Here is a 55,868-nt window from a genome sequence, read left to right on the forward strand (position 1 = left end):
CCCCACACATCCCCATTTACTGGTTGTTTTGGTGGGGTCTTTTTTTTTTTCAACCCACCCCCACCCCCCCCGGGGGTCGGCCCCGGGGGCCGGGGGGCGCCCCCCCCCGCCCGGCCGCCGGCCCCCCCCGGCCCCACCCCCGCGGGGGGGGGGGCCCCGCACTCCCGCCCGGGCCCGTCCGGCCCGTGCGCACACCACCGAGCCCGGCTCCGCGGGCTCGTTCGCCCAAATCCGCCCGATAAGGTGTTAATCCAACATTCATCGATGGCGCATAGTCTCCGCGGGCTAGCCTCATTGCTGAACGTCATCGTCCGACCGGGAGGCGGAACCCCCGTGCAAGGCACTGTGTCCACACCAGGAACCTCCGCGGTGGCCGGCGGTCCGGGCGAGGCGTTCCTCCTCGTCGTCGACGACGAACCCAACATCCGCGAGCTGCTCTCCGCCTCGCTGCGCTTCTCCGGCTTCCGGGTCGCCTCCGCCGCCAGCGGCACCGAGGCGCTCGAACTGATCGCCGCCGAACGCCCCGACCTCGTCGTGCTCGACGTCATGCTGCCCGACCTCGACGGCTTCACCGTGGTCGAGCGGCTGCGCGAGCAGACCACCCGCGGCCAGATCGCCGGCCCCGGGCACGGCCACCCCGGCGACCACCTCCCGGTGCTCTTCCTCACCGCGAAGGACGGCGTCGGCGACAAGGTCCAGGGCCTCGCGGCCGGCGCGGACGACTACGTCACGAAGCCGTTCAGCCTGGAGGAGCTGATCGCCCGGATCCGGGCGATCCTGCGCCGGGCCGGCGGCCCCGCCGAGGACGGCCGGCTGGTCGTCGCCGACCTCACTCTCGACCCGGTCGCCCACGAGGTCACCCGCGGCGGCACTCCCGTCGCGCTCTCCCCCACCGAGTTCAAGCTGCTGCACTACCTGATGGCCAACGTCGGCCGGGTGGTCTCCAAGGCGCAGATCCTCGACCACGTCTGGGCGTACGACTTCGGCGGCGACCTCTCCATCGTCGAGTCCTACATCTCCTACCTGCGCCGCAAGCTCGACTCCGGCCCGGCCCACGGCCCCAAGCTGATCCACACCGTGCGCGGCATCGGCTACGCGCTGCGCCGCCCGCCGCAGAACTGACGGCCCGCCCGATGCTCACCCGGCTGTCGCTCCGCGCCCGCCTGCTCGTCCTGGCGCTCGTCCTGGTCACCACCGGGCTCGCGGTCAGCGACACCATCGTGCTCGGGACCGTCCGGGTGCAGCTGGTCCAGCGGCTGGACGACCAGCTGACGCGCTTCGCCGAACCGCTGTCCAAGCGCGTCCCCGGCCGGACCACCTGGCCCGACAACCGGCAGCCGGCCGTGACCAGCAAGCGGGGCACCCCCAACTACCTGGCCGCGCTGCCCAGCCAGTACCTGGTCCAGTACCTGTCGGCCGACGGCCGGGTGCAGCAGGTGGTCCGCCAGCCCGTCTCCGAGAACGACCCCGCGCCGGAACTGGCCGGCCTCAACCCCGCCGGCACCGCCGCCGCCACCCCGTTCGACCTGCCCGACCAGCGCGGCCGCAACACCTGGCGCGCGCTGCTCCTGCCGCTCCAGCGGCCGTCCGCCCCCGCCAGCGCGTTCGCCGCACCGGCCCCCACCCCCGCGTACCTGATGGTCGCGGTCTCGCGCGAGGACATCGACACCACCGTCGGCCGGCTGCGCACCTCCTTCCTGGGGATCGGCGGCGCGGTGCTGCTGCTCATCGCGGCACTGGGCTTCTTCGCCGTGCGGGCCGGGCTGCGGCCGCTGCACCGGATCGAACAGGGCGCCGAACTGATCGCCTCCGGCGAGCTCTCGCACCGGATGCCGGCGCTCCCGCCGCGCACCGAGGTCGGCCGGCTCTCCATCGCGCTCAACGGGATGCTCACCCAGATCGAGGCCGCGTTCGCCGCCCGCGCCGAGTCGGAGGCGCGGATGCGGAGGTTCGTCGCCGACGCCTCGCACGAGCTGCGCACCCCGCTGGCCGGCATCCGCGGCTTCGCCGAGCTGTACCGGATGGGCGCGCTGCCCACCGAGGCGGACGTCACCCGGACCATGGCCCGGATCGAGAACGAGGCCGTCCGGATGGGCGCCCTGGTCGAGGACCTGCTGGTGCTCGCCCGGCTGGACGAGGAACGCCCGCTCGACCTCGCCCCGATGGACCTGCGCACCCTCGCCGCGGACGCCCTGCACGACCTCACCGCGCTCGACCCGTCCCGCCCGGTCGCGCTCACCGGCCCCGACGGCTCCGGCGCCCCCGGCCCGGCCCCCGTCCTCGGCGACGAGGCCCGGCTGCGGCAGGTCGTCACCAACCTGGTCGGCAACGCCGTCAAGCACACCCCGCCCGGCACCCCGGTCCGGATCGGGGTCGGCGCCACCGACGGCCTCTGCCTCCTGGAGGTCGCCGACTCGGGCCCCGGCCTCACCGCCGACCAGGCCGCCCTGGTCTTCCACCGCTTCTACCGCGTCGACGCCTCCCGCAGCCGCCACGACGGCGGCGGCGCCGGCCTCGGCCTCGCCATCGCCACCGCCCTCACCCACGCCCACGGCGGCACCCTCACCCTCCGCACCACCCCCGGCACCGGCGCCACCTTCCGCGTGGAACTCCCCCACCAGCGCCAAACCCCCTGATCGGGTGAACCCCTGATCGGGTGAACCTCTGGCCCTCACCCACCCGGGCTCCCGGTCGTGTGTGACCGTACGGGTGCGGCTTGTTGCAGACGGCACGAGCCGACCACACTGGACGGGAAAGAGGTGTCTCAATGACCGCGCTCGTAGCCGAGGAGACCGTCGTGGACCTGGACCAGGCGCTGTGGCAGGTGTGGAAGGCCATGGACGTTCCGGAGGGCTTCCGGGCGGAGATCATTGAGGGGGCCATCGAGATGTCACCCACGGGCGGGCACCGCCATTTCAGCGTCAACCGGAGGCTGAGCCGGGCCCTGGACAGGTACCTGGGCGGTAGCGGGCTTGGTCCCGCCCAGGACGGGAACGTGATCGCTGGACTCAAAGTGCTCATTCCGGATGTCTTCGTGGCGCCTGATGACGCCGACGAGATCGAGCACCCCGAAGGCCTCGGCGTCCTCGCCTCCGGCGTCGCCCTCGTGGTCGAGACCGTCTCCCCCGGTGCCGAGGCCCGCCGCCGCGACCTCGTGCTCAAGCACCGCGCCTACGCGACCGCAGGCATCCCGGTGTACGTGATCATCGACGACTTCGACGACGGCGGCGCCGTCACCGTCTTCACCGGTCCGGACGCCGAGCGCGGGGCCTACGCCCGCTCGGAGCGGACGCCGTACGGGGGCGAAGCCGTGATCCCGGAGGGGCCGGTGAAGGGGTTCGTGCTCGGGCCGGAGATCACCGGGGGGCGGCGGGACTGATCCCCTCGTCCAGCAGGCCCTGGGCCAGCAGGCCGGCCTGGAAGCGGGAGTTGGCGCCGAGCGTGGTCATCAGCTCGGCGACCCGGCGGCGGTAGGTGCGCAGGGAGAGGCCGAGCAGACGGGCGCCGGTCTCGTCGGTGTGGCCGGCGGCCAGCGCGCCGAGGATCTGCCGGGCCTGGTCGGTGAGGAGCGGCGGGGCGGCGCAGTCGGCGAGGTCGGTGGCCGCCTCCCAGGTGGCGCGGAAGAGCGTGCGCACGCCGTCGACGACCTCCGGCGTCCGCACCACGGTGAACGTGCGCACGCCGCGGACGGGGGCGCCGGCCAGGATCGCGGTGCGGCGGTCGATGATGATCGCCTCGCGGGCCAACGGGCCGTCGGAGATCCGGACCTCGATGCCGGAGGCGGCGATCCGGAGCAGCCGCCGGTGCGACTCCGGGTCGGCGAGCGCGCGCCGGGTGTAGAGCTTGCGCATGGTGAGCCCGGGGACGACGTGCGGCCGTTTGCCCTCGCGGAAGGCGGCGTTGACGCCGGAGGACCAGGTCACCAGGTCGGCGGCGGCGACCAGGAACTCCTCGCGGGAGGCGACGAAGAGGTGCCCGACCCGCTGGACGAGTTCGCGCTCACCGCGCAGGGTGATGATCTGATCGGTACTCATGGCAGCAAACTGCCAGATCGGACGGAGCCTTGGCGAGCGCGCCGGAGGCTTGATGCCATGACGATCTCACCTCATGTCACCGCGTCCGGCTCCCTGCTCCTCGGCGGCGACCTGCCGGTGTCCCGGATGGGCTTCGGCGCGATGAAGCTGCCGATGCGGGACTGGCAGGGCCCGGCCTGCGACCCGGAGCAGAGCCGCGCCGTGCTGCGCCGGGCGGTCGAGCTCGGCGTCGACCACATCGACACCGCGTGGTTCTACTTCTACGAGGACGTCTCCGCCAACGCGCTGATCCGCGAGGCCCTCCACCCGTACCCGGAGGACCTGGTGATCGCCACCAAGGTCGGCCCGGGCCGCTTCCCCGACGGCACCTGGATGAACCCGGCGGACCGGACCGGGCTGCGCGAGGCCGTCCACCGCAATCTGCGCGAGCTGGGCGTGGACCGGCTCGACCTGGTCTACCTGCGGCGGATGCCCAGTCAGACGTCGATCGCCGAACCCTTCGCCGCGCTGGCCGAGTTGCGGGACGAGGGGCTGATCCGGCACCTGGGCGTCAGCAACGTGAACGCGGCCCAGCTCGCCGAGGCGGAGGCGATCGCCCCGGTGGTCGCGGTGCAGAACAAGTTCAGCGTGCTGGAGCACGGCGCGGACGACGCGGCGCTGCTGGCGGACTGCGCCGGGCGCGGCATCGGCTTCGTGCCGTTCTACCCGATCGGCGGCAACGGCATCCCCGACCACCCGGTCCTCCAGCGGGTCGCCGACCGGCACGGCGCCACCCGGGCGCAGGTGATGCTGGCCTGGCTGCTGTCGGCCGCGCCGACCGTCCTGGCCATCCCGGGCACCTCCTCGCCGGCCCACCTGGAGGAGAACGTCGCCGCCGCCTCGCTGCGCCTGGACCGGGCCGACCTGGCCGAACTGGACGCCCTCGCCGGCAGGTAGGCACCTCAGGGCGCTATCCCGCGGACGCCCGGAGGGCGGTGACGGTGTCGTCGACCAGCGTGCGGGCGGCCGCGACGGTGGCGGTCAGCTCCTCCGGGGTGGCTCCGGGGGCGGCGAGCAGGGCGCGGGCGCGGGGGCCGAAGCCGGCCGGGGCGCCGGGGAGGGCGGCGGCGACGTCGAAGGCGCCCTTCTCGTTGAGGCACCAGCGCCGGGCGTCCGCGTACAGGGCCTGGACCAGGACGCCGACGGCGCGGGAGAGGCAGAGCGCGACGTACAGGGTGTCGGCGCGGGCCGCGCCCTTCGCGGCGCCGGCGAGCAGGAAGTCGGCCTCCCAGGTGCCGGCGGTCAGCGCCGCCCGCAGCGGCTCGGGGTAGCCGCCCAGCTCGTCCCGGAGCCGTGTCAGCTCCCCGCCGGGGTCGGCCAGGACCTGGCCGAGCGCCAGTTCGCCGGGGTAGCAGGGGGACCAGAAGCCGAGCGGGTGCCCGGCCTGGACGCCCACCTCGTAGCGGCCGGCCCGGCAGTCCGCCCAGATCCGCTCGACCCGGTCCAGGTCGCGCAGGATCCAGTCCACCGGGACCTCGTCGACCGTCAGCCAGGCCCCGCCGTTGACCCAGGGCCCCCAGTCGCCCGGTCCGGCCACCTCGACGCCGGGCCCGGCGAGGGCCCGCAGCGCGTCGAGGTCCAGGTCGCCGCGGTAGTAGACGCCGAGGTCCCAGTCCGACTCCGGCCGGTGCTCCCCGCGCGCCCGGCTGCCGCCGAGGACCACCCCGACCACCCCCGGTACCCCCGCGAGCTCCCCGGCCATCCCTTCGATGATCGTCCGCATGGGAAGGGAGTCTGGCACCCCCGGAGTCCCGGCCTGCCGGGAGGGGCGTGGCCGCACTCCGGCCGGTAGGACGGCTCGGCCGGTCCGGTGGCTGTCAAGCGCCGGATCGGCCAAGATCTCCCGCGCACTCGCCCGGCCGCTCGTTGTGGCCGCCGTGGACGGATCGCAGACTGTGCGCACGGCATCGCCGCCGGTCAACCCCACCCCGCCCGCAATTCACTCGTAAGCATGTTGGATACTGGGCTTTGTGAACGTGTTCACGTTCACAAGCGGACAAGCTTGCGCCGTTGAGCTGCGGTCTTCGGCTGAAGATGACGTTTGTGAAGTTTGTCCGGAACGAGACCTTTACCGGTCGGTTGGAGAGAGGGCGACGTGGAACTGGCAATCGCTCACGAGACCATCGCGCGATGGCAATTCGGCATCACCACCGTCTACCACTTCCTCTTCGTCCCGCTCACCATCAGCCTGGCCGCCGTCGTGGCCGGGCTGGAGACCGCCTGGGTGCGGACGGACAAGGAGAAGTACTTCCACGCCACCAAGTTCTGGGGGAAGCTCTTCCTGATCAACATCGCGATGGGCGTGGTCACCGGCATCGTCCAGGAGTTCCAGTTCGGCATGAACTGGTCGGACTACTCCCGGTTCGTCGGTGACGTCTTCGGCGCCCCGCTCGCGATGGAGGCGCTGATCGCCTTCTTCTTCGAGTCGACCTTCATCGGGCTGTGGATCTTCGGCTGGGACAAGCTGCCGAGGAAGCTGCACTGCGCCTGCATGTGGATGGTCTCGCTCGGCACCGTGCTCTCCGCCTACTTCATCCTGGCCGCCAACTCCTGGATGCAGCACCCGGTCGGCTACTCGGTCGACCCGGCCACCGGCAAGGCGCAGCTCACCGACATCACGAAGGTGCTGTTCCAGAACACCACCCTCACCGTCGTGGCGCACACCCTGACCGCCGCCTTCCTCACCGGCGCCGCCTTCATGGTCGGCATCGCCTCCTTCCACCTCTGGAAGGCCAAGCGCCGGCCCGAGACCGCCGACCCGGCCAGGACCGCGGTGATGCGCACCTCGCTGCGGCTCGGCCTGGTCCTCGCCGTCGTCTTCGGCCTGGGCACCGCGCTCAGCGGCGACTCGCTCGCCAAGGTCATGTTCGAGCAGCAGCCGATGAAGATGGCCGCCGCCGAGGCCCTCTGGGACAGCCAGGCGCCGGCGCCGTTCTCGGTCTTCGCGGTCGGCGACGTCGGCAAGGGCCACAACTCGGTGGAGCTGGAGATCCCCGGGATACTGTCCTTCCTCGCCAACAGCGACCTCAGCTCGTCCGTCCCCGGCATCAACGACACCGCCAACGCCGAGGCCGCCAGGTACGGCGGCGACCCCAAGGACTACATCCCGAGCATCTTCGTCACCTACTGGGGCTTCCGCCTCATGATCGGCTTCGGGATGACCTCCTTCATGGCCGGGGTGGTCGGGCTCTGGACGACCAGGCGGAAGTTCCTCCTGGCGCCGGCGTTCCGCACCGGCGAGACCGAGGTGCCGCGGCTGATGCTCACGCCGAAGCGCGAGCTCGGCCCGTTCCTCACCGGGTGGAGCTGGCGGATCGGCATCCTGACCATGGGCTTCCCGCTGATCGCCAACAGCTTCGGCTGGGTCTTCACCGAGATGGGCCGTCAGCCCTGGGCGGTCTTCGGGCTGATGACCACCGCGAGCGCGGTCTCGCCGAACGTCTCCGTCGGCACCCAGATCGGCGCGCTGACCACCTTCACCGCGCTGTACGCCGTCCTCGCCGTGATCGAGGTCCGGCTGCTGGTCAAGTACGCCAAGGCCGGCCCGGTCACCACCGAGCGGCCCCCCGCCGAGGACCCGTCGCTGCGCGGCCCGTCCTCGGACGACGACGCCGACAAGCCGCTCGCCTTCGCCTACTGAGGATCCGACAATGCACCTCCACGACGTCTGGTTCGTCCTGATCGCGGTCCTGTGGATCGGCTACTTCTTCCTCGAGGGCTTCGACTTCGGCATCGGCATCCTGACCAAGCCGCTGGCCCGCGACACCGCCGAGCGGCGGGTGCTGATCAACACCATCGGCCCGGTCTGGGACGGCAACGAGGTCTGGCTGCTGACCGCCGGCGGCGCCACCTTCGCGGCCTTCCCCGACTGGTACGCGACGCTGTTCAGCGGCTTCTACCTCCCGCTGCTGGTGATCCTGGTCTGCCTGATCGTGCGCGGCGTCGCCTTCGAGTACCGGGCCAAGCGGCCCGAGCCGCGCTGGCAGCGGAACTGGGAGGAGGCCATCTTCTGGACCTCGCTGCTCCCGGCCTTCCTCTGGGGCGTGGCCTTCGCCGACATCGTCCGCGGCGTCGCCATCGACGGGCACAAGAACTACGTCGGCACCGTCTGGGACCTGCTCAACCCGTACGCGCTCCTCGGCGGCCTGGTCACGCTGAGCCTGTTCACCTTCCACGGCGCGGTGTTCGCCGCGCTCAAGACGGTCGGCGACATCCGCGGCCGGGCGCGGGCGGCGGCCCTGCGGCTGGGCCTGGTGACGGCGGCGCTGGCGCTGGTCTTCCTGGTCTGGACCCAGGCCGACAGCGGCAACGGCCGGAGCCTGGTGGCGCTGGTGGCCGCGGTCGCCGCCCTGGCCGGCGCGCTGGTGGCCAACCAGCTGGGCCGGGAGGGCTGGGCGTTCGTCCTCTCCGGGGCGACCGTCGTGGCCGCGGTCGCGATGCTCTTCCTTTCGCTCTTCCCGGACGTGATGCCGTCCACCCTGAGCGCGAACTGGAGCCTGACCGTCTCCAACGCGGCCTCCTCGGCGTACACGCTGAAGCTGATGACCGTCGTGGCCGCCGTCTTCACCCCGCTGGTGCTGCTCTACCAGGGCTGGACCTACTGGGTGTTCCGCAAGCGGATCGGCGTCCAGCACATCCCCGGGCACGCCCCGGCCGCCGCTCCCGCGCAGGTCTGACGCCGTGAAGCCGGTCGACCCGCGCCTGCTCGGACACGCCCGCGCCACCCGTGCCTTCCTCGCCGGATCGGTGCTCCTCGGCGCGGCCGGTGCGGCCCTGGTGGTCGCCCAGGCGAGCCTGATCGCCGAGATCGTGGTGCGCGGCTTCCAGCAGCGCGCCACGCTCGGCGAACTGACCACCCCGCTGGTGCTGCTGGCCCTGACCGCGGCCGGCCGCGGACTGGTCGGCTGGCTCACCGAGCTGACCGCGCACCGGTCCGTCGCCCGGGTGAAGTCCACCCTGCGGCGCCGGCTGCTCGACCACGCCACCGCGCTCGGCCCGGCCTACCTGGCGGGCCGGCGCACCGGCGAGCTCACCACCCTCGCCACCCGCGGGATCGACGCGCTCGACGACTACTTCGCCCGCTACCTGCCGCAGCTGGCGCTCGCCGTGGTCGTCCCGGTGATCGTGCTGCTGCGGATCGGCGGCGCCGACCTCGCCTCGGCCGCGATCATCGCCGGGACGCTGCCGCTGATCCCGCTCTTCATGGTGCTGATCGGGATGGCCACCCAGGCCCGGATGGACCGCCAGTGGGCCACCCTGGCCCGGCTCTCGCACCACTTCCTCGACGTCGTCGCCGGGCTGCCGACGCTCAAGGTGTTCAACCGGGCCCGCGCCCAGGCGGCCGGCATCGCCCGGATCACCGCCGACTACCGCCGGGCGACCCTGCGCACCCTGCGGATCGCCTTCATCTCCTCGTTCGCCCTGGAGCTGCTCTCCACCCTCTCGGTGGCGCTGGTCGCGGTCGCCATCGGGTTCCGGCTGGTGGACGGCACGCTCGACCTGGAGACCGGGCTGCTGGTGCTGGTGCTCGCCCCCGAGGTGTACTCCCCGATCCGCCAGGTCGGCGCGCTCTACCACTCCAGCGTGGAGGGGCTGACCGCGGCCGACGAGCTGTTCCAGGTGCTGGAGACCCCGCTGCCCGCCGCCGGGACGGTGCCCGCCCCCGCCCTGGCCGGCGCCGGGATCACGGCCGAGGGCCTGGTCGTCCGGCACCCCGGCCGCACCGAGCCGGCCCTGGACGGTGCCGCGCTGACCCTCCGCCCGGGCACGACCGTCGCGCTGACCGGCCCCAGCGGGGCCGGCAAGTCCACCCTGCTCGCCGTCCTGCTCGGCCTCACCTCGCCGGACGCCGGCAGCGTCCGGATCACCGCCGCCGACGGGCGGACGTACGACCTGGCCGAGCTGGAGCCGGCGAGCTGGCGCCGGCAGATCGCCTGGGTGCCGCAACAGCCGCACCTGTTCGCCGGCACCGTCGCCGACAACCTGCGGCTCCACCGGCCGGACGCGGACGAGGCCCGGCTGCGGGCCGCGCTGGCGGCCGCGCACGCGCTCGACTTCGTCCAGCGGCTGCCGCAGGGGCTCGCCACCGTGCTGGGGGAGGACGGCGCCGGGCTCTCGGCCGGGCAGCGGCAGCGGCTGGCGCTCGCCCGGGTGCTGCTCGCCGACGACCGGCCGCTGGTGCTGCTGGACGAGCCGACCGCGCACCTGGACGGCGAGTCCGAGGCGGCCGTGGTGGACACCGTCCGGGCCCTGGCCGCCGACCCGGCGCGCACCGTGCTGCTGGTCGCGCACCGGCCGGCGCTGCTCGCGGCGGCCGACGAGCAGGTCCGGCTGGCGGGGCCCGCGCTGCCCGCGGCCGCCACGCCGGCGCCGGCGCCCGCCCCGCACCGCGGCCGGCCGGTGCCGGCCCAGGAGGCCCCGGCCGGCCCCGCTGCCGAGGACGCCGGAGGGTTCAGGCCCCGGCTCGCGCTCTCCGTGCTGCTCGGCGCGCTCGCCCTCGGCAGCGCGGTCGCCCTGATGGCCACCTCCGGCTACCTGATCTCCCGCGCCTCCGAACTGCCGCCGGTGCTCCACCTGATGATGGCCGTCACCTCGGTGCGCGCCTTCGGCATCGGGCGGAGCGTCTTCCGCTACGCCGAGCGGCTGGTCTCGCACGACGCCGTGCTGCGCACCCTGGGCACGCTGCGGGCCGCCGTGTACCGCCGGCTCACCGTGCTCGCCCCGGCCGGGCTGCCCGCCTTCCGGCGCGGCGACCTGCTCTCCCGGCTGGTCGCCGACGTCGACGCGATCCAGGACCACCACCTGCGCTGGCGGCTGCCGGCCGCCGTCGCCACCGTGGTGTCGCTGGCCGCCGCCGTCGCGATGGCCGCCTTCCTGCCGGCCGCCGGACTGGTGCTCGGCCTGGGGCTGCTGCTGGCCGGGGCGGTGGTGCCCGCGCTGGCCGCCCGCTGGTCGGCCGACGCCGAGCAGCGGCAGGCGCCGGCCCGGGGCCGGCTGGCCACCGCCGTGGTCGACACCTTCACCGGGACGGCCGAGCTCACCGTCGCCGGGGCGCTGCCCGGCCGGCTGGCCGCCGTCCGCTCCGCCGACGCCGCGCTGACCGGGCTGGCCGCCCGGTCCGCCGCGACCACGGCGCTCGGCACCGGGCTGATCGCGCTGCTCACCGGTCTGACCGTGGCCGCCGCCGCGGCCGTCGGCGTCCAGGGCGTGCGGGACGGCGCGCTGGCGCCGGTCTGCCTGGCGGTGGTGGTGCTCACCCCGCTGGCCGCCTTCGAGGCCGTCACCGGGATGCCGCTCGCCGTGCAGGCCCGCCGGCGCAGCCGGGCCGCCGGGGCGCGGCTGGCCGAGGTGCTGGACGCGCCGCCCGTCGTGGCCGAGCCGGCCGCGCCCGCGGCCCTGCCCGAGCAGCCGCTCCCGGTCGCCGTCCGGGGCCTGGCCGTCCGGCACCCCGGGCAGGCGGTGGACGCGCTGGCCGGCGTGGACCTCGACCTCGCGCCCGGCCGCCGGATCGCGGTGGTCGGCCCGTCCGGCTCGGGCAAGACCACGCTCGCCCTGGCGCTGCTGCGGTTCCTGGACGGGACGGCGGGCAGCGTGACGTTCGCCGCCGGCCGTCCACAGGCTGTGGACAGCCGGGAGCTGTCCGGGGAGGACGTCCGCCGGGTGATCGGGCTCTGCGCCCAGGACGCCCACGTCTTCGACAGCTCGCTGCGGGAGAACCTGCGGCTGGCCCGGCCCGGGGCGGGCGAGGACGAGCTGCGCGCCGCGCTCGCCGCCGCCCGGCTGCTGGACTGGACCGAGACCCTTCCGGACGGTCTGGACACCATGGTCGGCGAGCACGGCGCCCGGCTCTCCGGCGGCCAGCGCCAGCGGCTCGCGCTCGCCCGGGCGCTGCTGGCCGACTTCCCGGTGCTGGTCCTGGACGAGCCGGCCGAGCACCTCGACCTGCCCACCGCCGACGCGCTCACCGCCGACCTGCTGGCCGCCACGGCCGGCCGGACCACCGTGCTGATCACCCACCGGCTGGCCGGTCTGGACGACGCCTCGGTGGACGAGGTGCTGGTGCTGGACGGCGGCCGGGTGGCCGAGCGCGGCACCTGGTCCGCGCTGCTGGCCCGGCCCGACGGCCGGCTGCGGGCGATGCGGGACCGCGAACGGGAGGCGGACGGCCTGGTCGTCGCGGCCGTGGCCTGATCGTCGGGAGCCCCCGGGCCCTCGTGCCGCCCTTCGGTGGAAAACCGTACAAACTACGCTCGTCCTCATGGACCCCACGCCAGACCCGCCCCCCGCCGCCGGACCCGGCCCGGCCCCGGACCCGACGCCCCACCGGGTGCCCGAGATCTCCTCGCTCGGGCTGGACACGCTGGTCACCGAGGTGGCCGAGCGGCTCCAGTCTGCGGCCGCCGTCACCGACCGGATGCAGCGCCTGCTGGAGGCCGTGGTCTCGGTGGGCGCCGGCCTCGACCTGCACGCCACGCTGCACCGGATCGCCACCGGCGCCGCCGAACTGGTCGACGCCCGGTACGCGGCGCTCGGGGTGATCGCGCCCGGCGGGCACGGCCTGGCCGACTTCATCCACGTCGGGATCGACGACGGGACCGCCGCCGAGATCGGCGACCTGCCGACCGGCCGGGGCGTCCTCGGCGCGCTGATCGACCGGCCGGAGCCGCTGCGCCTCGCCGACCTCGGCACCGACCCGCGCTCCACCGGCTTCCCGCCGCACCACCCGCAGATGCGGACCTTCCTCGGCGAGCCGATCCGGATCCGGGACGAGGTGTTCGGCAACCTCTACCTCACCGAGAAGAAGGGCGGCGGCGCCTTCACCCCCGAGGACGAGCAGGTGGTGCACGCGCTCGCCGCCGCGGCCGGCGTCGCGATCGAGAACTCCCGGCTGTACGAGGAGGGCCGCCGCCGCGAGCGCTGGATCGCGGGCGCGGCCGCCGTCACCACCTCGCTGCTCTCCACCGACGAGGCGGAGGTCGCGCTGACCGTCGCGGCCGAGCAGGTGCGGGAGCTGGCCGACGCCGCGCTCGGCATGATCCTGCTGCCGACCGCCGGCGCCGACGGCGACGGACAGCTGCGGGTGGCCCACGCCTCCGGGGAGGCCGCCGAGTTCGTGCGCGGCGAGCTGCTGCCGCCGGACAGCTTCGCCACCCGGCTGCTGAAGGGCGAGAGCGTCTACCTGGACGACATGTCCAGCGACCCGACCGTGGTGATCCGGCTGGCCCGCAGCTTCGGCCCGTCGATGGCGGTGCCGATGATCGCCGCCGGGCGGGTGCTGGGCGGCCTCTGCGTCTGGCGTTCGCGCGGCGCGGTGCCGTTCACCGACGCGGAGAAGCAGCTCGCCGAGACCTTCGCCTCGCAGGCGGCGCTCGCCCTGCGGCTCGCCGAGGGCCAGCGGGACCAGCAGCGCCTCGCAGTCTTCCAGGACCGCGACCGGATCGCCCGCGACCTCCACGACCTGGTGATCCAGCGGCTGTTCGCCACCGGGATGATGCTGGAGAGCGCCGCCCGGCGGTCCGTCGTCCCCGAGGTGAAGGTCGGCATCGGCAAGGCGGTGGACGAACTGGACGCCACCATCCAGGAGGTCCGCACCACCATCTACGCGCTCCAGCACGACAACCACGGCGACGCGCCGGACACCCTGCGGACCAGGGTCCTGCGGGAGGGCAGCCAGGCCGCGGCGGCGCTCGGCTTCAAGCCCTCGATGACCTTCACGGGCCCGGTGGAGAGCCTGGTCGGCGAGAAGACCGGCCGTCAACTACTGGCGGCCCTGCGGGAGATGCTCTCCAACACGGCCCGGCACGCGCGGGCCTCCCGGGTCGGCGTGGAGGTCGACGCGACGGTGCACCTGGACGACGCGGGCCGCCCGGTGAGCGGCGACCCGGAGTCGCTGGACCGGGCCGGACGGCCGGGGGTGCTGCTCACCGTCACCGACGACGGCGTGGGCATCCCGCCCGGCGGCCGGCGCAGCGGCCTGAGCAACCTCGCCCGGCGGGCCGAGGCGCTCGGCGGGGACGCCTGGCACGAGCCGGGGCCGTACGGGAAGGGGACGATGGTGCGCTGGACCGCCCGGCTCTGAGGGGCCGTCGGCGGTCAACGGCCGCTGCGGGCAACCGGGCCCCGGGCCGGCTCAGCGGCCGAGGAGCTCCTCCAGCACCGCGGCGACGCCGTCCTGCTCGTTGCTCACGGTGTGCAGCGGCACCGCCGCGAGCACCTGCGGGTGCGCGTTGGCGACGGCGTACGCGGTGCCGGCCCAGGCCAGCATCTCCAGGTCGTTCGGCATGTCGCCGAAGGCCACCACCGCGCTCCGGTCGATCCCGCGCCCGGCGCACCAGCGGGCCAGCGTGCTGGCCTTGGTGACGCCGGGCGCGCTGATCTCCAGCAGCGGGATCGGCGCGGAGCGGGTGATCTCGGCCAGGTGGCCGGCCGCCTCGCGGGCCTCGGTGAGCAGCTTGTCGGGGTCGAGGTCCGGGTGCTTGGCCAGCAGCTTGAACAGGCCGCGCACCGTGCCGCAGGCGCCCAGCAGTTCCTCGGCCGGGCCGACCGGGTGGTCCTCGTCCTGGCCCCACATCGGCACCTCGTACCCGGGCTCGCGGGCGAACCCGGCCGGGTACTCGAAGGCGAAGGCGGTGCCGGGCAGCTTCGCCCGCAGTGCCGCCACCACCTCCAGGGCCGTCCCGGCGTCGAGCGGGAACGACTCCAGCAGCTCGCCCCGGTGCACGTCGACCACCGCGCCGCCGTTCGAGCAGATCGCCACGCCGTGGCCGCCGATGTGCGGGCTGACCTGCTGCATCCAGCGCGGCGGCCGGCCGGTCACGAACACCACGTGGACGCCGGCCGCCTCGGCGGCGGCCAGCGCGGCGGCGGTGCGCGCGGTGACGGTGCCGCCGGCGCAGAGCAGGGTGCCGTCCAGGTCGGTGGCGATCAGGCGGGGGGCGGTGCGGGGTGTGGTCACCGGACCATCTTCGCGTACCGCCGCCGGGAGGTCACCGCCGCCGGGAGGCCACCGTGGTCGGGAGGCCGCCGCCTCCGGGAGGCCACCGCCGGGGGCGGCCTCCCGGTGCGGGCCGGGTCAGCCGGCCTTGAGGGTCAGCGCGGCGGTGTGCAGCTGGCCGCCGGTCTGGAACTGCAGGAACAGCCGCCAGTCGCCGCTCGCCGGCAGCTCGGCGTGGAACGCCAGGGTCGGCCCGCCGGTGCCGCCCGCCTCGGCCTTGGCCTCCGGGTGGAGGTGGGCGAAGGCCTGGTCGCCGGCGTGGAAGGCGGTCAGGTGGGCGAAGGTCTCCAGGTACGGCTGGAGGTCGGTGACCGGCCGGCCGTCCTTGCTCACGGTGACCTCGAGCTCGCCCGCCTTTCCGGCGGCCGGGGCGCCCTCGACCGCGACGGTGTAGCCGTCCACCGTCGCGCTGCCGGTCGCGGCCGGCAGTTCGGCGACGGCCGCCGCGCCCTCGCCGGTGACGGTCACCGTGCTGCTGAGCACCAGGCCGTTGCCCTGGCCGGCGCCGGCGTCCGGGATGAACGAGGCGTAGACCCGCCAGGTGCCGGCGGTGAGCGCGGCCAGCGGCGCGGTCCAGGTGCCGTCAGCGGCCATCTCCGGGTGGATGTGCTGGAACCCGGTCAGGTCGGAGCGGATCGCGTAGAAGTGCATCCGCTTGGTCTGGTCGGTCCGGAACGCGGTGACCGGCGTGCCGTCGGGGCCGGTGATGCCGAACCGGTACTCGGCCGGGGAGCCGGCGGTGAGCGTCCCGGTGGTGGAGGTCAGGCGGTAGCCGTTCCGCTCGGCGGCCGGGGCACCGCCGGCCGCGGCGGCCGTGGCGGCCGCGTCGCCGCCGGGCATCTGGTGGCCCTGGTGGCCGCCGCTCGCCGCGCTGGTGGCGGCCGCGCCGGCGCCGTGGTCCATCCCGCTCATCGCGTCGGAGCCGCAGGCGGCGAGGGCCAGCGAGAGGGCGGCGGCCGCGGCGGCGAGGGCGAGGGCGCGGTTGCGGGTACGGCGGTTGCGGGTGTGCGAGGACATGGGGTGGGTTCTCTTCCGGTGTGTTTCGGGCAGGACGCGGCGCGCCCGGGCCTCCTTCCGGGAGGTCCGGCGCGGGCCCGGTCACGTCCGCGCGACGCACATCCGGAGCAGCAGCCGTCGGCCGGCGGCGGGCGGTGCCCGTGGTCCGTCGGCGGACCGGCGGTGCGGGCCGGCGAGGGCGGCGGGCAGTACGGCGGTCACCGCGAGGGCCGCCGGCCCGGGAGCGGGCAGCCCGGCGCCGTCCCGGTCGCGGGTGGACACGCAGGAGACGGCGGGGTGGCCGGCCTCGGGCGCGGTGCCCGGCGCGGCCAGCGCGCGGGCGGTGGCCGGGGCGGCCGCCGGGTCGGCGACGGGTTCGGTGGCCGGGGCGGCGTGGTGCCCGGGGGAGCCCGGGGTGCCGTCCGGGGCGACGGCCACGGCGGCCGCGGCCGTCGGCTCCGGCTGGTGGCAGCCGCCCGCCGAGGTGGGCGAGCCGTGCATCAGGAACAGCCCGGCCAGCAGCGCGCAGAACAGCGGCAGCCGGGCCGCTGCCCGCCCGCCGCGCCCCCCGCTCCGCCGCCCGTTCGCCGTCATGCGGCAGACGATACCCCCAACCCGTATGTCCGCCGGGTAGCTTTCGGCCCTCGGGACGAGGTTTCCGGCCGATTCACCCCGGCCCGGGGTGTTGTGCCGCGGGCGGCCGGGCATGACCGGCTACGGCCACCCCGTCGGCAGGAAGAGCCATGCCACCTCGCCACCTCGAAGACGAGCGCCCGACCGCCGTGCCCGACCGGCCGTGGACGCCGGACACCCGGCGCGACCCGGTCCTGATCGGTGACATCCTCCTCGACACCCTCGCCGAGCTCGCCCGCCGCCGCGCGGTACCGATCCCCTTCCCCGCCCAGCGCACCCGCCCGCACCCGTAGCGCCTGCCCTCCCCCGGGACCGGACCCGACGGCGCACCGAGGCCCTCGGCCGCCACGCCGCGCACCCGTCGCCGCCCGAGCCGTGACCGCCGGCGGAGGAACGTCCGGGCTCGTTCCCCTCGTTGTCGGTGAGCTTCTTCAGCTCGGCCACCTGCTCCGTCGGGAGGGTGACCGTGATGCGCGTGGTTCCTGACATGGGCCGAGCATGCTCGGGTACGCGCCCGAGGGGGCCGGACCGCGTCAGGCGAGCCAGCGGCCGTCCCGCATCAGCTCGCGGTCGGTCAGTTCGTTCTCCTCGCGCCAGGCCTGGACGCGCTGCGGGGTGATGTGGAACCAGCGGTAGCGCGTGGTGAGCGTGCGCGGGTCGAAGCCGGTGCGTGCGGCGAAGCGGTCCCCCTGCTCCTGGGGGAGGGCGTCGAGGTCGACGGCCTCGACGGTGCCGTCGATCATGGTGACGTCGCGGGTGGGGCCCAGTGCGAGCCGGACGGTCCCGGCGGCGGCCAGGTTCCGGCCGGTGGGGCTGTTCGCGGGGGTGGCCACCCGCAGTGCCACGCCGTCCCAGTCGAAGGACAGCGGCACCAGGTACGGCGCGCCGTCGGTGGAGGCGGTGGCCACCCAGACGTCGACGTCGTGGGCGAGCCGGTGCTCGGTGTCGAGCCGGCGCCGGGCACGGGAGCGAGGGGTGGCGCCCGCCTGGTCCTGGAGGATGCCGAGGACGTTGCCGTCGGGGTCGGTGACCGTGGCCACCAGACGACCGCCGCCGACCTCGTGCGCGGGCTCGGTCACGGTCGCGCCCGCCGCCGTCGCCGCGGCCAGTGTCGCCCGGATGTCCGGGACGTGCCAGTACGTCACCGGCGAGGTCATCGCCTGTGGTCCGCCGCCCGGCACCAGCCCGATGTGCTGGCCCCCGGCCTCGAAGCCGACGTAGTAGGGCGAGTCGTTGCGCGGCGGTACGCCGAGCAGGGCCGCGTACACCGCCTTGGCCTTGGTCAGGTCGGACACCGGGTGGAGCACGGTCTTGATTCCCGAGGTGGACGGGCCGGTCATGGGTGCTCCCTTGAGGTCGTGGGCCGCGATCGACCCGTTCCGTGTGCCGTCACAGCGTCCCGCCCGGCAGGGGCGGCCGGCATCCGTGGTGACCACGGAGACGACCACCGAGCGGGAGCGCGGAGGGGCGTGCGCCACAATGGCGCCCATGGGAGCAGCAGCGGGGATTTCGCGTCGCGAGGCCGAGGTGCTGGAGCTGGTCGGGGACCACCTCAGCAACGCCGAGATCGGGGCGCGGCTGTTCATCTCGGTGCGCACGGTGGAGACCCACGTCTCCTCGCTGCTGCGCAAGTTGGAGGTCCCCGATCGGCGGATGCTCGCCCGGCGCGCGTCCGAACGGGCCCGCCCCGACCGGTCGCGTCCGGCACCCGCGCTGCCGACGCGGCTGACCTCGTTCATCGGCCGGGTGGGCGAGCGGGCCGCGCTGGCCGCGCTGCTCAAGGAGCACCGGCAGGTGACCGCGGTCGGTCCCGGCGGGGTCGGCAAGACCCGGCTCGCGCTGACCGTGGCCTCGGACGCGGCCGAGGAGTTCGCCGACGGGGTGTGGTTCGTCGACCTGATCCCGGTCACCGATCCCGGCATGGTCGCGACCGCGGTGGCCGAGGCGCTCGGTCTCGGCGAGCAACTGGGCCGCGACATGGCCGACTCCGTGACCGCCGCGCTGACCGACCGTCACGTCCTGCTGGTGCTGGACAACTGCGAGCACGTCGTGGACGGGGCGGCGCTCTTCCTCGAACGGCTGCTGGCCGCCTGCCCTCGGGTGCGGGTGCTGGTGACCAGCCGGTCCCGGCTGATGGTGCCGTTCGAGCGGGTGTACCCGGTCCCGCCGCTGTCGCTGGACGGTGACGGCGGCTCGGACGCGGTGGCGTTGTTCATGGACCGGGCGGCGTCGGTGGGCTGGCCGTTGGATCCTCCCCTGTACGACCAGATCGCGACGATCTGCGGACGGTTGGACGGCATGGCGCTGGCGATCGAGCTGGCCGCCGCCCGCTACCCCACGCTCGGGCTGGACGGCATCACCGCCGCCCTGGCCCATCCGCTGCGGATGCTCACCGGCGGCTCCCGCGCGGAGGACCGGCACCGCTCGGTGCGGGCGGCGCTGGACTGGAGCCACAACCTGCTGGACCCGGCCGACCGGGCACTGCTGCGCCGGGTGTCGGTGTTCGTGACGCCGTTCACCGCCGCGGCGGCGGCGGAGGTCGCCGGGTTCGACGGGGCGACCGTGGTCGACGGACTGGCCCGGCTCGCCGAGCAGAGCCTGCTGACGGTGACGCCCTCCCCGGGCGGGACCCGTTACCGGGCGCTGGAAACGCTGCGCCAGTACGGGACCGACCGCCTCACCGAGGCCGGTGAGCTGGACGACACCCGCGCCCGGCACCTCGACTGGTGCCTTGCCCAGAGCGCCGACCTGGCGGGGGAACGAGCGGACTGGCGGGCCCGGTTCGACCGGGTGGCCGACGAGCTGCGCGCCGCCCTCGCGTGGGCGGAGCACCGACCGGAGCGGCGCGCGGGCGCCTACCGCCTCGCCCGCGGCATGGCGGAGCTGGCCTTCACCCGCCATCTGATCGGCGAGTCCCAGCAGCGGTACGAGCAGGCCGCCGCGCTCGCGACCACTCCGGCCGACACGGCGTCGATGCTCCGGCACGCCGCGGCCGTGGCCGGCTGCCGCCTGCACGGTGACGACATGCACCGGCTGAACCGCGCGGCCGCCGACGTCGCACGCCGGTCGGGCGACGCCGCCGCGGCCGCCCGCGACTTGGCGGCCGCCGCCAGCAACGCCTACCGGTTCTCCAGCAAGTTCGTGCGGCAGCTCCCGCCGGAGGAGGCCGACGCGCTCATCGCCGAGGCGCGGGAACTGGCCGGCGACGATCCCGCCGCCCGGGCCGCGGCCGCGCTGGCCGAGGCCGGACGGGCGCTCACCCACGCGATCGGCGCCGCGCAGGGCATGGCCGACGCCCCTCCCGGGGCGACGGGCGCGGCGTGGAGCCCGGGCGGGGTGACCGCCCAGGAGGCGATCGCGTCCGCCGGACGAGCGGTCGAGCTCGCTCACCTCGCGGGGGATCCGCTCGCGGAGTCCGCCGCGCTCGACACCCTCGCCGGCGCGTTGAGCTGGGCCGGGGACGCGTTCGCGGCGGCGACGACGGCGCGGCGCCGGGTCGAGCTGATCTCGGCCGCACCGGACGGCCCGGCCAACACCCATGAGCTGATCGAGGCGCTCGGCGAAGCCGCCGAGGCCGGCCTCGGCGTGGGGGACCTGCCGGGCGCCCGCCGGTGGGCACGGCGGCTCGCGGATCATCCGCAGCTGGCAGAGGTCGGCCACCGGGCCACGGGCTGGCTCCTCGTGGCCGACGTGCTGGCGGGTGAGGCCGAGGAGGCGCTCACCGTCGGCGTCCGCTTCCGCGACGCGTGGCAGCGGGCCGGCAGCCCCGCCCGGGCGGTCCTCGGTCCGCCGGCGGCGGCGATGGCGACGGTCCACGGGCTGCGCGGTGACCGGGAGGCCCGGCGCGACTGGAGCGCGGTGCTCGATCAGGTCGACCCCTCGCCGTGGAACACCCGCGGGTACGGCGCGGTCTTCGACGCGATCCTCATGCTCCACCAGGGGCGGCCCGGGGCGGCACTGGAACGGATGGCCCCCGAACCCGGGGAGGTGCGGCAGTGGACCACCTGGATCTGGCTCCACTGGTACGTGGCGCTGCGCGCCGAAGCCGCCGTGCTCGTCGGGGCTTCCGACGCCGCCGCCCGCCTGGCGGAGGCCCGGACCGCCGTGGCCGGCAACCCGGTCGCCACCGCCCTCGTGGAGCGTGCGGCGGCACTGCTCGACGGTGACGGGGAACGGCTGGTCGCCACCGCGGGGGTGTTCGACGCCGCCGGTTGCCGCTACCAGTCGGCGCGGACCCTGATCCTCGCGGGCGGCGAGCACGCCGCCCGCGGCGCGGGTGCGCTCGCCGGCCTGGGCCTCGCGCCGATGGCCGTCCGGTAGCCGCGCCGCGGCCGAGTCACGCACGCGCCGCGGCTCACACCGCCCGCTGCACGAGCTCGACGATCCGCTCCTCCACCTCGGGCGTCACCTCGGTCAGGGCGAAGCCGGCCGCCCACATCGAGCCCTCGTCCAGCTTCGCCTGGTCGCTGAAACCGAGCGTCGCGTAGCGCGACTTGAACTTCTCCGCGCTCTGGAAGAAACAGACCACCTTGCCGTCCAGCGCGTAGGCGGGCATCCCGTACCAGAGCTTCGGCGCGAGGGCCGGGGCGTTGGCGGTGATGACGGCGTGGACGCGCTCGGCCATGATCCGGTCCGAGTCCCGCATCTCGGCGATCTTCGCGAGCACGTCCCGCTTCGCCTCCGCCGCCTTGTCCGCACGCGAGCCGGGGCGCGCCGCCTTCTTCTGCTCCAGGGCGTGCGCCTTCATCGCGGCCCGCTCCTCCGCGGAGAACCCCTCGTACGCGTTGCTGGTGCTGGTGGTGCCGGCCATGATCGCTCCTTCGGTCGCCGGTCGTGATCGGCCCGGTCCGTCGGGCCGATCACCGTGACCACAGTCTGTTCCGGCAGGGGTGCGCACCGCCTCCGTGCCGACCACGGAGAGCACCACGGACCTCGGGTCGGTGGCAGCCCCGAACCCGCACGGCCGCGCCGAGCGCGATCGGGGTCCGCCGACGGCGGAACCGCGCGCGGACGACGCCGGCTGCGGCATGGGATCCGACCGGGAGCCGGCCGGCACCCGGCGGTCGTGTCCTGACGGCTGCCGTAGGGTCGGTGGCATGCGTTTGAGCACGGTGATCCTCCCCATCCACCGGTGGAGCGAAGGACAGAAGATCTGGCGGCGGGCCGAGGACCTCGGGTTCCACGCCGCGTACACCTACGACCACCTGTCGTGGCGGAGCTTCCGGGACGAGCCGTGGTTCGGCGCCGTCCCGACGCTGACGGCGGCGGCCACGGCCACCGAGCGGCTGCGCCTGGGCACGCTGGTGACCTCGCCGAACTTCCGGCACCCGGTGACGCTCGCGAAGGAGCTGATCACGCTGGACGACGTGTCCGGCGGGCGGATCACGGTCGGCATCGGGGCCGGCGGGACGGGCTTCGACGCGACCGCGATGGGGCAGGAGGCGTGGTCGCCCAAGGAGCGGGCGGACCGGTTCGGGGAGTTCCTGCCGCTGCTGGACGAGCTGCTGCGCACCGACGCCACGACGCGCGGGGGCACGTACTACTCGGCGGTGGAGGCGCGGAACATCCCGGGGTGCGTGCAGACGCCGCGGCTGCCGTTCTACGTCGCGGCGACCGGGCCGCGCGGGCTGAAGCTGGCCGCCGAGTACGGGCAGGGCTGGGTGACGTACGGCGACCCGCGCGGGCCGGCGGACGTGCCGCCGGAGCAGGCGCCCGAGGTGATCGCGAAGCAGATCGAGAAGCTGACGGCCGCCTGCGAGGCGACCGGCCGGGACGTCGCGACGCTGGAGAAGGTGCTGCTGCAGGGCTCGACGGCGGAGCAGCCGCTGGCCTCGGTGGACGCGTTCGTCGACTGGGCGGGCCGGTACCAGGAGCTGGGGATCACGGAGTTGGTGATCCACTGGCCGGTGCCGGACTCGGTCTTCGCGACCGACCAGGCCGTCTTCGAGCGGATCGCCACCGAGGGCTTGGCGCAGCTGGGCTGACCCGGGCTCGGTGGCGGAGGGGGTGACGGCGGGAGGCGCTAGTCTTTCCGCCGCACCTCACAATCTGATCATGTGTTAAACGGGGGTTCTTTTCGCATGTCCACCTTCACCAGAATGCTCGGCGCCGGTCTGGTCGCCACCGCCGTCCTGGGGCTCTCCGCCTGCGGGCCGGACAACTCCTCGGACCGGGCCGGCGGGAGCGGCCCGGCCGCGCCGACCGCCTCGGCCAGCGCGGCTCCGGCCGGCGGCGCCACCGGCGGCGCGACGGCCAAGCCGAGCGCGAGCGGTCAGCCCGCCGGGACGGCCAAGCCCTCGGGCAAGCCCTCGGCCGGGGCGAGCGGCGAGCCGGAGGGCTTCTGCGACGCCGCGCCGCTGCCCGCCGGCCAGAAGTGGGTCTACCCGGCCAAGGGAACGACCACGACCACGCTGGTCTACAAGGACACCAAGACCGCGTGCGGCGTCAACGACGTCGTCTTCGAGCCGACCGGCGCCGACAAGAACGCGCCGTTCGCGGCGACGGTCAAGGGCCACCTCAACTCGGTCATGGTGCCGCCGAAGGACGTCAACGTCGCCGACCTGGTGAAGCACATCAACGAGTGCCTCGCCGACCCGACCAGCACCAAGGGCTTCTACCCGTGCTCGGGCGGCGACTACAAGATCGCGATCGACTCCTCGGGCAAGGTCGTCGAGGTCACCGAGCGCGCCCACTCCTGACCGCGGACCCCCGGGAGCCCATAGCCCGCCGGCGCCGACGGCGCACGATGACAGCCCGTCAAGCCTTTGCCGGGCCCGGCTACACGCTGCTCCTGCCGTGACGGGGAGGCCGCCCAGCACACTGGGCCGGCCGCCCCCGTCACGGAAGGACTCCCCCCATGCCGCGTTCCGAACAAGCCCGCCTCCTCGGGAAGTTGGCCGCCGACCAGGCCACCGCCGACCGGCTGCGGATGCCGGTCGGCGAGTACCGCGGGCTGCGCGACGACGCGCGGGCCGAGCCGGACGGCCCGTCCCGGCGCCGGCTGCTCGCCCGGGCGGCCGCCCTCGGCCTCGGCGCGGCGGCCTACGGCCTCACCGGCGCCCGTCCGGCCCGGGCGCAGGGCACCGGTCCGAGTGCCGACGCGGAGCGGCGGGCCGGACTCGACAGACCGGTCGGCCCGTCGCCCCGGATCGCCGTCGTCGGCGCCGGCATCTCCGGCCTCAACGCCGCCCTCACGCTGGCCGACAAGGGCATCGCCGCCACCGTCTACGAGGCCAACCCGGACCGGATCGGCGGCCGGATGTACTCGGGCGGCGGGGTGACCCGGCCCGGGCTCTGGCTCAACGGCCAGGTGTCCGAGTACGGCGGCGAGTTGGTGGACACCGGGCACCACACCGTGCGGCAGCTCTGCCAGCGGTTCGGGCTCGGCACCACCGACGTGGCCGCCGCGTACGGCTCGCAGGCGGAGCAGCACTTCTGGTTCCAGGGCGGCTACTACCCGCGGGCCCGGGCCGACGAGGACTTCAAGCAGATCTGGCAGCTGATCAAGGCCGACGTCCAGGACGGCGGCGCCGGCCCGACCTGGAACAGTCACAGCGAGGGCGCCGTCCGGCTGGACCGGATGTCCGTCCGGGAATGGATCGACTCCCGGGTGCCGGGCGGGCTTTCGAGCCGGCTCGGGGCCCTGCTGGACGTCGCCTACGCCGTCGAGTACGGCGCCGACACCGCCGACCAGTCCGCGTTCGCCCTGCTGCTGATGCTCTCCTGGCAGGCCCAGCCGGGCGACTTCAACATCTGGGGCGGCTCCGACGAGCGGTTCCACATCACCGGCGGCAACGACCAACTCCCGTACGCCATCGCCGGTGCGCTGCCGCCCGGCACCGTCCGGCCGGGACACACGCTGACCGCCGTCACCCGCAACGCGGACGGCTCGCAGACGCTCGCCTTCGACCTCGACGGCGGCGGCACCCGCACCGTCACCGCGGATCACACCATCCTGGCGCTGCCGCTGCCGGTCCTCCAGCAGCGGGTCGACCTCTCCCGGGCCGGCCTCGACCCGATGATGACCGGGGTGCTGCGGAACATGCGGATGGGCGCCTGCACCAAGCTCAACATGCAGTTCGGCGACCGCCCCTGGCGCGGCACCGGCCCCTGGCCCGGCGTCTCGGGCGGCGAGTGCTTCGCCGACCTGCCGTTCCAGCAGGCCTGGGACGTCACCAAGGGACAGCCCGGCGACACCGGCATCCTGGTGCAGTACGGCGGCGGCTCGCCGGCCCGCGGGCTCACCCCGCCGGCCGCGTTCACCGACGCCTCCGTCCCGTACACCCGGGAGCTCGCCGGCCGCTACCTGCGCCAGATCGACGTGCTCTGGCCCGGGACGTCCGCCGCCTGGAACGGGCGGGCCACGCTCTCCGCCTGGCACCTCAACCCGTACTCGTACGGCGCCTACTCCTACTGGCCGGTGGGCTACCTGACCGGCTGGGCCGGGTACGAGGGCACCGCGCAGGGCCGGCTGCACTTCGCCGGCGAGCACACCTCGTACGACTTCCAGGGCTACATGGAGGGCGGCGCCGCAGAGGGCGCCCGGGCGGCCGGGGAGGTGCTGGCGGCGATCGGCGCGTAGCGGCGGCGGGGGGCGCGGCCGCGGTGCGGGGAGGGGGCGGAGACGGGACGGAGACGGGGGTGCGCGGACGCGGCGCGGGCGGGTCGGCGGTGGGGCCGGCCCGCCCATTGCGGTTCGATCACGGCGTGTCCGATTGATCGTCCGTTGGGTGGGTTGCGGTGATTGATTTCTTTGGCAGAGGTGTGGACCGGCTCTCATAATCCCTGGTGAGACGCGTGACGGTCGGCCTGGGGAGCCACGGGGGGTGGCCCGCGAGGGGCCCCGTGCGCGACATTCCACATGTCCCGGGGGGAGTTCCTTGTCCGCGCCCGAAAACGTGCCGCCTGCCGCCGATCCGGCCCACGGCGTCCCGTCCGCCACCACCGCCGCACCGGATTCCGGTGCCGCACCCGCCTTCGCGCCCGCCGAGGGGGCCGCGCCCGCCTTCGCGCCCGCCGAGGGGGCCGCGCCCGCGCGGAAGCTGCCGCGCGCCGTCGGCGTCGCCCTCGCCACCGCGGGCCTGCTCGCGGTGACCGCGACCAGCGCCGCCGTCACCGTGGCCGTCGGCAAGCCGGACGCCCGCCCGGCCGCCGCCGCCCCGGCCACCGCGGGCCCGACCGTGAGCGCGAGCCCGACCGCGCCCGCCTCCGCGACGCCCACGCCCTCCGCCGTGCCGACCACCGTGGCACCCGTGCCCAAGCCCGCCAGCACGGTCAAGGGCACCGTCAGCGGCGGCCGGCACGACGGCGACCTGCGCTACTTCCTGCTCCCGATCCCGGACGGCGGCGAGTCCTACGGACCGGCCGACGGCATGACGATGTCCGACGAGGAGGTGTCCGAGCTCTTCGGCAACCAGGACGGCATCATGCGGATCCTCAAGTCGTACGGCTACAAGGAGGCCGCGACCCGGATGTACCGCACGGCCGACGGCAAGGCCGAGGTGACGGTCACCCTGCTGCACTTCGGATCGGCCGCGCAGGCGGGCGACTTCGCGAAGAACCACACCATGAAGCTGGACCCGATCGACATCGACGGGGACCCGAACGCCCACGGCTACGTGAACAAGCCCAAGCAGCAGGCCTACACGGGCTCGATGACCGGCATCTCCAGCCAGGGCGACGTGCAGTACACGATCGACGTCGACGTGAAGGGCAACCCGGACAAGGCCCTGCTGAGCGAGCTGATGAAGCGCCAGCGCGAGTGGCTGTCCTCCGGCGGCTGAGCCCCGCCGTAACCCCGTCCGACGTCACCCTTCCCTTCCTGGAGCCACTCCGTGACCACCGAACCCGTGGAGCCGTCGCCCGCCGACGCGCCTCCGCCGGCCGTACCCGCCGAGCCGGCCGTACCCGCCGAGCCGCCGGCCGCTCCCGCCGCTCCCGCCGCGCCGCCCGCCGTCGACCTGATCGCCCTCCCGCTCGCCGAGGCGCCCGCGGCCGTGCCCGCGCCGGTGCGCCGGCCGCGCCGCCCGCGGCCGGTGCTGCTGCTGGTGTCCGGGCTGGTGCTCGGCGCCGTGGTCGGCGGCGCCGCCGGCTACCTCGTCCAGGCGGGCCGCCCGGCGACGCCGCTGCCGCCGATCCAGGTCGCGCTGCCCTCCTACCCGGCGGGCGCGGTGGACCCGGCGGCCGCGGCCGCGGCCGGGCCGAAGCCGCTCGGCATCGACGGCGACCTGCGCAAGCTGCTGATGACCGCCCCGGCCGGCAGCACCCCGTGGGCCGACTACCCGGACACGCCCAGCTGGATCACCGTCGGCGAGCTCGCCGAGCGCAGCGGCCGGTCGGGCGACATCTTCAAGAGGCTGAACACCCAGGAGTTCCGGCGCGCCGTCGAGGTCGACTGGAAGAAGGACGGCCTGAAGGTCCGGGTCACGCTCATCCAGTTCTCGGCCGACCGCGCCGCCGAGGCCAAGTCCCGTGCGGGCGGCTACCGGCTCAAGCCGTTCGCCGAGGACGCCAACGGGGGGTACGAGGTCGACAGCACCCCCGACCACTGGGCCGAGACCACCGAGCAGTACTACCCCGGCACCGCGCTCGCCCAGCGCGGCACCGTGGTGATGAAGGTCGAGGTCTTCGGCACGCAGCCGGTGGACCCCGAGGTCGTCAAGGGCATAGCCAAGCAGCAGTGGGAGCGGCTGGTATGAGCGACAGCACCGTGACCGGGGCCACGACCCCCGAGCCGACGCCCGCCGTCGAGCCCGCGCCGCCCGCCGTCGACGCGGCCCCGACCGTGGCGGACGCGGCCCCGCCCACCGCCGACGCGGCCCTGTCCGGCGTCGAGCCCGCGCCGCCGGCCCCGGCGGCCCCCGCGCCGTCCTCCCGCCGGCTCCTGCGCGCCACCGGTGCGACGGTGGCGGCCGCCCTGGTCGGCGTGGTGATCGGCCTCGGCATCATCAAGACGCAGTACGACGACCCCGCGCCGGCCACCGCCGCCGGGCCGACGGCCGCGCCCGCCCCGAGCGCCAGCGCCACCCCCTTCGGCGCCAAGGCCAACGGCAACCACTTCGGCTCGCTGCGCGACCTGCTGCTCCCCGTCCCGGCCGGCTACGCGCTCGGCCCCGACGAGGGCGGCTACGGCAACGACACCGAGCTGAGCGCGGACCAGCTCTCCGCCGAGCTGGACGACGACCTCCAGCAGATCCCCAAGGACAAGCGGGACAAGCTCCGCCAGTACTGGGAGGGCCTGCACGTGAAGGCCACCGGTGTGCGCACCTACAAGGCCACGGCCAACAGCGACCTGGTCATCGGCATGAAGCTGCGCCAGTTCAACCAGCAGGAGGTGCAGAAGGCGAACGAGTACACGGCCGTGTTCACGGGCGACACCGGTCTCTTCCGCATCGGCCCCGCGGTCCCGAACCACCCCGAGGCGCACTGCTACCTGATGCCGGCCCCGCCGTCCGCGCCGATCGACTACCTGGAGTGCTCGGCCGCCGAGGGCGACCTCCTGGTGATCATGACCGCCGAGGGCGTGGCACCGCTGCCCAAGGACAAGATCGTCGCCTTCTTCACCCAGCAGCTCGACCGCCTCGCCAGCCCGGGAGCGTCCGCATGACCGACAGCGCCACCCCGAACGACGGCGCGGCCACCCCGGCCGAAGCGCCCGCCGCCCCGCCGGTCCCGCCGGCCGCCGCCCCGCCGGCCGCCGTTGCTCCGGCTCCGGCCGCCGCCCCGCCGGCTCCGGCCGCCGCCCCGCCGGCTCCGGCCGGTGAGCCGCCGAACCCGTTCGCGCCGCCCGCGCCCGGGGCCGTGGCCTACGCACCGCCCCTGCCCGAGCCGCTGAGCCCCGAGGAGCTCGCCGCCCGCCGCACCCGCCGGCGCAAGGCGGCGCTGCGCTGGGGCGCGGCGGTCCTGGTCTGCGCGCTGTCCGGTACGGGCGCCGCGGCCGCCGTCATGGCCCCCGACCGCACCGACCTGCCCGGCCTGGCCACCGAGCCGGACGGCCGCTACACCTTCCCGGCCCTGGTGCTGCCGCCGCTGCCCTCCGGCAAGGCGGTGCCCCGGCAGAACAAGAGCCGCCACGCGGCCGACCTGCGCCACCTGCTGCTGCCCGTCCCCAAGGAGGCCGGCGGCTCGCTGGCGCCGGTGGTCTTCCCGACGCCGGCCCCGGTGGCGACCCCGTCCGCGACCGCGTCCGGCTCCGCCTCCGCGAGCCCCTCGGCGTCGCCGAGCGCCTCCGGCAGCCCCACGACGAGCCCGTCCGCGACGGCGAGCCCCTCCGCCGGGGCGGCCACGGCCGACTGGGTCCCGTGCGACGCGCTCGCCGGTGAGCAGAAGGAGGCGGCCAAGTTGCGCGCCCTGCTGCTGCAGGACGCCTGCCGCGCCGCGACCGTCCGGGAGTGGACCGCGAACGACGGCACCCGGACGCAGATCCGGCTGCTCTCCTTCGGCTCCTCCTCCGAGGCCTGGGACGTCTTCGCCGACCTGCGCGCCAACGGCGAGCCGAAGGACATCCCCGGTCTCAGGAACGGCCCGACCGACGGCTGGGACTCGGTCTCCGGCGTCGACCTCGCGCTCCGCGAGACGCCGGCCACCGGCCAGGGCGACGGGCCGACCGCCCGGGTGGCGTACCTGTCGGCGGGGGACGTCGTCGCGGTGGTCACCATGACCAACCCCAAGGGCGTGAAGACCGCCGCCTTCCGCCAGGTCGTCACCCTCCAGTCCGACCTGCTGGCCTGACGGCACCCCGGGTGGGCGGCGCACCCCGCGCCCCCGCCCGGGCCCACGACACCCGCGGCGAACCCGCGCCGCCGCGGCCGGTCGACCACGGTGGCGCGGCCGCAGACCTGTTCCGCCGGCCCGGCCCGCACCGTGGCCGGGCAGGGCGCGGTGCGCGCCTCCCCGGAGCCCGGCGCCTCACCCGGTGGCCCGCGGCGAGCCCGTCACCCGGTGGCGCCCGGCGAGCCCGGCGCTGGTGCCGGTGGCCGGCACCAGCGCCGGATCCCCGCTGGCCACGTGACCGGTGCGGAGCACCCGAGCGGGCCCCGGGCGGCCCGCCGTGCGCTGTCCGCGGCGAGCCGGGCCCAGGCCTCCGCGCTCCACCGGGGCGCGGGCGACCGCGGGGCCTCGCCCGAGGCCTGGTACGGCCCGGCCCGGACGGTGAAGCAGAGCGGTTCGCCGGACTTCGCGTAGGTGCCGTCGCGGCGGAACGTCAGCCGGGCGCCCCAGCGGGTGACCGTGCTGTGCTCGCCGGAGTCGAGCGCGTACACCGGTTCGCCGGCCGACGGGGCCGGGGCCCGGAGGCCGCCGCCCGGGGTTTCGCTGCCGGTCAGCCGGTCAGCCGGTCAGCCGGTCAGCCGGTCAGCCGGACGCTGAGCCGGGGGCCCTGCCCGGCCTCGGCCGTGCGGTCCAGCAGGTGCGGGCCCGGCTGCCGTGCCGCGTCGAGCTGCCGGTCGAGCTCGTACGCCGTGGCGGCGCCGTCCTCCAGCAACGCGCCGGCGCGGTCGGTGCGGACCACCCCGTCGCAGGCGGTGCCCTCGCCCGCGGCGGCCTCGCCGGAGCCGTCGCCGCCGCACCCGGCCAGGCCGAGTGCGGCGGCCGGTGCGAGTGCGGCCCCCGCCGTGCGGTGTGCGGCCCCGGTCATCCGGAGATCCTCCCGTTGGAGCTCTGGTCGGTGTTGGAGCCGTCGGTGTACCCGTCGAGGGCCCGGTCGCCGGCGCCGTCGGCCAGCCGCCGGACGTCCTCGGCATCGAGCCCGGTGCCGTCGGCCGCGGCGATGACGATGTGCCTGGCGCCCAGCGCGGCGGCCGCGCGGCCTTCGGCGGCGTGGTCGCGGCCCTCCTGGCGGCCGTCCTCGGTGGTGTCGCGCCGGTTGGCCCTGACCACGCTGTCGGTGATCTCCTCGACCAGGAAGCCGGCGACCTCGCCCGCGACCGGCACCGTCTCGGTGAGGACGCCGATCGTGGTGGTGAAGGCCGTCGTGGCGTAGCCGGCGTTGCGCTCCAGTGCCTCGTCGTACTCCTGGTCGGAGGTGGCGTGCCCGGTGTGGACCTGGTGGATCCGGGCCTCGTTGAGGATGCCGCCGACGACGCCGCCGGCCCGCGCGGTGGAGTCGACGTCGGCCTCCAGCCGGGGGAAGTCGGCCCCGCTCTCCAGGTGGCCGCGGACCACCGCGGTGGAGTAGGCCTGGTTGGCGTTGGCCACGGCGGCGTACGCGTCCGGGTCGCGGCCGAGCGCGTCCAGCAGGCCGTGGACCGACGAGCCCTTGAGGCCGGCCGGGGCGCCGTTCACCGGCAGGTCGTCCTTGTGCGGGGAGAGCGCCCGCTGGACGTCGCCGATGTAGTCGGCGGACATGCGCCCGAGGCTGTCCCGCAGCGGGGCGAACCTGCCGTCCTCGCCCCGGAGCTCGTCGAGGACGCCGCCGGCGCCGTGGTTGCCGAAGGTCTCCACGACCTTGTGCATCACGGCGGCCCGGTCGGCGGTGTGCCCGACCGGGGTCCCGGAGGGGTCGTCGTACGGCCGGCCGGTGGTGGCCGCCTCCAGGGCGTGGCCGAGCGCGTCCGGTCCGCTCCGCGCGCCGGCCCGGCGCAGCTCGTCGTTCCGCGCGAGGGTGTCCGGCGTGTACTCCTTCCCGTGCGTGAAGTAGTGGAGGTAGTCGGCCGGTTCGGCCTTGCCGTTCGGGTCGACGGTGCCGTCGGTGCGGTACGCGGTCGGCGCGTCGTGGAAGAACCTGGTGGCCGCCCCGGGGCTGTGGCCGAGCGCCTCCAGGACCGCCGTGGTCGGCTCGAAGCCGGAACCGCCCTCCGGGCCCAGCAGGTTGAAGCCGCGCCGGTCGCCGCGCGGGCCGTACAGCGGGGCCGGCCAGTACTTCTCGTCGGTGTCCAGCTGGGTGATGTGCTCGGCGATCGGGACGAGGAAGTGCGGGTCGTAGTCGCCGGTGCGCAGGATGCCGGAGAGCACCTGGTAGCCGTAGGGCGCGTAGTCGGTGCCGCTCTGCCGGTAGGGCTTGTCCCGCACCGGCTCGGCGCCGGCCCCGCGCAGGTCGGCGGCCCACTGGTCGGGCAGGTGCGGCACGTTGCCGGTGCGGGTGGCGGTGGCCAGGGCGAGGCCGAGGTTCCGTTGCAGTTCCCGGTACTGCTTCCGGCGGGCGTCGTCGGCCCCGTCGAGCGGCGACTCGTCGCCGACCATGCTGTTCCAGGCCTGCAGCGTGCCCCGGGGGCCGAGGTCCTGGTAGAAGCGGGTGGAGAACACCGGGTCGTTCCGGTTGGCGGCCACCAACGAGTTCAGCTCGGTGAGTTCGGCGTCCGAGAGGCTGCCGCCCCGGGCCGCGAGCCGGGCCGCGCGGATCCCGTCCGCGTCCGGACCGGCGCCGACCGCGGTGGCGTTGAAGGACTTCGCGCCGTCGGTGCGGGTGTCGGAGCGCAGCGCCCAGGCGGCCCGCTCGTCGGCGGCGGTGGCCTCCTGGACGGCCGCGTCGATGGCCCTCCGCGCGGCCTCGGCCCTGGCGCGGTTCTCGTTCTCATAGGCCTGGAGGGCTTCCCGGTCGTGCCGGGTGGCGTTGTCGGCCGGCGGCCAGCTGACGGTGCCGTCGTCGGTGACGGTCAGTCCGGCCGCCCGGGCGTCGGCAACCGCCTCGTCCAGCGTGGACCTGGCGGCCCGGAAGTCGTTGCCGGCGTCGCGGAGGATCGAGGCGATGGCGCCGGCCTCGGTGACGGCGGCGGTGAGCTGCTCGTTGACGCGCCGGAGCCGGGGCCGGGCCAGGTCGGCCGAAGGGCCGTTCCAGGCGGCGGAGTCGACCTTGCGGATCACCGTTGCGTCCCAGTCCTGGTCCATGGCCCGGAGCTTCCCGACCACGTCGTCCCAGGCGGTGGCGGCCTCGTCGAGGACGCCGAGCTTCGCGGTGCGCAGCTCGTGGAAGTCGACCATCGCGTCCGCCCCTCAGGCGCCCAGGTCGTGCTTGACGCCCGACTCGGTGCTCTCGTAGTTCGCGGCGCTCTGCCGCAGGGCCTGGGTGACCTCGCCGATCGTGCTGCCGAGCGCGGCGATCTGCCGGTCCCAGGCGGACGCGGTCTCCGCGGCGGCCCTGCCGGTGCTCCAACCGGTCAGCGAGGCGGATACCCGGGAGGTCTCGTCCTCCGCGGCCCGCCCCTCGCCGTTGACCCGGCCGTGGATCCGGTCGGACGAGTCGGCGGCGTCGCCCAACGCGTCCGGGTCGACCCGGACCGTCCCGCCGCCGCGGCCGGGGGCCCCGGAGGAGCAGAGCCGGGTGCGGGCGGTCTCCTGCCGCCGGGCCTCGGCCGTCAGTCGGCCCGCGGAGTCGTAGGCCCAGGGGTTCATCATGCGGTCGAACTCGGTCGCGCGATCGGTCACGTGTCCACTCCGTCCGGCCGGACCGGTCGGCCCGGCGACCCCCCGTCAGGAATTCGACCAGGGTACAAAAAGCGCGCCGTCGCCGCCGCCCCCTAGGGGATCACCGGTGGACGTCATACCGCAGCATCAGGCCGGGTTCGTCATTCCAGCTCATGGCCCGCACACGACGGGCGCACTACGTTGAGGGACGTGTCCACTGTCATCAAGACGGACGGCCTCACCAAGAGGTTCCCCCGGGTCACCGCCCTCGATCGGCTCACCGTTGAGGTGGAGCCCGGGGTGGTCGGACTGGTGGGGGCGAACGGCGCGGGCAAGTCCACACTCATCAAGATCCTGCTCGGGCTGGCCCCCGCGACCTCGGGTACCGGCCGGGTGCTCGGGCTGGACATCGCCACCCGGGGTCCGGAGATCCGCGAGCGCGTCGGCTACATGCCGGAGCACGACTGCCTGCCGCCGGACGTCTCGGCGACCGAGTTCGTGGTGCACATGGCGCGGATGGCCGGGCTGCCGGCCGCGGCGGCCCGGGAGCGGACGGCCGACACGCTGCGGCACGTCGGGCTGTACGAGGAGCGGTACCGGCCGATGGGCGGGTACTCGACCGGCATGAAGCAGCGGGTGAAGCTGGCCCAGGCGCTGGTGCACGACCCGAAGCTGGTGCTGCTGGACGAGCCCACCAACGGGCTGGACCCGGTCGGCCGGGACGACATGCTGGCGCTGATCCGCCGGGTGTACACCGACTTCGGCATCTCGGTGCTGGTCACCACCCACCTGCTCGGCGAGCTGGAGCGCACCTGCGACCACCTGGTGGTGATCGACGGCGGCAGGCTGCTGCGCTCCTCCTCCACCGCCTCCTTCACCGGCGCGACGGCCACCCTCGCCGTCGAGGTGACCGACTTCCCCGACGGCCGCACCCCGGACGGCGGCACCCCCGACGCGAGCGCCGCCGTGCGCGAGCGGCTGGTCGCCGCCGGGCTCGTGGTGGAGACGGACGGCCCGCGGATCCTGCTGGTGCGGCTCGCGGGTGACGACACGTACGACGCCATCCGTGACGCGGTGGCCGGCCTCGGCCTCGGGCTGGTCCGGCTGGAGCAGCGCCGTCACCGCGTCGCCGAACTGTTCACCGGTACGGGCGACGACCCCGCCGACCACACCACCGAGCACCAGGGAGGTGCCGCAGATGCCGCTGCCTCCTGAGACCGGGCGCGCCGACACCGGCGTCATCCACGACATCGGCTACCGCGGTTACACCGGCCCCCGGCTGGGCCGCTCCTACGCGACCCGCTCGCTGTTCACCCAGAGCCTGCGCGCCGCGTACGGGCTGGGCCGCTCGGGCAAGTCCAAGGTGCTGCCGATGCTGGTGCTCGGCGCGGCCACCGCGCCCGCCGCCATCATGGTGACGCTCACCCTCGCCACCGGGCGCGACGACCTGCCGGTCGACTACCCGCAGTACCTGAGCGTGGTCGGGCTGGTCGTCTCGATCTTCCTCGCCTCGCAGGCGCCCGTGCTGTTCTCCCGGGACCTCCGGCACCACACCGTCCCGCTCTACTTCTCCCGCCCGATCACCCGGGCCGACTACGTCCGGGCGAAGTTCGCCGCGATGGTCACCGCCCAGCTGCTGCTGATGGCGGCCCCGCTGCTGGTGCTCTACGCCGGCGCGCTGCTCGGCGGGCTGAGCTTCGGGCACCAGACCGCGCACCTCCTGTACGGGCTGGTTGCCGCGGTGCTGTACGCCCTGGTGCCGACCTCGGTGGCGGTGGTGATCGCCGCGACCACGCCGCGCCGCGGCTTCGGGGTGGCCGCGATCATGGGCTACCTGGCGATCAGCACCGCGGTGGTCGGGATCGTCGTCGGCATCAGCCGGGGCGTCTCCTCCGCCGTGCCGGACTCCGCCCAGTGGATCACGCTGCTCTCGCCCGGCGGACTCGTGGAGAGCCTGACCAACGAGCTGTTCGACCTCGGCAGCGGTCCGGAGCGGATGCACGCGCCCGGCGCCCTCGGCGTGCTCGTCTTCGCCGCCACCGCGGCCGCGATGGTGGCCGGCTCGTACGCGCTGCTGCTGCGCCGCTACCGCAGCATCTGACCACCACCACCTGAGAGGGCGTCATGGCCACCATCAGCATCGACCAGGTCTCGCGTTGGTTCGGCAACGTGGTCGCCGTCAACGACGTCAGCATGACGATCGGTCCCGGCATCACCGGGCTGCTCGGGCCCAACGGCGCGGGCAAGTCCACGCTCATCCACATGATGAGCGGCTTCCTCGCCCCCTCCACCGGGGCGGTCACCCTGGACGGCGCGCCGATCTGGCGCAACCAGGAGGTGTACCGGCGGATCGGGCTCGTCCCCGAGCGCGAGTCGATGTACGACTACCTGACCGGCTGGGAGTTCGTCCTCGCCAACGCCGAACTGCACGGCCTCGCCGACCCGGGCGCCGCCGCCCGGCGGGCGCTGGCCCTGGTCGAGATGGAGTACGCCCAGGACCGGAAGACCGGCACCTACTCCAAGGGCATGAAGCAGCGGGTCAAGATGGCCTCCGCGCTGGTCCACGACCCGGCCGTGCTGCTGCTCGACGAGCCGTTCAACGGCATGGACCCGCGCCAGCGGCTCCAGCTGATGGAGCTGCTGCGCCGCTTCGGCGCCGACGGCCGGACGGTGCTCTTCTCCTCGCACATCCTGGAGGAGGTCGAGCAGCTGGCCCGGCACATCGAGGTGGTGGTGGCCGGCCGGCACGCCGCCTCCGGGGACTTCCGGAAGATCCGCCGGCTGATGACCGACCGCCCGCACCGCTACCTGGTCCGCTCCAGCGACGACCGCCGGCTGGCGGCCGCGCTGATCGCCGACCCCTCCACGGCCGGCATCGAGCTGGATCTGACGGCCCGGCCGGACGGCGGCTCCGCCACGGGTGCCCTGCGCATCCAGGCGGTCGACTTCCAGGGCTTCACCACCCTGCTGCCGAAGGTCGCCCAGCAGGCGGGCATCCGGCTGTACACCGTCGCACCGGCGGACGAGTCGCTGGAGAGCGTCTTCTCGTACCTCGTCTCCGCGTAGCGGAGCGCACGTCCGCGGGAGCCCGCCCGACCCGCACCCCGCCGAGCGCCACCCCGCCCGACCCGCACCCCGGAACCGGACCCAGGAAGGCCGACCACACCATGAACCCGACCGTCGCCAGGCTGACGCTGCGCGGCCTGCTGGGCCGCCGCCGCGGCATCCTGCTGCTGGTGGTCCCCGCCCTGCTCCTGCTCGTCTCGGCGATCGCCGCCGGCTCCAGCGGGGACAAGCACGACCTGACCGTCAGGATCCTCGGCCAGCTGGGCCTCGGCACGCTGCTGCCGATCCTCGGCCTGATCGTCGGCACCGGCGCCATCGCGACCGAGATCGACGACGGCTCGATCGTCTACCTGCTCGCCAAGCCGCTGCCCCGCTGGAAGATCGTCGCCACCAAGCTGGTCGTCGCGGTCGGCACCACCTGGGCGTTCGCGGCGGTCCCGACCCTGCTCGCCGGCCTGCTGCTGTACGGCACCCGGGACGGGCTGGCGCTCGGTTACACCGTCGCCGCCCTCGTGTCCGGGGCCGCCTACAGCGCGCTCTTCCTGCTGCTCGGCGTGGTCACCCGGCACGCGGTGGTGGCCGGGCTGGCGTACGCGCTGGTCTGGGAGTCGCTGATCGGCAACTTCGTCGAGGGCGCCCGGACGCTGAGCGTCCAGCAGTGGGGTCTCTCGGTGGGCCGGGCGGTGGCCGGGGACGGTGCGATCACCGCGCACGTCGGGCTCGGCGTGGCGGTGCCGCTGCTGCTGGTGGTCACCGCGGCCGCGACCGTGCTGGCCGCGGTGAGGCTGGCCGGGCTGACCCTGGCCGCCGAGGAGTGACGCCCCGTGGCCGGCGCGGCCGGCGCGGCCGGAGCCGGAGCGCGCCCGGTCAGAGCGCGCCCGGTCAGAGCGTCCGGTTGCGCCCCGCGCCCCAGCCGGCCGCGGCGACCACGCCGGCCAGGACCAGCATCAGCGCCAGTGGGGTGGTCCAGTCACCGGTCAGCTGGTGCAGCGCCCCGGCGCCGACCGGACCGGCCGCCGCCACCAGGTAGCCGACCGCCTGCGACATGCCGCCCAGCTGGGCGGCGCCGGCGGCGCTGTCGGTCCGCAGCACGATGAAGGCGAGGCCGAGGCCCAGCGAACCGCCCTGGGCGACGCCGAGGATGGTGGCCGCCACCCAGGCGCCGGGCACCGGGGCGATCAGCAGGACGGCGATGCCGAGCGCGTTCAGCCCGGCCATCACCACGGCCAGCGCCCGCTGCCGGGTCATCCGGCCCGCCAGCAGCGGCACCAGGAAGGCACCGGCCACCTGGACCAGGTTGGAGAACGCGAAGACCAGGCCGGCCTCGCCGCGGTCCATCCCGTGGTCGGCCAGGATGGTCGGCATCCACGCGACCAGGGTGTAGACCAGCAGCGACGAGATGCCCATGAAGAGGCTGATCTGCCAGGCCAGCGGCGTGCGCCAGATGCCCTCGACGGGCCGGTTCACCGGGGCGGCCGCGGCCACCCGCACCCGCTCCTGGCGCGAGCGCAGCACCTGCGGCAGCCAGGCCACCGCGGCGACCACCGCCAGCAGCGACCAGGCCCCCAGCGAGGCCTGCCAGCCGCCGCCGAGGGCGTGCTCCAGCGGCACCGACGTCCCGGCCGCCAGCGTCGCGCCGACCAGCATGGTGGTCGAGTAGACGCCGGTCATCGCCGCCGCCCGGCCCGGGAACTCGCGCTTCACCAGGCCCGGCATCGAGACGTTCAGCACCGCGATCGCCACGCCGATCACCACGCAGCCCGCGTACAGCGCCGCCACCGAGGGGAGCACCCGCAGCAGCACGCCCGCGCCGAGCACCAGCACCGCGCCCAGCACCACCCGCTCGGTGCCGAACCGCCGGGTCAGCCGCGGGGTGAGCGGGGCGCCGACGCCCTGGAACAGCACCGGCACGGTGGTGATCAGGCCGCTCGCGGTGGCGGAGAGGCCGAAGGCGCGCTGGATCTCGGCGACCATCGGGGACACGGCCGCCAGGCACGCGCGCATGTTCAGGGCGACCAGCACGATGCCGGTCAGCAGCAGCGCGGGGTGGGCCAGCCGGGCGCGGACCGGGGGGACGGCGGAGGAGGTGGTGACAACCGGCTGCTGGGCACGGGTGACTGCCATGAGGACGTGCTGCTCTTTCGTGGAATCAGGGGAGGCGGACGGCGGAAGGGGCTCGTGGAGCCGCTTACTTCCGGGCCGCGATGGCCGCGAGGAGCTGCTCGACGGCCGCGGTGGGCTCGGCGAGCAGCGCACGACACGCCGCCTCGGCGCGGTCCGGGTCGCCGCTCTCGATCGCGTCCACCAGCGCCTCGTGCGTGGCCACGACCACCTCGGGCATCTCGTGGTCCCCGAAGGCCGTCCGCATCGACTCGCGCACCGAGGCGCCGAAGTAGCGGTACACCTCGGTGAGCGCCGGGTTGTGGGCGGCCTCGACCACGGCGGTGTGGAACTCGAGGTCGTGCTCGACGGTCGCCTCGCGGCCGGCCCGCTCGGGGTGCGCCGCGATCACCTCGGCCTCACGGGCCAGCGCGGCCCGCATCCGGACGACGTCCTCGGGCGTGTGCCGCAGCGCGGCCAGCCGGGCGCCCTCGGCCTCCAGCGCGGCGCGGACCTCCAGCACGTCGCGGACGCCGGACCGCTGCACGCCCCGCAGGACGGAGGCCGGGTCGCTGGTGCTGCGGACGAAGGTGCCCTCGCCCTGCCGGGAGACCAGCATGCCGGCGTGCACCAGCACCCGGATCGCCTCCCGGACGGTGTTCCGCCCGACCTGCAGCTGCTCGGCCAGCTCGTGCTCGGTGGGGATCCGCGCGCCGACCGGCCAGGTCCCCGCCGCCAGCTGCTCGCGCAGCTGGTCGATCGCGGTGTCCACCAGCGAGCGCCGCCCGGCGGCGTGCAGCGCGCGGTTGCTGTCGGCGTTGGTCATGGCGGCTCCCTCCGGGTCTCGACGGCCGGTCATCGGTCATCCTACAACTGCCTTGCCCGGTCATCCTACAACTGCCGGTGGACCATCCGTGAACAGCGCGGGAACCGTCCGGTCCCGGCTCGCGTTCCTTCGGACGACTTCGGTCCACCCCTATTTCGAGGAGACGCCCGCATGGTGTTCAAGAAGCTGCTCGGTGCCCTGGGCGTCGGCGGTCCCGGTGTCGACACGGTGCTGACCACGCCGGTGGTCCAGCCCGGCGGTACGTTGCAGGGCACGGTCGAGCTGACCGGGGGGACGGTCGAGGCGGACATCCGGGGGATCACCCTGACCCTGGTCGCGCGGGTGGAGATCGAGCACGAGGACGGCGAGAGCACCGGGCTGTACCCGTTCGCGCGGTTCTCGGTGACCGCCCCCCTGGTGCTGGCGCCCGGTGAGAACCGGTCGATCCCGTTCGCCGTCCAGGTGCCGTGGGAGACGCCGGTGACCACCGTCGCCGGGCAGCACCTGCGCGGCATGCAGCTCGGCGTGCGGACGGAGGTGGACATCGCGGGCGCGCTCGACAAGGGCGACTCCGACCCGCTGGAGGTCGAGCCGCTGCCGGTCCAGCGCCGGATCCTGGACACCCTGCTGCAGCTCGGCTTCCAGTTCCGCTCGGCGGACCTGGAGGCCGGCCACATCCGCGGCACCGGGCAGACGCTGCCGTTCTACCAGGAGATCGAGTTCTCCTCGGCGCCGCGGTACGCGCACGCCTGCAACTCGCTGGAGGTCAGCTTCGTCACCACCCCGCACCGGGTGGAGGTGGTGCTGGAGGCGGACAAGCGCGGCGGCCTGTTCAGCCACGGCGGCGACGTGATCCGCACCCACGTGGTCGAGCACGGCCAGGCCGACCAGGACCTCACCGGCCTGGTCGACGGCTGGATCCGCGCGGCGCTCTGACGCCGCCGGCCCGGGACTCCAAGGCCCCGCGGCCCCGGAGTCCCGCGGCCCCGGAGTCCCGGGCCTTGGAGTCCCGTGGGCCGGGAGTCGGGTGGGCCCGGGGCCCGCTCAGCCGTAGGAGACGTTGCTGCAGATGTCGTCGTCGGCCGAGCGGGCCTCGCTGACCACCTCGGAGGGCAGCGGGGCCGGCACGGCCGGGGTGCCGGCGGCGGGGGCCGCGGAGGCGTTGGCCGCCGCGTAGTCCTTGCCGAGGACGAGGCTGATCCCGGCCGCCGAGGTCGGCGTCAGGGTGGCGCCCGGGAACAGCGCCGCGACCTTCTCCGCGTTGGCCTTCTGCCCGCTGCCGTACTCGACCGTGGTGGTCGCCTTGTTGGTGTTCTTGGCCGTGGCGACGCCGGTGACGGTGACCTTGGCGGCCTTCAGCGTCTCGGCGGCCTTGCCGGCCAGGCCGGTGGCGGTGGTCCCGTTGTAGACCGCGACCTTGACCGGGGTGTCCACGGCGGCGGGCGAGGGCGCCGCCGGCGGGGTGGTCTCGGGGGCGGCCGTCGGGGTCTGCGGCGCGTCCTCCTGCTTGCCGGTGGCGTCCTGGCCGTCGATGGTCCGGTCGGCCAGCAGGGTCTTCCAGAGGTTGTCGACGGCCGGGTGGACCAGGTCGATCCGGGGGCCGTTGTAGCGCCAGGGCGCGGTGAGGAACTTGACGTCGTGCAGGTCGATGTTCTTCATCGACAGCGCGAAGTCCATCAGCTTCTTGGCCGAGTCCAGCCCGGGGTCGACCGTCATCGACTTGGTGGCCGCGTCGGCCAGCGGCAGCAGCGTGGTCGGGCTCAGGCCCTGGCCCTTGACCTTGGCCATCATCGAGGAGAGGAACGCCTGCTGGCGCTTCATCCGGCCGACGTCCGAGTCGTCCCCGATGCCGTGCCGGAGCCGGACGTAGTCCAGCGCCTTCTGGCCGGAGACCTTCTGCTTGCCCTTGGGCAGGACGATCTTGCCCTTCTTGCCGAGGTTGGGGTTGATGTTCCCCTCGTAGATGTCGTTGGGCAGGCAGACGTCGACCCCGTCCACGGCCTGGGTCATCGCCGCGAAGCCCTCGAAGTTCACCTCGATGGTGTGGTCGACCCGGATGCCGGTGAGCTTCTCGACGGTGTTCTGGGTGCAGGCCGGGTTGCCGGTCTCGGTGTTGCCCACCGAGAACGCCGAGTTGAACATCTGCCCCGGCTTCTCCTCGGTCCACTTCCCGTTCGGCAGCTTGCAGCGGGGGATGGTGACCAGGGCGTCGCGCGGGATCGAGATGCCCACCGCGTGCTTGTGGTCGGCGTAGACGTGCAACAGGATCGTGGTGTCCGAGCGGGCGCCGTCCTCGTTGCCGCCGCCGAGGTCGCTGTTCTTGCCGGAGCGCGAGTCCGAGCCGATCAGCAGGACGTTCACCGGCTTGTTGCCGTTGGCGTCGGCCTGTGCCTCCGGCGGCCGGTCGGCGGCGATGGCGTCGCCGTCGAAGGACTTGATGTTGCCGTTGAGCTTGTAGTAGATCGCGCCACCGGTGCCGGCCAGCACGACCAGGACGCCGGCCACCGACCAGGCGACGATCTTCTTGACGTTCCGCTTGGGTTTGCGGCTGTTGCGCGCGGCCGCGCGCCCGCCCGCTGCGGCGCCCTCGGCCCGGCCGCCGTCGTTGCGGCCGTTGTCGGACCGGCCACGGCCGCCGCCCTTGCCCTGGGCGGCCCGGCGGGCCTCGGCCCGGCCACCGGGGCGCGGCGCGGGGACCCGGCCGCTCGCGTCGGCCGGCCGCTCGGTGCGGACACCGCCGCGCGAACCGCCGTCGGCGCGCCGCCGCCCGTCCGCCCCCGACCTGCTCTCGTCCCTCTGGCCTGACATGCGCGTACCTCTCAGCGGCGGCTGCAGCAATCCTGTCCGGGTCCGGGGGTACGGCCCGGGTCCGCCGGGAGCACCGCACAGGAGCACCGCACCAGGAGACGCGGAGCTTCAGCGGAGCATACAAACTCTTCCTGTGACGGTCAGCATCCGGGTGCCGCCGGAACGATCCCCGGCCCGGCCGACGGCCGGCGCACCCGGTCGTCCCCGGCCCGGCCGGCGGAAGCGGCCCGCGCTCACCGCGCCGGGTAGAGCCGCTCCAGCACGGCGGCGACGCCGTCCTCGTCGTTGCTGACGGTGACCTCGTCGGCGACCGCGAGCAGTTCCTCGTGCGCGTTGGCCATCGCGACGCCGTGCGCGGCCCAGCCGAACATCGGCACGTCGTTGGGCATGTCCCCGAAGGCGATGGTGTCGGCGGCCCTCACGCCCAGCCGGCGGGCGGCGACGGCCAGGCCGGTGGCCTTGGAGAGGCCGAGCGGCAGCAGCTCGACGATGCCGGCGCCGGCCAGCACCACGCCGACCAGGTCGCCGGCCACCCGGCGGGCGGTCTCGGCGAGGAGGTCGTCGGTCATCGCGCGGTGCTGGATGTACAGCTTGCTGAGCGGGGAGAGGAGCAGCTCGTCCTTGGCGACCCGGACCACCGGCAGGTCGGAGCCGATCAGCAGCTCGTAGCCGGGCCCGGCCAGTACGTCGCCGTCCAGGCCGTCCTGGTTGGCGGCGACGGCCAGCGGGCCGGTCTCCGCCTCGATCTTGGCGATCGCCAGCGCGGCCAGCCGGCGGTCCAGGGTGAGCGAGGTGAGCAGCTTGTGCGCGCCCGCGTCGTAGACCTGGGCGCCCTGCCCGCAGACCGCTATCCCCCGGTAGCCGATCTCGTCGAAGACCGGACGGGCCCAGGCGGCCGAGCGTCCGGTGACGATGATGTGCAGCGCCCCGGCGCCGGTGGCCGCGGCCAGCGCGGCGCGGGTGCGCCCGGAGACCGTCTCCTCGCTGGTCAGCAGCGTGCCGTCGAGGTCGGTGGCGACCAGCCGGAAGGGCAGGCCGTCACCGTCGGCGGGGGAGACGGGGCTGGGGCTGGTGCTGCTCATGGGCCGTGCGTCTCCCGGGAGTTGCTTTCGGGCGGTGGTGCGGGTGGAGCGGGCGGCACCGGGGGGCCCGGTGCCGCCGTGGCGGCTACTTGGCGGGCTCCAGGACGGCGCGCCCGCCGAGGTACGGCCGCAGCGCCTCCGGCACGACGACCGAGCCGTCGGCCTGCTGGTGGTTCTCCAGGATCGCCACGATGGTGCGCGGGACGGCGACCAGGGTGCCGTTCAGCGTGGCCAGCGGGCGGACCTTGCCCTCCTCGCGCATCCGGATGGAGAGCCGGCGGGACTGGTACTCGGTGGTGTTCGAGGTCGAGGTGACCTCGCGGTACTTGCCCTGGGTCGGGATCCACGCCTCGATGTCGAACTTGCGCGCGGCCGAGGCGCCGAGGTCGCCGGAGGCGACGTCGATCACCCGGTACGGCAGCTCCAGGGCGTTCAGGAAGTCCTTCTCCCACTGGAGCAGGCGGCGGTGCTCGTTCTCGGCGTCCTCGGGCGAGGTGAAGACGAACATCTCCACCTTCTCGAACTGGTGGACGCGGATGATCCCGCGGGTGTCCTTGCCGTAGGTGCCGGCCTCGCGGCGGAAGCAGGACGAGTAGCCGGCGTACCGCAGCGGCAGCTTCTCGGCGTCGATGATCTCGTCCATGTGGTACGCGGCGAGCGGGACCTCGCTGGTGCCGACGAGGTAGCGGTCCTCCTCTTCGAGGAAGTACACGTTCTCGGCGGCCTGGCCGAGGAAGCCGGTGCCGTCCATGGCGGCCGGGCGGACCAGGGCCGGGGTGATCATCGGGATGAAGCCGGCCGCGGTGGCCTGGGCGACCGCCATGTTGACCAGGGCGAGCTCCAGCAGCGCGCCGACACCGGTCAGGTAGTAGGACCGCGCACCGGCGACCTTGGCGCCGCGCTCGGTGTCGATCGCGCCGAGGATCTGCCCCAGCTCGACGTGGTCGCGGGGCTCGAAGCCCTCGGCGGCGAAGTCGCGCGGGGTGCCGATCTCCTCCAGCGTGACGAAGTCCTCCTCGCCGCCGACCGGGGCGGCCGGGTCGATGAGGTTCGCCAGCGAGCGGAGCAGGCGCTCGGCCTCGTCCTTGGCCGCGCTCTGCTCGGCGTCGGCGGCCTTGACCTCGGCGGCCAGCTCCTTGGTGCGCTGGAGCAGGGCGGCCTTCTCGTCGCCCTGGGCCTTGGCGACCAGCTTGCCGAGCGTCTTCTGCTCGTTGCGCAGTTCGTCGAAGCGACTGCCCGAGGACCGGCGCCGCTCGTCGGCGGAGAGGAGGGCGTCGACCAGGTCGACGTCCTCGCCACGGACGCGCTGCGAGGCGCGCACTCGGTCAGGGTCCTCACGGAGCAGGCGAAGGTCAATCACGGGCCCAAGCCTACCGGGCGGGGGCCCTTCCACCGGTACGGGTTTTCCCCTGGGGATAACTCCCCGGAGCCTGTGGATAACTCCTGTGGGGAACGATCCGGTGTGAGGTTATCCACAGGCGGGGCCGGTGGGCTGTGGACGGTCCGGGCTCCGGTGGGGAGGAAGCGCGAGGCTAGGGAAATGAGGTTTCAAACCTCATTTGACCTTCCCGAGTGAGGGAATTGAAGCACTCGGACGGGTGATTTGCCGGTACACGGGTGACTCTGGTCCGATTAGTCATCTCTGCGACGCTAACCGATGATCCGACCGAAACCCGTAGTGGCTATACCGGTTTGTCGACTCGTCCCCAGGTCTGTGGATAACTCCGGGCTGTGGACAGCGGGCGCCCCTGTGGACAGCCGGTTCCGGCGGCAGGGGCCCTGTGGACGACGGGTGGGGTCACCCGTCCCGCCGTCCGAGCGCGGTCGAAAACGGTCGGAAAAGGTCAGGAGGACAAAAGCCGGCGAGCGGATGTCGCCGCCGCCGTCAGATGTCGCCGCGACCGTCGAGGCAGCGGGAGAGCCAGTCGGCCGCCTCGGTGAAATCGGCGTCCGAGGTGCCCGGCCGCTGGTGCACCGAGGCCTGCTGGTCGGCGCGCGGATAGGAGCCGAGGAAGCGCACCTGCGGGCAGATCCGCTTGAGGCCCATCAGCGCCTCGCTCACCCGGCGGTCGGTGAGGTGCCCCTCGCAGTCGATGAGGAAGCAGTAGTTGCCGAGCCCCTCACCGGTCGGCCGGGACTCGATCCGCATCAGGTTGACCCCGCGCACCGCGAACTCCTGGAGCAGCTCCAGCAGCGCACCCGGGTGGTCGTCCGGCAGCCAGACCACCATCGAGGTCTTGTCCGAGCCGGTCGGCGAGGAGACCCGCCCGGGCCGGCCGACCAGGATGAACCGGGTGGTCGCGGTGGCCGCGTCGGCGATGTCCTTGACCAGCGGGTCCAGGCCGTAGATCGGTGCCGCGAACTCGCCCGCGAACGCGCCGTCGAACCGGCCCTCGGCCACCAGCCGGGCGCCGTCGGCGTTGGAGGCGGAGGACTCCCACCGCGCGTCCGGCAGGTTGGCGGCCAGCCAGCGGCGCACCTGCGGCTGGGCCACCGGGTGGCTGGTCACCGTCTTGATGTCGGCCAGCTCCGTCCCGGGCCGGACCAGCAGCGCGAAGGAGATCGGCAGCAGCACCTCGCGGTAGATCATCAGCGGGGCGCCGGAGGCGAGCTCGTCGTTGGTCGCGGTGACGGCGCCCTCGACCGAGTTCTCGACCGGCACGAACGCGCCGGACGCCTCGCCGGCCCGCACCGCGTCCAGCACCAGCGGCACCGAGGCGAGCGGGACGAGCTCCCGGGTCGCCGCCTCGGGCAGGGTGCGCAGCGCGGCCTCGGTGAAGGTGCCCGCCGGGCCGAGGTAGGTGTAGCGGGTCGCCGACATGCCGCGCCTCCAGGGGACGGGGTACCGAGTGAACGAGGGGTGCCCGGGTGACCGAGGGCCTGCCGGGGCGGGCGTGTCCTGTGGACCCTGCCGGGGCCGCAGGGCACGCCCCGCCACCTTAACGACTCCGCCGCGTCGACCCGGCGGCGTTCCGTCCAGTGGGCAGTTGTCTGCCGAACCGCTCGGATTCCGGCCGGGGACGTGCTACGGCCGTTGCTCGAAGACCGAGCTAGTCCTCCAGCAACGTCTGCCCCACGTACCCGCCCTGCGGGGCGCCGGGCGGGACGGCGTACAGGCCGCTGGCCTCGTGCCGCAGGAAGCGGGAGAGGCCGTCGCCCCGGGAGAGCTTGCGCTGCACCGGGGTGAAGCCCTGGCGCGGGTCGGCCTGGAAGGCGAGGAAGAGCAGCCCGGCGTCCGGGGAGCCGTCGGCCAGCAGGCCGTCGTGGTACGAGAAGCCCCGCCGCAGCATCGCCGCCCCGCCGTTGGCGGCCGGCGCCGCCACCCGGATGTGCGCGTCGGACGGGATCGCCAGCGAGCCGTCCGGGCCCTGCGCGGCCAGGTCGACCGGGGTGGACTCGCCGCCCGAGGCGGGCGCCGAGAGCGGGGCGCCGTCCGACTTCCGCCGGCCGATCACCCGCTCCTGGCGGTCCAGCGGCAGCGCCTCCCAGGTGTCCAGCAGCATCCGGATCCGCCGGAACACCAGGTACGAGCCGCCAGCCAGCCAGGCCGGCCGGTCGCCCCCGGCGGCGCAGAACACCTTGCCGGCGAAGCCGTCCTCGCCGGGCTTGGGGTTGTTGGTGCCGTCGATCTGGCCCATCAGGTTGCGCCCGGTCATCGGGTGCGCGGTGGCGCCGGGGGTGCGGGCGAAGCCGGCCGACTGCCAGCGCAGCGCCGCCGTGCCGGCCGCCTGCCGCTGGAGCACCCGCAGGGCGTGGACGGCGACCAGGGCGTCGTCGGCGCCGATCTGGACGAACAGGTCGCCGTCGCCGCGGGCCGGGTCGAGGGCGTCCGCCGGGAAGGCGGGCAGCGGTTCCAGCGCGGCCGGGCGGCGGTCGGCCAGCCCGGCCTTGTCGAACAGGGTGGCGCCGAAGCCGAAGGTGACGGTGAGCGAGCAGGGGCCGGCGTCCAGCGCGACCTGGTTCTCGAACTCCTCGGCGGGCTCGCCGGCGGTCAACCGGGCCGCCGTCCGGGACCAGCGCCGCAGCAGCGCCCGCAGGGCGTCCCGGCCGGCCCCGGCGGCCAGGTCGAAGGCGGCCAGCTGGACCCGGGCCTGCTGCGGGTCGAGGATCCCGGCCTGATGTTCCCCGTGGAACGGTCGCCGGGCCGCGCCGAGCGCGCCGGCCGGGCCCGGGTCGGGAGCGGCCGCCGGGGCCCGGTCCAGGGCGACCGCCCCGGCCGCCCCCGCACTCGCCCCGACCACCAGTCCGGCGCCGGCGGTGCCCAGCAGGGCCCGCCGGGTGACGCCGCGGTGCGGCGCCCCGGCCGCGGTCCGCGCGGGCCCCGTGCTCCCCGTGCTCCCCGTGCTCTCGGTGTTCGTCGTGCTCCCCGTGCTCGTCGTGCGGTCCATCGCGGTCACCCGATCTTCAGCGGTTTGATCTCGGTGGTCTGGTCGATCTCCGAGGAGCGGACCTGCACCGACACCACCCAGTTGCCGGCCAGCGGCAGCTGCGCGGTGCCGCTCCAGCGGCCGGTGCCGTCGGTGGTCAGCGTGACCGGCAGCGGACCGAGGTCGCGGTCCGGCAGGGTGAAGGCGAGTTCCACCTCGGGGACCTCGACCGGCTTCCCGTCCGCGCCGTCCAGCGCGAGGTGCACCTCGTTCGGCCCGGTCCGGGCCGGGTTGAGGGTGACCGTCGCGGTGCCCTTGGCGTTCGGGGTGCGGCCCTTGGTGTCGTACGGGAGCTTGAGCTCCAGGGTCTGCCCGGGCACGGTCTGCGGGGCGGGGGCGCCGGGGGCGGGCGCGGCGGTGGCGCCCTTCGCGCCGCCCCCGGCCGCGACCTCGCCCGCCACCCGGCCGGGCGGCGAGTTGGTCAGCATCGTGGTGACCACGAGGACGGCCACCGCGACCAGCGCCTCGACGAGGACGGAGCGGCGCAGCCCGGCCCGGGTCGGGGTGAGCCCGCGGTCGCGTCCGGCGTTCTTCCGGGCCGCCTGCTGGCGGGCCAGCTGGGCCTGCCGGACCGGGTCGTCGGAGCGGGCCGCGACCGCGACCGGCTCCGGCACCTCGGCCGGCGCGACCTCGGCGGCCTCGGCCGGGGCGGCCCGCAGCCGGGCCAGCCAGGAGCGGGAGATCCAGGCGACGCCGAGCATCGCGACCACGCAGCCGGTCTTCACCAGCAGCAGCCGTCCGTACTCGGTGCCGGTCAGCGCGCCCCAGCTGCCGAGCCCGCGCCAGGACTGGTAGATCCCGGTGGCGGTGAGCACCGCGACCGCGCCGAAGGCGACCTTGGAGAAGCGGTCGGCGACGTCCGCGCCGATTCCGTTCCGCAGGCCGGCCAGCATGGCCGCCAGGCCGCCCAGCCAGAACGCCATCGCGATCAGGTGCAGGATGCCGAGCGGCAGGGCCAGCCAGACCTGGATGCCCACCGAGGCGTGGTCGGCGCCGACCCAGGTCGCCGCCAGGGCGACGGCCAGCACCAGCCCGGCCACCCCGAGGCCCAGCCGGGCCTCGCGCTGCGGCCGTTCGGCGGCGCGCTGCTCCAGCTCGCGCAGCTCCGCCGCCTCGGTGTCGTCCGCCTCCTCGGCGTCGTCCGCGCCGTCCGGGCCGTCGTCCGCGGGGGCCGGGGCGACCCGGGGCACCGGCTGTCCGAGCTGGCCGACCAGCAGGGACAGGAACACCCCGCTCGCCGCGAGCAGCAGTAGTCGGGCCGCCAGCGCGGTGCCGATCCGCTCGTCCAGCGTGGCGCGCACCAGCGAGAGGTCGAAGGCCTGCCCGACGCCGGAGCCCCGCTCGTACGGGCCGCGCAGCATCAGCACCGCGACGGTGGACACCAGCAGCGCCACCCACCCGCTCATCAGCAGCCGCTGCACCGAGCGCCGCGTGGCGCCGGCCGGCCAGCAGATCAGCACGAACGCGGCCGCGCCGGCCAGCAGGGCGAACGCCCCGTAGGCGACGGTCCGCGCGGTGCCGTAGAGGGCGGCGACCACGTCGTCGGCCTCGGCGGTGTTCAGCGCGGTGGCCGAGACGGAGGTGTCGGAGGGCGCGCCGACGGAGAAGGTGAAGGCGCCGCCGATCGGGTGCGAGTCCGCGGAGACGGCCCGCCAGGCCACCGTGTAGGTGCCGTTGGCCAGCCCGCCCTTCAGCCCGACCCGGGCGGTGTTGTCCCTGCCGTCGGCGTGCGCCGGGTTGCCGCTGTCGACCGCCTTGCCGGCCGGGTCGAGCACCCGCACCGAGTCGCCGGAGAGCGACACCGCCTCGCTGAAGGTCAGCGTGACGGCCTGCGGCGCGGCGGCGACGACCGAGTTCTGCGCCGGGTCGGTGGACTGCAGGGTGGCGTGCGCGGCGGCCGGTCCGGCGCCGGCGAGCATCAGCGCGAGGAGCGCGCCGAGGACGCCGAACAGCCCGGCGAGCCTGCGCGCGGCGAGCCGGCGGCGGGTGGTCTGCGGTCTCCGCGGCAACGCGGCCTTCAGCATCTCGCGGGTCCCTTACTGCTGGCCGGGGCGGTAGGTGAGCTCCTTGACCGGCACCTTCACCGAGATGGTGCCGGTCTTGGCGAAGGTCAGGTCCAGCTCGACCTCGTCACCGAGGGCGGGGGCCTTCTGCCATCCCATGATCATGAGGTGGGTGCCGCCGCGGGCGAGCTGCAACGCGCCGTGCGCCGGGACGTCCAGGCGCTCGACCTGCTCCATGGTGGAGGCGGTGGAGCGGTGCATGGTGATCGACTGCGCGCCGGGGCTGGAGACCTTGACCAGCTGGTCCTCGCCGCCGTCGTTGCGCACGGTCAGGTAGCCGGCCGCCATGCCGCCCGCCGGGGGCAGCGGGATGTACGGGTCGGCGACGCTCAGCCGGGCCGGCCCGTCGGCGGCGCCGGCACCGTCCTGGCCGCCCGCACCGCAGGCGACCAGGATGGCGCCGCCGCCCAGTGCCGCCGCCAGCGCCGCGCCCGCGAGCACGCCGCGGCGGAAGCCCAGGGCCCCGGTGCCCGTCACGCCGCGACCCCCTTGGCGAGCAGCGGCAGGTCGTGCTCGTAGGTCTTCTCCTCGGTGCCGCTGAGGTAGAGGACGTGCGCCTTGTCGTCCGAGGGCAGGAAGGCCAGCACCTGCGCGCCGTGCGTGGAGGTGACGGTGCCGTCGCCGTTGACCACCGGGTCCTCGATCAGGATGCCGAGCGACTTGGCGGCCGTCTTGACCTTGGCGAGGTCGCCGGTGAGGCCTATGAAGTCGGTGCCCATCGAGTCCAGCCAGGTGCGTAGCACCTGCGGGGTGTCGCGCTGCGGGTCGGTGGAGACGAAGACGACGTTGACCTTCTGCCGCTCCTCCGCGGAGAGCTTCTTCATCGCCACGCCGATGTCGCCCATGGTGGTCGGGCAGACGTCCGGGCAGCTGGTGTAGCCGAAGAACAGCAGGGTCGTCCTGCCGTTGGTCCGCTGCCGCAGGTCGTACGGCTGGCCGGCGGTGTCGGTCAGCTGGAGGTCGGGCTTCTCGAAGTTCTTGCTGAGCACCGTGCCCTGGTACGGCGAGTCGGCCTTCTGCTGGGTGACCTTGGCGGGGCCGCTGCCGCCGGCGCCGTCGGAGCCGCAGGCGGTCAGGGTGAGGGCGGCGGCGAGGGCGACGGCGGCGGCGCCGGCCAGGCGGGCGGTGCGGGGGGTGCGGTGCATGGGAGGTCCGATCGTGCGCGGTGGAGCACCGGCGGGGCCGCCCCGGGCCGGGGTGCGGCGCGGGGGTGGCCCCGCCGGTGCGAGGGGTCAGGAGGCGGAGCTCTTGCGGCGCAGGCCGAGGATGCCGAAGGCGGTGCCGATCACGCCGACCACGATGCCGACCACGCCGAGCACGCGGGCGGTGGAGTCGCTGGCCTTGGTGTCGGCGGCGGCCTCCTCCTTGGCGCCGCCGTCGTGGCCGTGGCCGTCGGCGGCCGGGGCGGCGGAGGCGGAGGCGGTGACGCCGTGGCCGTCGCCGGAGGTGGCCTTGGTGAGGGCCAGCACGGGCGCGGGCTTGGCCGGCTCGGGCTGGCCGTCCTTGGCCTCGTCGATCCAGCGGACCACGTCGCCGTTGTCGTAGCTCTGCAGCGCCTTGAAGACCAGCTTGTCGGTGTCGGTCGGCAGCGGGCCGAGCGAGACGCGGAACTCCTGGAACTGGCCGGGGGCGATCTTGACGCCCGCGTCGGCGGTCCAGGTGATCTTGGAGACGGCCTCGTTGACGTCGTTGCCGTGCACCTTGATCGGCTTGTCGAGCTTGGACTTCTCGACGGTCGCGGTCCAGCCCGGCATCGGGAGGGTCCGGACGGAGGCCAGCGGGTGGTCCAGCGGGAGGTTGACCTCCAGCTTCACCGTGGAGGCGCTGTCGTTCTCGTTCGGCACCCGGAAGTCGACGGCGGTGTAGCCGCCCTGCGGGGCGTTGCCCGGGTTCACGGTGACGTGCGCGAAGGCCGGGCCGGCGAGCGCCACCACGGAGGCGGCGGCGGTGAGGGCGACGGCGGCGATACGACGGGCGGTAAGGGAACGCATGGTGTTCGGGGTCTCCGTTCGGAGGCTCGGCGGCAGGCCCGCTCCCGGGCACGGTGATCCGTGCCCCGGCAGGGCCGCGCGGCGTGGGGACGAGAGGGGAGGAGCCGGGGACCCCGCGGGAGTGCGGGGACGGCTCGGCGGCCGCGTACACCCGGGGCCCGGTACATGTGGGGGTACCGGGAGGCGGGGATCAGTACGCGAGCGCCCCGAACGGCGGCCCCCGCCGCACCACGCTGTGCCGCAGCGCGGCACCGGCCGGCAGCGGGTCGTCCCCGCCGCGCGCGCCGTACCGGCGGGCCGGACCGGGCGTGCCGAGCAGGCCGCCCAGCAGCGCGGCGGCCAGCGCGAACGCCGACCGCAGCGGCGTCGCCCAGTGCTCCCGGGCGGCGGTGGCGGTGATCCGGACCAGCCGCCAGAGCGCCGCCTCGCCGCGCCGCAGCCACCAGCCGGCCACCAGGGCGGCGGCCAGGTGGCCCGCGAGCATCGACGGCGTCATGCCGAACAGGCCGCCCTGCCACCAGGGCGCGGCGGCGTACGCCCGCGGGTCCAGGCCCGCGCCGGCGACCAGCTGCTCGGCGGTCGGACTGCCGGGCAGCCCGGCGAGCGTGCCGGGCCGGGCCTCGTTGCAGAGCAGCCGGCCCGCCACCTGCGGCAGGGTCAGCGGCCCGGAGCCGCCGCCGTGGTGGGAGCCGGCCATCGCGCCGGCCGCCGCGGTGGCGTGGCCGCCGAAGGCGTGGAAGAGACAGTGCAGACCGAGCTGGCCCGCGCCGAGCGCACCGGCGATGGCGCCGAGCGAACGCTCCCGCCCGCCGAACGCCGCCGCGAGCACCAGGACGGCCGCGAAGCCGGTCGCGAGTGCGGCCGGGGCCACGTTCCCGCCGCCGGCCAGGGCGTGCCCGGCGGCCGCGATCAGCGTGCAGACCAGGGCGAACGGGACCGCCCGCGCAAGCCGCAGGTCCCAGGCGGCGGCCCCCACCGGCGCGTCCGGTGCGAGGGCGCCCGGGTGCGGGGCGGCGGCGTGGGCAGTCATGGCGGGGCCCATCATCTCATCGCCTACCGGACCGACACGGGCAGGGTGGGAAATCCGGGAGGCTCGTCCGGCGACTCCCGCCCGACGCCGATTGTCGGACAAGGCCCACGAATGCCCCGTTCGGCCCCGGCGCGCGGCGCCCGGTGTGCGCCGCTCGGCACACACCACGGCCCCAGTCCATCCGCCGAACGGGCGGTGGCGGACCTCCGGCACGGTTCACCGCCGGATCGCCCGGAGATACCTCGTTATATGTGGAGCCGCAGCCAGGAGGGACCTCCCGTGGACATCTGGTGGACTCTGCACCTCAAGCGCGACCCGGCCAGCGTTCCGCTGGCCCGGCGCATCCTGCTCGGTGCGATGGCGACGGCGGGTGTCGACCCGCAGATCGCCCACGACCTCGGCGTCGCCCTCAGCGAGGCGTGCGCCAACGCCGTCGAGCACGGCGCGAGCGGCCGGCCCGACGAGGGCTTCCAGGTCACCGCCTCGATCAGCGGCGACCTGCTGCGGATCGAGGTGACCGACTCCGGCCCCGGGCTCTCCGTGCCGCCCGCACCCACCGCGCCCGCGCACCAGCTGCGCCGCCCCGCCGCCCCCGCGGCCCGCCCGGCGCCCAACCGCCGCACCCGGCGCGGCCGGGCCAGCGTCCCCGGGCCCCTCGTCACCACCCACCGGCCTCGTCGCGAGGGCCGCCCCTACGACACCCACGTCCTCCCCTGTCGCCCCCCGGCCCCCACCCTGCGCCCGGTCGACCTCGATACCCTCCCCGACCTCACCGCCGAGTCCGGCCGCGGGCTCTTCCTCATCCACGCCCTCACCGACCACGTCCAGCTCCGCAACCATCCCCTCCGCGGCGCGATCGTCAGCTTCGACAAGATCCTCAAGTGGCAGGACGGCGCGTTGCTGCGGGCCTGCTGAGGGGCGCGGGCGGCCGCCGGGGGCGGGGGCCGGGTGGGTGGCGCCGCCGACGGTCGGGGGTTGCGGGTCCGCTGAGGAGTGCGGGCGGATGAGGGGAGTGTGAGGTCGGGCCCGGTGGTGCGTGCCTCCGGCGGACGGGGGTGGGGGTGGGGGCGGGGCACGCCCTAGCCTGGCGCGATGGGTGCGGTGGGTGAGTGGGATCTCCGGCGGTTGCGGGTGCTGCGGGCGGTCGGGGAGTGCGGGACGGTGACGGCGGCGGCCGAGCGGCTCCACCTCTCGCCGTCGGCGGTCTCGCAGCAGGTGTCGGCACTGGCGAAGCAGCTGGGCGCGCCGATGCTGGAGCCGTACGGCCGGCGGGTGCGGCTGACCAGCGCGGCGCGGCTGGTGCTGCGCCACGCCGAGCTGGTGTTCGGGCAGCTGGAGCGGGCCGAGGCGGAGCTCGCCGGGTACCTGCACGGCGAGGCGGGCGAGGTCCGGGTGGGCGCGTTCGCCACCGCGATCGGCGGCCTGCTCGTCCCCGCGATCGCCCGGCTGCGAGAGACCGCCCCCCGGCTGGTGGTGCGGGTGGTCGAGGCTGAGGCCGCCGGGGCGTACGGGTTGCTGGCGGCGGGCGACGTCGACCTGGCGCTGTCGCTGGCCGTGCAGCCCGACGCGGGGGATCCCCGGTTCGTCCGGTCGGTGCTGCTCAGCGACCCGCTGGACGTGGCGCTGCCGCCCGGCCACCCGCTGGCCGGAGCGCCCGGGCTGCGGCTGGCGGACCTCGCCGGCGAACCGTGGATCTACGGCGCCGCCGGGCCCTGGCGGGAGATCACGCTGACGGCCTGCGCCGACGCCGGGTTCGTGCCCGAGCGCGCGCACACCGCGGCGGACTGGACGGCGATCCTGGCGATGGTCGCGGCCGGCCTCGGGGTGGCGCTGGTGCCCCGGCTGGCCTCGGCGGGGCGCGGCGGCGGGGCGGTGGTCCGGGCGCTGCCGGCCGACCTGCCGACCCGACGGGTGGTCGCGGCGGTCCGGGAGGGGACGGAGCGGACGCCGCCGCTGCGCCGGGTGCTGGCCGCCCTGGCGGAGGTGGCGGCCACCGTTCAGGCAGGGTGAACGGTGTGCTCAGTTCTTTGTGATGGACCTGATCGGTACGGCGGGGCGATGGTGGACGCATGGCCACCGACGACACCCCCAGGACCCTGCCCGACGCCGCCGCCCTGCCCTACGCGGGTGGCAACCCGTACGCCGACTACCGCTCCGGCGAGTTCGCCTTCACCGCGCTGACCGACCTGGCCGACCGGCGGCTCGGCGGCGCCGTCATCGCCGCCAACGACGAGCTGTTCGCCGAGCGGGAGAACCTGCTGCTGCCCGAGCCCGCCGAGTTCCGCCCGCACACCTTCGGCAACAAGGGCCAGATCATGGACGGTTGGGAGACCAGGCGGCGCCGCGGCGCCGGCACCGACCGACCGCACCCGGCCGCCGACGACCACGACTGGGCGCTGATCCGCCTGGGCGTGCCGGGGATCGTGCGCGGCGTGGTCGTGGACACCGCGCACTTCCGCGGCAACCACCCGCAGCAGATCGCCCTGGAGGGCGCCGAACTCCCGGGCACCCCGGGCCCGGAGGAGCTGCTCGCCGCCGACACCGTCTGGCACCCGCTGGTGCCGCGCTCCCCGGTGCGCGGCCACGCCGCCAACGGCTTCGCCGTCGACAGCGGCCGCCGGTTCACCCACCTGCGGCTCAGCCAGTACCCCGACGGCGGCATCGCCCGGCTCCGGGTGCACGGCGAGGCCCGGCCGGACGCCGGCTGGCTGGCCGCGCTCGGCACCTTCGACCTGGCCGCGCTGGAGAACGGCGGCGCCGTCGAGGACGCCTCGGACCGCTTCTTCTCGCCCCCGGCCAACCTCGTCCTGCCCGGCAAGTCCCGGGCGATGGGCGACGGTTGGGAGAACCGCCGGCGCCGCGACGACGGCCACGACTGGGTCCGGCTCCGGCTCGCCGGGCGCGGCGCGATCCGGGCCGTGGAGATCGACACCGGGTACTACGTCGGCAACGCGGCCGGCTGGGCGGCGCTGTACGGGCGGGACGCGCGGGCCGCGGACCCCGAGGAGTGGTTCGAGCTGGTGCCGCGGACCAGGCTCCAGCCCGACGCCGTCCACCGCCTGGTGCTGGACGCGCCCCGGCCGGCCACCCACGTCCGGCTGGACGTCTTCCCGGACGGCGGCATCGCCCGGCTGCGGCTCCACGGCAGCCTGGTCTGAGCCCGCCCCGGCCACCCCGCCGGTCTCCGGTCGCCGTCCCGGCCACCCCGCCGGTCTCCGGTTGCCGGTGCTGGAGGGCCGCCGGACGATGGGGGAATGATGCACCAGATGCGCGCTGAGTACGGCGCCGAAGGCCCGGCCGGCGGGGTGCGGCTCTGGCACATGGTCCGCGGCTCCGAGGCGGTCGCCATGTGCGGCCGGGAGCTGGACGAGGGCGCGCCGATGCGCGAGCCGGCGGACTGGGGCAAGACGCCCGAACTCTGCTGCCACACCTGCGGCGCGTA

49 protein-coding genes and 1 pseudogene (1 of these 50 cut by a window edge) are annotated in these 55,868 nt (G+C 75.0%); 27 read left to right on the plus strand and 23 right to left on the minus strand.

The annotated features are described in order from the left end of the window. Positions 1 to 345 precede the first annotated feature (345 nt). From ACFVHB_RS17895 to ACFVHB_RS17905, 3 genes are all read left to right on the plus strand, one after another. Entirely contained in the window at positions 346 to 1,122 is a 777-nt protein-coding gene (locus ACFVHB_RS17895) for a response regulator transcription factor (RefSeq protein WP_380322397.1), read from the plus strand. Between the two features lie 11 nt (positions 1,123 to 1,133). Next, positions 1,134 to 2,636: a sensor histidine kinase gene (locus ACFVHB_RS17900; RefSeq protein ID WP_380322400.1), complete on the plus strand. Its 1,503-nt coding sequence runs from the start codon at positions 1,134 to 1,136 to the stop codon at positions 2,634 to 2,636. 131 nt (positions 2,637 to 2,767) lie between these two features. Beyond that, on the plus strand, positions 2,768 to 3,379 hold the full coding sequence (locus tag ACFVHB_RS17905) for a Uma2 family endonuclease (protein WP_380322403.1): 612 nt from the start codon (positions 2,768 to 2,770) through the stop codon (positions 3,377 to 3,379). On the opposite strand, the gene ACFVHB_RS17910 is transcribed toward ACFVHB_RS17905, so the two are convergent. Next, positions 3,357 to 4,034: a DNA-binding response regulator gene (locus ACFVHB_RS17910; protein WP_380322406.1), complete on the minus strand. Its 678-nt coding sequence runs from the start codon at positions 4,032 to 4,034 to the stop codon at positions 3,357 to 3,359. The two genes, ACFVHB_RS17905 and ACFVHB_RS17910, sit on opposite strands and share 23 nt — an antisense overlap. Positions 4,035 to 4,091: 57 nt before the next feature. Here ACFVHB_RS17910 and ACFVHB_RS17915 point away from each other — a divergent pair, with 57 nt between their 5' ends. Beyond that, positions 4,092 to 4,970 (plus strand): oxidoreductase, encoded by an 879-nt coding sequence (locus ACFVHB_RS17915; protein WP_380322408.1) that lies wholly within the window; start codon positions 4,092 to 4,094, stop codon positions 4,968 to 4,970. Positions 4,971 to 4,983: 13 nt separating this feature from the next. On the opposite strand, the gene ACFVHB_RS17920 is transcribed toward ACFVHB_RS17915, so the two are convergent. After that, a complete protein-coding gene (locus ACFVHB_RS17920; protein WP_380322411.1) occupies positions 4,984 to 5,796 on the minus strand; it encodes a nucleotidyltransferase domain-containing protein in 813 nt (270 codons plus the stop codon). 372 nt (positions 5,797 to 6,168) lie between these two features. On the opposite strand from ACFVHB_RS17920, the gene ACFVHB_RS17925 reads away from it, so the two are divergent. From ACFVHB_RS17925 to ACFVHB_RS17940, 4 genes are all read left to right on the plus strand, one after another. Beyond that, entirely contained in the window at positions 6,169 to 7,713 is a 1,545-nt protein-coding gene (locus ACFVHB_RS17925) for a cytochrome ubiquinol oxidase subunit I (RefSeq protein ID WP_380322414.1), read from the plus strand. Positions 7,714 to 7,723: 10 nt separating this feature from the next. Further along, complete coding sequence (gene cydB, locus ACFVHB_RS17930; RefSeq protein WP_380322417.1) at positions 7,724 to 8,749, plus strand: cytochrome d ubiquinol oxidase subunit II; 1,026 nt, start codon at positions 7,724 to 7,726, stop codon at positions 8,747 to 8,749. 4 nt (positions 8,750 to 8,753) lie between these two features. After that, positions 8,754 to 12,263 carry a thiol reductant ABC exporter subunit CydD gene (cydD, locus tag ACFVHB_RS17935; RefSeq protein WP_380322420.1) on the plus strand — a complete coding sequence of 1,170 codons (3,510 nt, stop codon included), beginning with the start codon at positions 8,754 to 8,756 and terminating at the stop codon, positions 12,261 to 12,263. A gap of 67 nt (positions 12,264 to 12,330) precedes the next feature. After that, positions 12,331 to 14,151 carry a GAF domain-containing protein gene (locus ACFVHB_RS17940; RefSeq protein WP_380322423.1) on the plus strand — a complete coding sequence of 607 codons (1,821 nt, stop codon included), beginning with the start codon at positions 12,331 to 12,333 and terminating at the stop codon, positions 14,149 to 14,151. Positions 14,152 to 14,202: 51 nt separating this feature from the next. Here ACFVHB_RS17940 and ACFVHB_RS17945 read toward each other — a convergent pair whose 3' ends face one another. The 3 genes from ACFVHB_RS17945 to ACFVHB_RS17955 all read right to left on the minus strand — a co-directional run bounded on the left by ACFVHB_RS17945 (position 14,203) and on the right by ACFVHB_RS17955 (position 16,656). Beyond that, positions 14,203 to 15,027, minus strand: coding sequence for an HAD family hydrolase (locus tag ACFVHB_RS17945; RefSeq protein ID WP_380322426.1), 825 nt, complete (start codon positions 15,025 to 15,027; stop codon positions 14,203 to 14,205). Positions 15,028 to 15,144: 117 nt separating this feature from the next. Further along, positions 15,145 to 16,083, minus strand: coding sequence for a hypothetical protein (locus tag ACFVHB_RS17950; RefSeq protein WP_380322429.1), 939 nt, complete (start codon positions 16,081 to 16,083; stop codon positions 15,145 to 15,147). A gap of 81 nt (positions 16,084 to 16,164) precedes the next feature. After that, positions 16,165 to 16,656 (minus strand): hypothetical protein, encoded by a 492-nt coding sequence (locus tag ACFVHB_RS17955; RefSeq protein WP_380322432.1) that lies wholly within the window; start codon positions 16,654 to 16,656, stop codon positions 16,165 to 16,167. A 149-nt stretch (positions 16,657 to 16,805) separates the two neighbouring features. Here ACFVHB_RS17955 and ACFVHB_RS17960 point away from each other — a divergent pair, with 149 nt between their 5' ends. Then, positions 16,806 to 16,988 carry a hypothetical protein gene (locus ACFVHB_RS17960; protein ID WP_380322435.1) on the plus strand — a complete coding sequence of 61 codons (183 nt, stop codon included), beginning with the start codon at positions 16,806 to 16,808 and terminating at the stop codon, positions 16,986 to 16,988. Positions 16,989 to 17,228: 240 nt separating this feature from the next. Here the strand turns inward: ACFVHB_RS17960 and ACFVHB_RS17965 are convergent, their stop codons facing one another. Both ACFVHB_RS17965 and ACFVHB_RS17970 read right to left on the minus strand, forming a co-directional pair. After that, positions 17,229 to 17,696 (minus strand): pyridoxamine 5'-phosphate oxidase family protein, encoded by a 468-nt coding sequence (locus ACFVHB_RS17965; RefSeq protein WP_380322594.1) that lies wholly within the window; start codon positions 17,694 to 17,696, stop codon positions 17,229 to 17,231. After that, positions 17,682 to 18,035, minus strand: a pseudogene (locus ACFVHB_RS17970) (VOC family protein); the annotation flags it as partial. The pseudogene ACFVHB_RS17970 and the gene ACFVHB_RS17965, both read right to left, overlap by 15 nt. Positions 18,036 to 18,183: 148 nt before the next feature. Here ACFVHB_RS17970 and ACFVHB_RS17975 point away from each other — a divergent pair. After that, on the plus strand, positions 18,184 to 21,015 hold the full coding sequence (locus tag ACFVHB_RS17975; RefSeq protein WP_380322438.1) for an ATP-binding protein: 2,832 nt from the start codon (positions 18,184 to 18,186) through the stop codon (positions 21,013 to 21,015). 34 nt (positions 21,016 to 21,049) lie between these two features. On the opposite strand, the gene ACFVHB_RS17980 is transcribed toward ACFVHB_RS17975, so the two are convergent. Beyond that, complete coding sequence (locus ACFVHB_RS17980; protein WP_380322441.1) at positions 21,050 to 21,505, minus strand: iron chaperone; 456 nt, start codon at positions 21,503 to 21,505, stop codon at positions 21,050 to 21,052. A gap of 286 nt (positions 21,506 to 21,791) precedes the next feature. Between ACFVHB_RS17980 and ACFVHB_RS17985 the strand changes: the two genes are divergently transcribed. The 8 genes from ACFVHB_RS17985 to ACFVHB_RS18020 all read left to right on the plus strand — a co-directional run bounded on the left by ACFVHB_RS17985 (position 21,792) and on the right by ACFVHB_RS18020 (position 29,877). Further along, complete coding sequence (locus ACFVHB_RS17985; protein WP_380322444.1) at positions 21,792 to 22,679, plus strand: LLM class flavin-dependent oxidoreductase; 888 nt, start codon at positions 21,792 to 21,794, stop codon at positions 22,677 to 22,679. Between the two features lie 96 nt (positions 22,680 to 22,775). Next, entirely contained in the window at positions 22,776 to 23,393 is a 618-nt protein-coding gene (locus ACFVHB_RS17990; protein ID WP_380322446.1) for a hypothetical protein, read from the plus strand. A gap of 158 nt (positions 23,394 to 23,551) precedes the next feature. Then, entirely contained in the window at positions 23,552 to 25,276 is a 1,725-nt protein-coding gene (locus tag ACFVHB_RS17995) for a flavin monoamine oxidase family protein (RefSeq protein ID WP_380322449.1), read from the plus strand. A 298-nt stretch (positions 25,277 to 25,574) separates the two neighbouring features. Next, positions 25,575 to 26,477 (plus strand): hypothetical protein, encoded by a 903-nt coding sequence (locus ACFVHB_RS18000; protein WP_380322452.1) that lies wholly within the window; start codon positions 25,575 to 25,577, stop codon positions 26,475 to 26,477. A gap of 51 nt (positions 26,478 to 26,528) precedes the next feature. Beyond that, the gene (locus ACFVHB_RS18005) at positions 26,529 to 27,392 is read left to right on the plus strand and encodes a hypothetical protein (protein WP_380322455.1); all 864 of its coding nucleotides are present in this window, start codon (positions 26,529 to 26,531) and stop codon (positions 27,390 to 27,392) included. Next, complete coding sequence (locus ACFVHB_RS18010; protein ID WP_380322458.1) at positions 27,389 to 28,300, plus strand: hypothetical protein; 912 nt, start codon at positions 27,389 to 27,391, stop codon at positions 28,298 to 28,300. Before ACFVHB_RS18005 ends, ACFVHB_RS18010 begins: the two co-directional genes overlap by 4 nt. Continuing rightward, entirely contained in the window at positions 28,297 to 29,424 is a 1,128-nt protein-coding gene (locus ACFVHB_RS18015) for a hypothetical protein (RefSeq protein ID WP_380322461.1), read from the plus strand. The genes ACFVHB_RS18010 and ACFVHB_RS18015 overlap by 4 nt, the downstream gene beginning before the upstream one ends. Positions 29,425 to 29,700: 276 nt before the next feature. Further along, on the plus strand, positions 29,701 to 29,877 hold the full coding sequence (locus tag ACFVHB_RS18020) for a hypothetical protein (protein ID WP_380322464.1): 177 nt from the start codon (positions 29,701 to 29,703) through the stop codon (positions 29,875 to 29,877). 160 nt (positions 29,878 to 30,037) lie between these two features. On the opposite strand, the gene ACFVHB_RS18025 is transcribed toward ACFVHB_RS18020, so the two are convergent. From ACFVHB_RS18025 to ACFVHB_RS18035, 3 genes are read right to left on the minus strand one after another with little or no spacing between them, the layout of a single operon-like run. After that, positions 30,038 to 30,328 (minus strand): hypothetical protein, encoded by a 291-nt coding sequence (locus ACFVHB_RS18025; protein ID WP_380322467.1) that lies wholly within the window; start codon positions 30,326 to 30,328, stop codon positions 30,038 to 30,040. Beyond that, positions 30,325 to 32,610, minus strand: a complete 2,286-nt coding sequence (locus ACFVHB_RS18030; protein ID WP_380322469.1) for a hypothetical protein — start codon at positions 32,608 to 32,610, stop codon at positions 30,325 to 30,327. Before ACFVHB_RS18030 ends, ACFVHB_RS18025 begins: the two co-directional genes overlap by 4 nt. A 12-nt stretch (positions 32,611 to 32,622) precedes the next feature. Next, positions 32,623 to 33,054, minus strand: coding sequence for a WXG100 family type VII secretion target (locus tag ACFVHB_RS18035; protein WP_380322472.1), 432 nt, complete (start codon positions 33,052 to 33,054; stop codon positions 32,623 to 32,625). Positions 33,055 to 33,243: 189 nt separating this feature from the next. On the opposite strand from ACFVHB_RS18035, the gene ACFVHB_RS18040 reads away from it, so the two are divergent. The 4 genes from ACFVHB_RS18040 (at position 33,244) to ACFVHB_RS18055 (ending at position 36,917) form a co-directional block, all read left to right on the plus strand. Continuing rightward, positions 33,244 to 34,248 carry an ABC transporter ATP-binding protein gene (locus tag ACFVHB_RS18040; protein WP_380322475.1) on the plus strand — a complete coding sequence of 335 codons (1,005 nt, stop codon included), beginning with the start codon at positions 33,244 to 33,246 and terminating at the stop codon, positions 34,246 to 34,248. Further along, positions 34,232 to 35,134, plus strand: coding sequence for an ABC transporter permease (locus ACFVHB_RS18045; protein WP_380322478.1), 903 nt, complete (start codon positions 34,232 to 34,234; stop codon positions 35,132 to 35,134). Before ACFVHB_RS18040 ends, ACFVHB_RS18045 begins: the two co-directional genes overlap by 17 nt. A 23-nt stretch (positions 35,135 to 35,157) precedes the next feature. After that, positions 35,158 to 36,099, plus strand: a complete 942-nt coding sequence (locus ACFVHB_RS18050; RefSeq protein WP_380322483.1) for an ABC transporter ATP-binding protein — start codon at positions 35,158 to 35,160, stop codon at positions 36,097 to 36,099. Positions 36,100 to 36,200: 101 nt separating this feature from the next. Then, complete coding sequence (locus ACFVHB_RS18055) at positions 36,201 to 36,917, plus strand: ABC transporter permease (protein WP_380322486.1); 717 nt, start codon at positions 36,201 to 36,203, stop codon at positions 36,915 to 36,917. Positions 36,918 to 36,981: 64 nt separating this feature from the next. Here the strand turns inward: ACFVHB_RS18055 and ACFVHB_RS18060 are convergent, their stop codons facing one another. Next, positions 36,982 to 38,223: a CynX/NimT family MFS transporter gene (locus tag ACFVHB_RS18060; protein WP_380322489.1), complete on the minus strand. Its 1,242-nt coding sequence runs from the start codon at positions 38,221 to 38,223 to the stop codon at positions 36,982 to 36,984. A 64-nt stretch (positions 38,224 to 38,287) separates the two neighbouring features. Next, complete coding sequence (locus ACFVHB_RS18065; RefSeq protein ID WP_380322491.1) at positions 38,288 to 39,025, minus strand: FadR/GntR family transcriptional regulator; 738 nt, start codon at positions 39,023 to 39,025, stop codon at positions 38,288 to 38,290. Positions 39,026 to 39,196: 171 nt separating this feature from the next. Between ACFVHB_RS18065 and ACFVHB_RS18070 the strand changes: the two genes are divergently transcribed. Then, complete coding sequence (locus ACFVHB_RS18070) at positions 39,197 to 39,961, plus strand: sporulation protein (RefSeq protein WP_380322494.1); 765 nt, start codon at positions 39,197 to 39,199, stop codon at positions 39,959 to 39,961. A gap of 108 nt (positions 39,962 to 40,069) precedes the next feature. Here ACFVHB_RS18070 and ACFVHB_RS18075 read toward each other — a convergent pair whose 3' ends face one another. The 10 genes from ACFVHB_RS18075 to ACFVHB_RS18120 form a co-directional block, all read right to left on the minus strand. Beyond that, positions 40,070 to 41,833 (minus strand): LCP family protein, encoded by a 1,764-nt coding sequence (locus tag ACFVHB_RS18075; protein WP_380322497.1) that lies wholly within the window; start codon positions 41,831 to 41,833, stop codon positions 40,070 to 40,072. A 233-nt stretch (positions 41,834 to 42,066) separates the two neighbouring features. Next, on the minus strand, positions 42,067 to 42,915 hold the full coding sequence (locus ACFVHB_RS18080) for an HAD family hydrolase (protein WP_380322500.1): 849 nt from the start codon (positions 42,913 to 42,915) through the stop codon (positions 42,067 to 42,069). Positions 42,916 to 43,000: 85 nt separating this feature from the next. Then, on the minus strand, positions 43,001 to 44,275 hold the full coding sequence (gene serS, locus ACFVHB_RS18085) for a serine--tRNA ligase (protein ID WP_380322503.1): 1,275 nt from the start codon (positions 44,273 to 44,275) through the stop codon (positions 43,001 to 43,003). 525 nt (positions 44,276 to 44,800) lie between these two features. Further along, on the minus strand, positions 44,801 to 45,736 hold the full coding sequence (gene pheA, locus ACFVHB_RS18090; protein ID WP_380322506.1) for a prephenate dehydratase: 936 nt from the start codon (positions 45,734 to 45,736) through the stop codon (positions 44,801 to 44,803). Between the two features lie 229 nt (positions 45,737 to 45,965). Further along, entirely contained in the window at positions 45,966 to 47,303 is a 1,338-nt protein-coding gene (efeB, locus tag ACFVHB_RS18095; protein ID WP_380322509.1) for an iron uptake transporter deferrochelatase/peroxidase subunit, read from the minus strand. Positions 47,304 to 47,308: 5 nt separating this feature from the next. Further along, positions 47,309 to 49,366: a FixH family protein gene (locus tag ACFVHB_RS18100; RefSeq protein WP_380322512.1), complete on the minus strand. Its 2,058-nt coding sequence runs from the start codon at positions 49,364 to 49,366 to the stop codon at positions 47,309 to 47,311. Between the two features lie 12 nt (positions 49,367 to 49,378). After that, on the minus strand, positions 49,379 to 49,882 hold the full coding sequence (locus ACFVHB_RS18105) for a copper chaperone PCu(A)C (RefSeq protein WP_380322515.1): 504 nt from the start codon (positions 49,880 to 49,882) through the stop codon (positions 49,379 to 49,381). Next, on the minus strand, positions 49,879 to 50,550 hold the full coding sequence (locus ACFVHB_RS18110) for an SCO family protein (RefSeq protein WP_380322518.1): 672 nt from the start codon (positions 50,548 to 50,550) through the stop codon (positions 49,879 to 49,881). The genes ACFVHB_RS18105 and ACFVHB_RS18110 overlap by 4 nt, the downstream gene beginning before the upstream one ends. Before the next feature lie 87 nt (positions 50,551 to 50,637). Then, positions 50,638 to 51,396 (minus strand): YcnI family protein, encoded by a 759-nt coding sequence (locus ACFVHB_RS18115; RefSeq protein WP_380322521.1) that lies wholly within the window; start codon positions 51,394 to 51,396, stop codon positions 50,638 to 50,640. Between the two features lie 190 nt (positions 51,397 to 51,586). Continuing rightward, entirely contained in the window at positions 51,587 to 52,426 is an 840-nt protein-coding gene (locus ACFVHB_RS18120) for a hypothetical protein (protein WP_380322524.1), read from the minus strand. A 279-nt stretch (positions 52,427 to 52,705) separates the two neighbouring features. Here ACFVHB_RS18120 and ACFVHB_RS18125 point away from each other — a divergent pair, with 279 nt between their 5' ends. The 4 genes from ACFVHB_RS18125 to ACFVHB_RS18140 all read left to right on the plus strand — a co-directional run. Then, entirely contained in the window at positions 52,706 to 53,341 is a 636-nt protein-coding gene (locus ACFVHB_RS18125) for an ATP-binding protein (RefSeq protein WP_380322527.1), read from the plus strand. Between the two features lie 186 nt (positions 53,342 to 53,527). Then, complete coding sequence (locus ACFVHB_RS18130) at positions 53,528 to 54,436, plus strand: LysR family transcriptional regulator (RefSeq protein ID WP_380322597.1); 909 nt, start codon at positions 53,528 to 53,530, stop codon at positions 54,434 to 54,436. 59 nt (positions 54,437 to 54,495) lie between these two features. Next, on the plus strand, positions 54,496 to 55,584 hold the full coding sequence (gene alc / locus ACFVHB_RS18135) for an allantoicase (protein ID WP_380322530.1): 1,089 nt from the start codon (positions 54,496 to 54,498) through the stop codon (positions 55,582 to 55,584). A 108-nt stretch (positions 55,585 to 55,692) separates the two neighbouring features. Further along, a protein-coding gene (locus ACFVHB_RS18140) for a hypothetical protein (protein WP_380322533.1) crosses the window boundary here: on the plus strand, positions 55,693 to 55,868 show its 5' portion. The gene runs 43 nt beyond the window's last position; only the first 176 of its 219 coding nucleotides appear in the window; it begins with the start codon at positions 55,693 to 55,695; the stop codon falls past the right edge of the window.

It is taken from the genome of Kitasatospora sp. NPDC127111 (assembly GCF_042677465.1).
Lineage (GTDB): Bacteria > Actinomycetota > Actinomycetes > Streptomycetales > Streptomycetaceae > Kitasatospora.

What these genes read in the sequence shown, in the direction of transcription:
- ACFVHB_RS17950 (WP_380322429.1), bottom strand. Translation starts at nt 16,083, where the DNA reads ATGTCCTCGCACACCCGCAACCGCCGTACCCGCAACCGCGCCCTCGCC.
- ACFVHB_RS18075 (WP_380322497.1), bottom strand. Translation starts at nt 41,833, where the DNA reads ATGTCAGGCCAGAGGGACGAGAGCAGGTCGGGGGCGGACGGGCGGCGG.
- ACFVHB_RS17920 (WP_380322411.1), bottom strand. Translation starts at nt 5,796, where the DNA reads ATGCGGACGATCATCGAAGGGATGGCCGGGGAGCTCGCGGGGGTACCG.
- ACFVHB_RS17910 (WP_380322406.1), bottom strand. Translation starts at nt 4,034, where the DNA reads ATGAGTACCGATCAGATCATCACCCTGCGCGGTGAGCGCGAACTCGTC.
- ACFVHB_RS18025 (WP_380322467.1), bottom strand. Translation starts at nt 30,328, where the DNA reads ATGACCGGGGCCGCACACCGCACGGCGGGGGCCGCACTCGCACCGGCC.
- ACFVHB_RS18045 (WP_380322478.1), top strand. Translation starts at nt 34,232, where the DNA reads ATGCCGCTGCCTCCTGAGACCGGGCGCGCCGACACCGGCGTCATCCAC.
- ACFVHB_RS17985 (WP_380322444.1), top strand. Translation starts at nt 21,792, where the DNA reads ATGCGTTTGAGCACGGTGATCCTCCCCATCCACCGGTGGAGCGAAGGA.
- ACFVHB_RS17990 (WP_380322446.1), top strand. Translation starts at nt 22,776, where the DNA reads ATGTCCACCTTCACCAGAATGCTCGGCGCCGGTCTGGTCGCCACCGCC.
- ACFVHB_RS18080 (WP_380322500.1), bottom strand. Translation starts at nt 42,915, where the DNA reads ATGAGCAGCACCAGCCCCAGCCCCGTCTCCCCCGCCGACGGTGACGGC.
- efeB (WP_380322509.1), bottom strand. Translation starts at nt 47,303, where the DNA reads ATGGACCGCACGACGAGCACGGGGAGCACGACGAACACCGAGAGCACG.
- pheA (WP_380322506.1), bottom strand. Translation starts at nt 45,736, where the DNA reads ATGTCGGCGACCCGCTACACCTACCTCGGCCCGGCGGGCACCTTCACC.
- cydB (WP_380322417.1), top strand. Translation starts at nt 7,724, where the DNA reads ATGCACCTCCACGACGTCTGGTTCGTCCTGATCGCGGTCCTGTGGATC.
- ACFVHB_RS17940 (WP_380322423.1), top strand. Translation starts at nt 12,331, where the DNA reads ATGGACCCCACGCCAGACCCGCCCCCCGCCGCCGGACCCGGCCCGGCC.
- ACFVHB_RS17915 (WP_380322408.1), top strand. Translation starts at nt 4,092, where the DNA reads ATGACGATCTCACCTCATGTCACCGCGTCCGGCTCCCTGCTCCTCGGC.
- ACFVHB_RS18030 (WP_380322469.1), bottom strand. Translation starts at nt 32,610, where the DNA reads ATGGTCGACTTCCACGAGCTGCGCACCGCGAAGCTCGGCGTCCTCGAC.
- ACFVHB_RS17960 (WP_380322435.1), top strand. Translation starts at nt 16,806, where the DNA reads ATGCCACCTCGCCACCTCGAAGACGAGCGCCCGACCGCCGTGCCCGAC.
- ACFVHB_RS17995 (WP_380322449.1), top strand. Translation starts at nt 23,552, where the DNA reads ATGCCGCGTTCCGAACAAGCCCGCCTCCTCGGGAAGTTGGCCGCCGAC.
- ACFVHB_RS18120 (WP_380322524.1), bottom strand. Translation starts at nt 52,426, where the DNA reads ATGACTGCCCACGCCGCCGCCCCGCACCCGGGCGCCCTCGCACCGGAC.
- ACFVHB_RS18055 (WP_380322486.1), top strand. Translation starts at nt 36,201, where the DNA reads ATGAACCCGACCGTCGCCAGGCTGACGCTGCGCGGCCTGCTGGGCCGC.
- ACFVHB_RS18065 (WP_380322491.1), bottom strand. Translation starts at nt 39,025, where the DNA reads ATGACCAACGCCGACAGCAACCGCGCGCTGCACGCCGCCGGGCGGCGC.
- ACFVHB_RS17975 (WP_380322438.1), top strand. Translation starts at nt 18,184, where the DNA reads ATGGGAGCAGCAGCGGGGATTTCGCGTCGCGAGGCCGAGGTGCTGGAG.
- ACFVHB_RS18050 (WP_380322483.1), top strand. Translation starts at nt 35,158, where the DNA reads ATGGCCACCATCAGCATCGACCAGGTCTCGCGTTGGTTCGGCAACGTG.
- ACFVHB_RS18115 (WP_380322521.1), bottom strand. Translation starts at nt 51,396, where the DNA reads ATGCGTTCCCTTACCGCCCGTCGTATCGCCGCCGTCGCCCTCACCGCC.
- ACFVHB_RS18010 (WP_380322458.1), top strand. Translation starts at nt 27,389, where the DNA reads ATGAGCGACAGCACCGTGACCGGGGCCACGACCCCCGAGCCGACGCCC.
- ACFVHB_RS18070 (WP_380322494.1), top strand. Translation starts at nt 39,197, where the DNA reads ATGGTGTTCAAGAAGCTGCTCGGTGCCCTGGGCGTCGGCGGTCCCGGT.
- alc (WP_380322530.1), top strand. Translation starts at nt 54,496, where the DNA reads ATGGCCACCGACGACACCCCCAGGACCCTGCCCGACGCCGCCGCCCTG.
- ACFVHB_RS17900 (WP_380322400.1), top strand. Translation starts at nt 1,134, where the DNA reads ATGCTCACCCGGCTGTCGCTCCGCGCCCGCCTGCTCGTCCTGGCGCTC.
- ACFVHB_RS17955 (WP_380322432.1), bottom strand. Translation starts at nt 16,656, where the DNA reads ATGACGGCGAACGGGCGGCGGAGCGGGGGGCGCGGCGGGCGGGCAGCG.
- ACFVHB_RS17905 (WP_380322403.1), top strand. Translation starts at nt 2,768, where the DNA reads ATGACCGCGCTCGTAGCCGAGGAGACCGTCGTGGACCTGGACCAGGCG.
- ACFVHB_RS18100 (WP_380322512.1), bottom strand. Translation starts at nt 49,366, where the DNA reads ATGCTGAAGGCCGCGTTGCCGCGGAGACCGCAGACCACCCGCCGCCGG.
- ACFVHB_RS18015 (WP_380322461.1), top strand. Translation starts at nt 28,297, where the DNA reads ATGACCGACAGCGCCACCCCGAACGACGGCGCGGCCACCCCGGCCGAA.
- ACFVHB_RS17980 (WP_380322441.1), bottom strand. Translation starts at nt 21,505, where the DNA reads ATGGCCGGCACCACCAGCACCAGCAACGCGTACGAGGGGTTCTCCGCG.
- ACFVHB_RS18060 (WP_380322489.1), bottom strand. Translation starts at nt 38,223, where the DNA reads ATGGCAGTCACCCGTGCCCAGCAGCCGGTTGTCACCACCTCCTCCGCC.
- ACFVHB_RS18110 (WP_380322518.1), bottom strand. Translation starts at nt 50,550, where the DNA reads ATGCACCGCACCCCCCGCACCGCCCGCCTGGCCGGCGCCGCCGCCGTC.